47 protein-coding genes (1 of these 47 running past the window's edge) are annotated in these 57,671 nt (G+C 72.8%); 33 read left to right on the forward strand and 14 right to left on the reverse strand.

What is annotated here, in order from left to right; genetic code table 11:
• Positions 1-240: 240 nt before the first annotated feature.
• Complete coding sequence (locus AB0D32_RS12775; protein ID WP_357088600.1) at positions 241-663, forward strand: acyl carrier protein; 423 nt, start codon at positions 241-243, stop codon at positions 661-663.
• Between the two features lie 69 nt (positions 664-732).
• Here the strand turns inward: AB0D32_RS12775 and AB0D32_RS12780 are convergent, their stop codons facing one another.
• Genes AB0D32_RS12780 through AB0D32_RS12790 form a run of 3 tightly spaced genes read right to left on the reverse strand, consistent with a single transcriptional unit; the run spans position 733 to position 3,501 of the window.
• The gene (locus tag AB0D32_RS12780; protein WP_357088603.1) at positions 733-1,203 is read right to left on the reverse strand and encodes an SRPBCC family protein; all 471 of its coding nucleotides are present in this window, start codon (positions 1,201-1,203) and stop codon (positions 733-735) included.
• Between the two features lie 31 nt (positions 1,204-1,234).
• Positions 1,235-2,260, reverse strand: coding sequence for an SDR family oxidoreductase (locus AB0D32_RS12785; RefSeq protein ID WP_357088605.1), 1,026 nt, complete (start codon positions 2,258-2,260; stop codon positions 1,235-1,237).
• Positions 2,257-3,501, reverse strand: a complete 1,245-nt coding sequence (locus AB0D32_RS12790; RefSeq protein WP_357088608.1) for an aminotransferase class III-fold pyridoxal phosphate-dependent enzyme — start codon at positions 3,499-3,501, stop codon at positions 2,257-2,259. Before AB0D32_RS12790 ends, AB0D32_RS12785 begins: the two co-directional genes overlap by 4 nt.
• A gap of 121 nt (positions 3,502-3,622) precedes the next feature.
• Here AB0D32_RS12790 and AB0D32_RS12795 point away from each other — a divergent pair, with 121 nt between their 5' ends.
• The 12 genes from AB0D32_RS12795 (at position 3,623) to AB0D32_RS12850 (ending at position 16,404) form a co-directional block, all read left to right on the forward strand.
• Positions 3,623-4,456, forward strand: a complete 834-nt coding sequence (locus tag AB0D32_RS12795) for an enoyl-CoA hydratase-related protein (RefSeq protein ID WP_357088610.1) — start codon at positions 3,623-3,625, stop codon at positions 4,454-4,456.
• A gap of 16 nt (positions 4,457-4,472) precedes the next feature.
• Positions 4,473-4,952: an SRPBCC family protein gene (locus AB0D32_RS12800; RefSeq protein WP_357088613.1), complete on the forward strand. Its 480-nt coding sequence runs from the start codon at positions 4,473-4,475 to the stop codon at positions 4,950-4,952.
• Between the two features lie 129 nt (positions 4,953-5,081).
• Positions 5,082-5,927, forward strand: a complete 846-nt coding sequence (locus tag AB0D32_RS12805; RefSeq protein WP_357088616.1) for an SGNH/GDSL hydrolase family protein — start codon at positions 5,082-5,084, stop codon at positions 5,925-5,927.
• Positions 5,928-6,180: 253 nt separating this feature from the next.
• Entirely contained in the window at positions 6,181-8,214 is a 2,034-nt protein-coding gene (locus AB0D32_RS12810; RefSeq protein ID WP_357088618.1) for a hypothetical protein, read from the forward strand.
• Positions 8,215-8,890: 676 nt separating this feature from the next.
• On the forward strand, positions 8,891-9,871 hold the full coding sequence (locus AB0D32_RS12815; protein ID WP_357088620.1) for an ABC transporter substrate-binding protein: 981 nt from the start codon (positions 8,891-8,893) through the stop codon (positions 9,869-9,871).
• A 325-nt stretch (positions 9,872-10,196) separates the two neighbouring features.
• Positions 10,197-11,144 (forward strand): LLM class flavin-dependent oxidoreductase, encoded by a 948-nt coding sequence (locus AB0D32_RS12820; RefSeq protein ID WP_357088622.1) that lies wholly within the window; start codon positions 10,197-10,199, stop codon positions 11,142-11,144.
• Complete coding sequence (locus tag AB0D32_RS12825) at positions 11,141-11,974, forward strand: ABC transporter ATP-binding protein (RefSeq protein ID WP_357088624.1); 834 nt, start codon at positions 11,141-11,143, stop codon at positions 11,972-11,974. The genes AB0D32_RS12820 and AB0D32_RS12825 overlap by 4 nt, the downstream gene beginning before the upstream one ends.
• Positions 11,971-12,858: an ABC transporter permease gene (locus AB0D32_RS12830; protein WP_357088627.1), complete on the forward strand. Its 888-nt coding sequence runs from the start codon at positions 11,971-11,973 to the stop codon at positions 12,856-12,858. The genes AB0D32_RS12825 and AB0D32_RS12830 overlap by 4 nt, the downstream gene beginning before the upstream one ends.
• Entirely contained in the window at positions 12,855-13,679 is an 825-nt protein-coding gene (locus AB0D32_RS12835; protein WP_357088629.1) for an ABC transporter permease, read from the forward strand. The genes AB0D32_RS12830 and AB0D32_RS12835 overlap by 4 nt, the downstream gene beginning before the upstream one ends.
• A 54-nt stretch (positions 13,680-13,733) precedes the next feature.
• The gene (locus tag AB0D32_RS12840) at positions 13,734-14,588 is read left to right on the forward strand and encodes an alpha/beta fold hydrolase (RefSeq protein ID WP_357088631.1); all 855 of its coding nucleotides are present in this window, start codon (positions 13,734-13,736) and stop codon (positions 14,586-14,588) included.
• Entirely contained in the window at positions 14,585-15,511 is a 927-nt protein-coding gene (locus AB0D32_RS12845) for an NAD(P)-dependent oxidoreductase (RefSeq protein WP_357088633.1), read from the forward strand. The genes AB0D32_RS12840 and AB0D32_RS12845 overlap by 4 nt, the downstream gene beginning before the upstream one ends.
• Entirely contained in the window at positions 15,508-16,404 is an 897-nt protein-coding gene (locus AB0D32_RS12850; protein WP_357088636.1) for an SDR family oxidoreductase, read from the forward strand. Before AB0D32_RS12845 ends, AB0D32_RS12850 begins: the two co-directional genes overlap by 4 nt.
• A gap of 102 nt (positions 16,405-16,506) precedes the next feature.
• On the opposite strand, the gene AB0D32_RS12855 is transcribed toward AB0D32_RS12850, so the two are convergent.
• The 4 genes from AB0D32_RS12855 to AB0D32_RS12870 form a co-directional block, all read right to left on the reverse strand.
• Complete coding sequence (locus tag AB0D32_RS12855) at positions 16,507-17,229, reverse strand: GntR family transcriptional regulator (RefSeq protein ID WP_357088639.1); 723 nt, start codon at positions 17,227-17,229, stop codon at positions 16,507-16,509.
• Positions 17,230-17,329: 100 nt separating this feature from the next.
• Complete coding sequence (locus AB0D32_RS12860) at positions 17,330-18,685, reverse strand: MmgE/PrpD family protein (protein WP_357088642.1); 1,356 nt, start codon at positions 18,683-18,685, stop codon at positions 17,330-17,332.
• Positions 18,682-20,028 carry an MmgE/PrpD family protein gene (locus AB0D32_RS12865; protein WP_357088644.1) on the reverse strand — a complete coding sequence of 449 codons (1,347 nt, stop codon included), beginning with the start codon at positions 20,026-20,028 and terminating at the stop codon, positions 18,682-18,684. Before AB0D32_RS12865 ends, AB0D32_RS12860 begins: the two co-directional genes overlap by 4 nt.
• The gene (locus AB0D32_RS12870; protein ID WP_357088646.1) at positions 20,025-20,420 is read right to left on the reverse strand and encodes a VOC family protein; all 396 of its coding nucleotides are present in this window, start codon (positions 20,418-20,420) and stop codon (positions 20,025-20,027) included. Before AB0D32_RS12870 ends, AB0D32_RS12865 begins: the two co-directional genes overlap by 4 nt.
• 167 nt (positions 20,421-20,587) lie before the next feature.
• Between AB0D32_RS12870 and AB0D32_RS12875 the strand changes: the two genes are divergently transcribed.
• The 7 genes from AB0D32_RS12875 to AB0D32_RS12905 all read left to right on the forward strand — a co-directional run bounded on the left by AB0D32_RS12875 (position 20,588) and on the right by AB0D32_RS12905 (position 27,392).
• Positions 20,588-21,763: a CaiB/BaiF CoA-transferase family protein gene (locus AB0D32_RS12875; protein WP_357088649.1), complete on the forward strand. Its 1,176-nt coding sequence runs from the start codon at positions 20,588-20,590 to the stop codon at positions 21,761-21,763.
• On the forward strand, positions 21,760-22,260 hold the full coding sequence (locus tag AB0D32_RS12880; RefSeq protein ID WP_357088652.1) for a MaoC family dehydratase: 501 nt from the start codon (positions 21,760-21,762) through the stop codon (positions 22,258-22,260). Before AB0D32_RS12875 ends, AB0D32_RS12880 begins: the two co-directional genes overlap by 4 nt.
• Positions 22,257-23,099, forward strand: a complete 843-nt coding sequence (locus tag AB0D32_RS12885; RefSeq protein ID WP_357088655.1) for a CoA ester lyase — start codon at positions 22,257-22,259, stop codon at positions 23,097-23,099. The genes AB0D32_RS12880 and AB0D32_RS12885 overlap by 4 nt, the downstream gene beginning before the upstream one ends.
• Complete coding sequence (locus AB0D32_RS12890; RefSeq protein WP_357088657.1) at positions 23,092-24,510, forward strand: MmgE/PrpD family protein; 1,419 nt, start codon at positions 23,092-23,094, stop codon at positions 24,508-24,510. Before AB0D32_RS12885 ends, AB0D32_RS12890 begins: the two co-directional genes overlap by 8 nt.
• A gap of 91 nt (positions 24,511-24,601) precedes the next feature.
• A complete protein-coding gene (locus AB0D32_RS12895) occupies positions 24,602-25,759 on the forward strand; it encodes an acyl-CoA dehydrogenase family protein (protein ID WP_357088660.1) in 1,158 nt (385 codons plus the stop codon).
• A 38-nt stretch (positions 25,760-25,797) separates the two neighbouring features.
• Complete coding sequence (locus tag AB0D32_RS12900; RefSeq protein ID WP_357088663.1) at positions 25,798-26,508, forward strand: isochorismatase family cysteine hydrolase; 711 nt, start codon at positions 25,798-25,800, stop codon at positions 26,506-26,508.
• Entirely contained in the window at positions 26,505-27,392 is an 888-nt protein-coding gene (locus AB0D32_RS12905) for a polysaccharide deacetylase family protein (protein WP_357088666.1), read from the forward strand. The genes AB0D32_RS12900 and AB0D32_RS12905 overlap by 4 nt, the downstream gene beginning before the upstream one ends.
• 84 nt (positions 27,393-27,476) lie before the next feature.
• Here AB0D32_RS12905 and AB0D32_RS12910 read toward each other — a convergent pair whose 3' ends face one another.
• The gene (locus AB0D32_RS12910) at positions 27,477-28,799 is read right to left on the reverse strand and encodes an aspartate aminotransferase family protein (RefSeq protein ID WP_357088668.1); all 1,323 of its coding nucleotides are present in this window, start codon (positions 28,797-28,799) and stop codon (positions 27,477-27,479) included.
• Between the two features lie 87 nt (positions 28,800-28,886).
• Here AB0D32_RS12910 and AB0D32_RS12915 point away from each other — a divergent pair, with 87 nt between their 5' ends.
• Entirely contained in the window at positions 28,887-29,822 is a 936-nt protein-coding gene (locus tag AB0D32_RS12915; protein ID WP_357088670.1) for a LysR substrate-binding domain-containing protein, read from the forward strand.
• Between the two features lie 26 nt (positions 29,823-29,848).
• On the opposite strand, the gene AB0D32_RS12920 is transcribed toward AB0D32_RS12915, so the two are convergent.
• Complete coding sequence (locus tag AB0D32_RS12920) at positions 29,849-32,476, reverse strand: CHAT domain-containing tetratricopeptide repeat protein (protein ID WP_357088673.1); 2,628 nt, start codon at positions 32,474-32,476, stop codon at positions 29,849-29,851.
• Between the two features lie 191 nt (positions 32,477-32,667).
• On the opposite strand from AB0D32_RS12920, the gene AB0D32_RS12925 reads away from it, so the two are divergent.
• The 3 genes from AB0D32_RS12925 to AB0D32_RS12935 are packed head-to-tail and all read left to right on the forward strand — an operon-like array spanning position 32,668 to position 35,087.
• Positions 32,668-33,978, forward strand: a complete 1,311-nt coding sequence (locus AB0D32_RS12925) for a S8/S53 family peptidase (protein ID WP_357088676.1) — start codon at positions 32,668-32,670, stop codon at positions 33,976-33,978.
• A gap of 31 nt (positions 33,979-34,009) precedes the next feature.
• Positions 34,010-34,648 carry a sigma-70 family RNA polymerase sigma factor gene (locus tag AB0D32_RS12930; RefSeq protein ID WP_357088679.1) on the forward strand — a complete coding sequence of 213 codons (639 nt, stop codon included), beginning with the start codon at positions 34,010-34,012 and terminating at the stop codon, positions 34,646-34,648.
• Positions 34,623-35,087: a hypothetical protein gene (locus AB0D32_RS12935; protein WP_357088682.1), complete on the forward strand. Its 465-nt coding sequence runs from the start codon at positions 34,623-34,625 to the stop codon at positions 35,085-35,087. The genes AB0D32_RS12930 and AB0D32_RS12935 overlap by 26 nt, the downstream gene beginning before the upstream one ends.
• 109 nt (positions 35,088-35,196) lie before the next feature.
• Here AB0D32_RS12935 and AB0D32_RS12940 read toward each other — a convergent pair whose 3' ends face one another.
• The 3 genes from AB0D32_RS12940 to AB0D32_RS12950 form a co-directional block, all read right to left on the reverse strand.
• Positions 35,197-36,243 carry a hypothetical protein gene (locus AB0D32_RS12940; RefSeq protein WP_357088684.1) on the reverse strand — a complete coding sequence of 349 codons (1,047 nt, stop codon included), beginning with the start codon at positions 36,241-36,243 and terminating at the stop codon, positions 35,197-35,199.
• A 207-nt stretch (positions 36,244-36,450) separates the two neighbouring features.
• Positions 36,451-37,674 carry a S8 family peptidase gene (locus AB0D32_RS12945; RefSeq protein ID WP_357088687.1) on the reverse strand — a complete coding sequence of 408 codons (1,224 nt, stop codon included), beginning with the start codon at positions 37,672-37,674 and terminating at the stop codon, positions 36,451-36,453.
• A gap of 132 nt (positions 37,675-37,806) precedes the next feature.
• Positions 37,807-39,009, reverse strand: a complete 1,203-nt coding sequence (locus AB0D32_RS12950; protein WP_357088690.1) for a S8 family peptidase — start codon at positions 39,007-39,009, stop codon at positions 37,807-37,809.
• A gap of 269 nt (positions 39,010-39,278) precedes the next feature.
• Here AB0D32_RS12950 and AB0D32_RS12955 point away from each other — a divergent pair, with 269 nt between their 5' ends.
• A complete protein-coding gene (locus tag AB0D32_RS12955; RefSeq protein WP_357088693.1) occupies positions 39,279-39,701 on the forward strand; it encodes a YciI family protein in 423 nt (140 codons plus the stop codon).
• Entirely contained in the window at positions 39,694-40,860 is a 1,167-nt protein-coding gene (locus tag AB0D32_RS12960) for a DUF6596 domain-containing protein (protein WP_357088696.1), read from the forward strand. Before AB0D32_RS12955 ends, AB0D32_RS12960 begins: the two co-directional genes overlap by 8 nt.
• Positions 40,861-40,926: 66 nt before the next feature.
• On the opposite strand, the gene AB0D32_RS12965 is transcribed toward AB0D32_RS12960, so the two are convergent.
• Positions 40,927-41,580: a hypothetical protein gene (locus AB0D32_RS12965; RefSeq protein WP_357088698.1), complete on the reverse strand. Its 654-nt coding sequence runs from the start codon at positions 41,578-41,580 to the stop codon at positions 40,927-40,929.
• A gap of 592 nt (positions 41,581-42,172) precedes the next feature.
• Between AB0D32_RS12965 and AB0D32_RS12970 the strand changes: the two genes are divergently transcribed.
• From AB0D32_RS12970 to AB0D32_RS12990, 5 genes are read left to right on the forward strand one after another with little or no spacing between them, the layout of a single operon-like run.
• Positions 42,173-43,030, forward strand: coding sequence for a DUF4132 domain-containing protein (locus AB0D32_RS12970; RefSeq protein WP_357088701.1), 858 nt, complete (start codon positions 42,173-42,175; stop codon positions 43,028-43,030).
• Between the two features lie 5 nt (positions 43,031-43,035).
• A complete protein-coding gene (locus AB0D32_RS12975) occupies positions 43,036-48,096 on the forward strand; it encodes a hypothetical protein (protein WP_357088703.1) in 5,061 nt (1,686 codons plus the stop codon).
• A 53-nt stretch (positions 48,097-48,149) separates the two neighbouring features.
• Complete coding sequence (locus AB0D32_RS12980; protein ID WP_357088706.1) at positions 48,150-49,340, forward strand: AAA family ATPase; 1,191 nt, start codon at positions 48,150-48,152, stop codon at positions 49,338-49,340.
• Positions 49,337-53,041 carry a DUF5682 family protein gene (locus AB0D32_RS12985; protein ID WP_357088708.1) on the forward strand — a complete coding sequence of 1,235 codons (3,705 nt, stop codon included), beginning with the start codon at positions 49,337-49,339 and terminating at the stop codon, positions 53,039-53,041. The genes AB0D32_RS12980 and AB0D32_RS12985 overlap by 4 nt, the downstream gene beginning before the upstream one ends.
• Positions 53,038-54,954 carry a hypothetical protein gene (locus AB0D32_RS12990; RefSeq protein WP_357088711.1) on the forward strand — a complete coding sequence of 639 codons (1,917 nt, stop codon included), beginning with the start codon at positions 53,038-53,040 and terminating at the stop codon, positions 54,952-54,954. The genes AB0D32_RS12985 and AB0D32_RS12990 overlap by 4 nt, the downstream gene beginning before the upstream one ends.
• Positions 54,955-55,133: 179 nt before the next feature.
• On the opposite strand, the gene AB0D32_RS12995 is transcribed toward AB0D32_RS12990, so the two are convergent.
• Entirely contained in the window at positions 55,134-56,375 is a 1,242-nt protein-coding gene (locus AB0D32_RS12995) for a PEP/pyruvate-binding domain-containing protein (RefSeq protein ID WP_357088714.1), read from the reverse strand.
• 149 nt (positions 56,376-56,524) lie between these two features.
• Between AB0D32_RS12995 and AB0D32_RS13000 the strand changes: the two genes are divergently transcribed.
• Both AB0D32_RS13000 and AB0D32_RS13005 read left to right on the forward strand, forming a co-directional pair.
• The gene (locus AB0D32_RS13000; RefSeq protein ID WP_357088718.1) at positions 56,525-57,199 is read left to right on the forward strand and encodes a transcriptional regulator; all 675 of its coding nucleotides are present in this window, start codon (positions 56,525-56,527) and stop codon (positions 57,197-57,199) included.
• Between the two features lie 9 nt (positions 57,200-57,208).
• Positions 57,209-57,671, forward strand: the 5' portion of a protein-coding gene (locus AB0D32_RS13005) for a histidine phosphatase family protein (RefSeq protein WP_357088721.1). The gene runs 164 nt beyond the window's last position; 463 of the gene's 627 nt are visible here — the first part of the coding sequence; it begins with the start codon at positions 57,209-57,211; its stop codon lies beyond the right edge, outside the window.

Raw genomic sequence — 57,671 nt, forward strand, 5'->3', positions numbered from 1 at the left:
TCGCTGGTGCCCGCCCCCCTGCCGGCCGGCCCCGCGGGGGGGGGGGGGCCCGGGCTGCCCCCCCCCCTCTCCCCCCGCCCGGCCCGGCCGGCCGCCCCCCGCCCCCCCCCCCCGCCGCCGGTCACCGCGTCGGTCGACCCGGCGACCGGCGGCGCATCAGGCCCGGCCGGCGGCACCCGGGCCGGCGGCACGGACCTCGCCAGGACGCTGCCCGGGCTCGCTCCCGATGAACAGGACCGGGTGCTGCGTGAGCTGGTGCTCGCCGAGGCCGCCCGGGTTCTCGGTCACGCCTCCGCCGCCGACCTGGACGCCACCCGGAGCCTGCCCGAACTCGGATTCGACTCGCTGACGGCGGTCGAGCTGCGCAACCGGCTCGCCACCGCGACCGGGCTGACCCTGCCGGCGACCCTGGTGCTGGACTACCCGAACGTGCGGGAACTCGTCGGCTACCTGCGCGGCGAGTTGCTGCCCGATCAGGCGTCCACCGCGCTCGGGGTGCTGGAGGAGCTGACCCGGCTGGAGTCCGGCCTGGCCAAACTGACGATGGACGGTGTGGCGCGCAAGCGGCTCGCCGACGCCCTGAACCAGTTGCTGTCGCTGGTCGACACCGAGTCGGACAAGGTCGACGCGGCGAAGGACGACTTCTTCGACCTGCTCGACTAGGAATCCGGCCCTCGTGAAAGCGGGCCGTCCGCCAGCCGCCCGGGCGACTGGCGGACGGCCCGCGGTCGCTCAACCGAGCGGGGCGGCCTCCACCACGGTGACCTCGATGTCGGAGCCGAACAGCCCGAGCAGGATGTTCCGGATCGAGTCGCGCATCGCCGCGCACGCCACAGGGTCGATGAGGCTCGCCAGGGAGGCGATGCCCAGGTCGAACCGGCTCTCGAACTCGATCCGCACCCCCTCGTCGACCTCGACGACCAGCCACGAGCCGGTGAACGTCGCGAAGTCGCCCGTGGTCTGTTCGAAGTCGATGCGGCGGTTGGCCGGATCGATGTCGTCGCGTTCGGTCCAGACGAGGATGCCCCGGCGGAAGTTCACCTCCCACTTCGACTCGACCTGGGTAGGGCTGACCCTGGTCACCCCGACCGTCCGTACGGTGTCGGTGAACTCCGGATACGCCGCGAAGTCGGCCAACCGGTCGAACGACTCCTTGGCCTCTGCGCTGGGCAGCAGAGCGTGCACGATGACGGAGCACTCCATCGCGGGTGGCCTCCTCAGCTCGGGTCGAGGGTCACTGCTGCAACCCCCGGATCAGGTGACGTAGGCTGACCCGCCACGCGTCCTCGGCCTGCGCCGGGGTCATCGCGTCCGGCCCGCCGGGAATCGTGCCGAACGACGTCGGCAGCAGTTCGGGGATGATGACCAGCCCGCAGACGGCCACCACGCCGTCCAGCCGCGCCAGGTCCTCGGGCGGAAGGACGTCGGCGAACGCCGGCCGGACCAGCCGATCCACGATTGACGGGTCGGCGATCCGGCCCTCGGGCATCTCCATGCCGCACTCGCGGGCGGTCTCCGTCACCAGTTCGAGGTAACGCTCGACCGGGATGCCGGCGGGGCCGGCGGTCAGCCAGTAGTCGCCCTTGCGCAGGTCGGCGTCGAGCACCGCGCGGATTCCCTGCGCGACCATGTCCTGGGGGACGAGGTCGAAGAACGTGCCGGGATGTGCTGGCACGAAGGGCAGCTCGCCGGTCACCAGGTACTCGGCGAGCTGGTGCACGCCCTGGGGCTGACGGATGACACCACTTCGGGAGTCGCCGATGACGATCGCCGGCCGGACGATCACCGCGTCGATGCCGCTGTCGCGGACCATCTGCTCACCGAGGTACTTCGACGTGACGTACTCGTCGGTCCGGGCGGCAGCCTTCTCGGTGCCCAGTCTGCCACCGCCACCGGCGTGACCGTACCGGGACACGTAGGCGGTGCTGACGTGGATCAGGGTCGCCTCCGCCTCGGCGGCGAACTCGACGACCCGGCCGAGACCCTCGATGTTGAGGCGGTTCACCTCCGCCTGGTCGGCGGAGAAGTTGACGATGGCGGCCGAGTGGATCACCGCGTCGACCTCGGCGCACAGCTCGCGGTAGGCGCGGCGGTCGAGCCCGAGCGAGGGGGCGTGCAGGTCCAGCCTGGCCACCCGGTTCGAGCCGCCCGGTAGGCGGCGGTAGGCGGCGGCGATCACGTCGTACTCGGAGAGCTCGGCCAGCACGGCGGTGCCCACGACGCCGCTGGCCCCGGTGACCAGGACGGTGCGTCGCGTCATGCGGGGGAGTCGCTTCCGGTGTCGGGGAAACGGGCGGCCAGGGCGGCGCAGGCCCGCTCGAACGAGACGACCAGCCGTTTCTCCTCGTCGGGGGTCATCGTGGCGGGTGGGGTGAGCCGCAGCACCGGGTGTGCGTTCATCGAGTGGTTGACGACCACGTCGTTGTCGAGCAGGTCCATCAGGAACTCCGCCGCGTGCATCGCGGAGCGGAACTCCACGCCGATGAGCAGCCCGGCGCCGCGTACGTCGGCCACCAGGTGCCCGATCGACCGTACCGTCTCGGTGATCGCCGCGAGTAGCCGCGCGCCCAGATCGGCCGCCCGCTCCACCAGCTTCTCCTCCCTGATCACCTCGACCGTCGCGCGGACGGCGGCCATGGCGAGGGGGTTCGCGGAGAACGTGGACGTGTGCAGGTAGGGGTCCTTGTCGAACGGGGCGAACGCCTCCTCGGTCGCCAGGGTCGCCGCGACCGGCACCAGCCCGCCGCTGAGCGCCTTGCCGACCAGTAGGACATCCGGCCGTACGCCCTCGCGGTCCGCTGCCCACCAGGTCCCGAGCCGACCCAGGCCGGTCATCACCTCGTCCAGGACAAGCATGGCCCCCCGCTCGCGGCACAGCGCCTCGACCGCCTTGAGATAGCCGGGCCGGGGGATGATCACCCCGCCCTCGCTCTGCACCGGTTCGACGACCACGCAGACGTCACGGTCGACGACGGCGGCCAGTTCGTCCAGGTCGCCGAACCTGACGTGGGTGACCTCGGGCAGCAGCGGGCGGAACGGATCCTGATAGAGCGGCCGGGCGGTGAGCGACAGCGCGCCGACCGTCTTGCCGTGGTATCCGCTGTGCATGGAGACCAGCCGGTGCCGCCCGTTCGCCCGGGCGATCTTGATCGCGGTCTCCACCGCCTCCGCACCCGAGTTGGAGAAGTGCACCTTGACCAGGCCCTGCGGTGCCACCGAGACCAACGCCTCGGCGGCCCGGGCGGCGGGCTCGTTCAGCAGCACCCGGGTGGACAATGCCTGCCGTTCGAGCTGGTCGCGCACCGCCGCGAGCACGACCGGGTTTCCGGCACCGACGAAGAACACGCCGTAGCCGGCGCAGTTCAGCAGGTGCCGGCCGTCCGCGGTGTGCACCACGGTGCCCGTGGCGCCGACCTCCAGGGGTGTGTGGAGCATGGCGGCGACCCGGCCCAGCCCCTCGCCGAGATGGCGGCGGTAGCTGTCGAAGACACTGGAGGACACGGCGGAAGTCTGCCCGAACGGCACCGGCCGAACAAGGGTCTACTCAGGACAGCGGACGGTGACCGAACAGCCGACCCGTTGACCATTGCTGCGGGCGTTGACCCTGCTCTATGGTGCCCGCGTGGAACCGTACAGCGAGATCATTTACTCCGTTTCGGACCGGATCGCCACGGTCTCGCTCAACCGTCCCGAGGAGCGCAACGGCTACACCCTGCGGATGGCCGACGAACTCGCCCACGCGTTCGACCGTGCCGACCGCGACGACGACGTCCGGGTCGTCGTCCTCACCGGTACGGGCGAGCACTTCTGCGCCGGGCTGGACCAGTCCGTGACGGAGTTCGACACTCCCGACGACCCCGAGGCCGAGTGGGCGGAACCGGCGGGGCGGTGCTCGATGCGGATCTTCGCGATGAACAAGCCGGTCATCGCCGCGATCCGGGGCGCGGCCGTCGGCGCCGGGGCCACCATCATCCTGCCGGCCGACTACCGCCTCGCTGCCACCGACGCCCGATTCGGGTACGTCTTCAGTCGACGCGGCATCTACGCCGAGGGCGCGTCCACCTGGTTCCTTCCACGGCTGGTCGGGATGGGCTGCGCGCTCGACTGGATGATCAGCGGGCGGGCGTTCGACGCCGCCGAGGCACTCTCGGCCGGCCTGGTGCACAGCGTCCACGAGCCGGAGCACCTGCTCGACAAGGCGTACCAGCTCGCGCGGACCATCATCGCCACCACCGCGCCGGTGTCGGTGGCGGTCATCCGGCAGATGCTCTACCGGACCAGCGCACTGGACTCGCCGTACCCGGCGCACCGGTTGGACTCGCGACTCTCCAGCGAGGCGCTGACCAGCGCGGACGCGCGGGAGGGCTTCGACTCCTTCCGGCAGCGACGCGCTCCGGCCTTCCCCGGGCGGGTCAGCAGCGACCTGCCCGAATACCTCCCGTGGAGGAACGAGTGACACCTGTGGTTGCGGTATGACGCGGGCAGCCGGGCGCGGTCCGGAAGTCGCCGAGCAGATCACCGTCGCGGCACCGGCGGGGACGGTCTACACGGCCGTCGCCGACGTACGGCGGATGGCCCGATGGAGCCCGGAGTGCGTCGCGGTCTGGGTCACCCGGCGCGACGGCGGGCAGCCGCGACGGTTCGTCGGCTGGAACCGTCGGGGCCCGTTCCTGTGGTTCACCACCTGCCGGATCGTGACCGCGACGCCGGGCAGCGAGTTCGCCTTCGACGTCACCAGCTTCGGCCAGCCGGTGGCCCGCTGGGGCTACCGGTTCAGCGAGACCGACGGCGGCACCCGGGTGACCGAGTACTGGCAGGACCGGCGCAACCGGGCGGCCCACGTGCTCGGCCGGATCTTCACCGGTAGGGCCGCGGGCGACCGCCCGACCGTGAACCGCGACGGCATGCGGGAGACCCTGCGCAGGCTGAAGCGGGAGCTCGAAGCCGCCTGAACCCGGTGCGGCCGGCGGGAGTCGGAGTTGTAGACACACGCCGATGTGATGATCCAAGCGTTATGTATCCTCAGCCATCGATGCACTGCTATTAATCGTTCCGCAACCTTTGAAACGATGGAGGGGTACATGACCAGAACCCGGATGCTGACCCTGCTCGCAGGTGTTCTCTCCGCGTCGATCGCGGTACTTGGGCTGGCCAACCCGGCGCAGGCCGCCGGCCACCACTACGTGGCGCTCGGCGACTCGTACGCCTCGGGTGTCGGTGCCGGCAGCTACACCGCGGAGAGCGGCAACTGCAAACGCAGCACCAAGGCGTTCTCCGCCCTCTGGGCGGCGGCCAACGCGCCGGCCTCCTACAAGTCGGTGGCCTGCGGGGGCGCGAAGACGACCGACGTGATCAACTCGCAGGTCGCCGCGCTCAGCGCACAGACCACCCTGGTCAGCATCACCATCGGCGGCAACGACGCCGGGTTCGGCAACATCATGTCCACCTGCGCCCTCCAGGGCTCGAGTGCCTGCATCGCCGCGGTGGACGCGGCCCAGGTGCAGGCCCGGGCGAACCTTCCCGGCCTGCTCGACCGGGCCTACGCCGCGATCCGCAGCAAGGCCCCGAACGCGAAGGTCGTGGTGCTGAGCTACCCGGCCTTCTACCAGCTCGGCACGGTCTGCGTCGGGATCGGCGAGGCGGCCCGCGCGAAGGTCAACGAGGGCATCAACCTGGCCGACAGCCTGATCGCCGCCGCCGCGGCCCGCGCCGGGTTCACCTTCGCCGACGTGCGCAGCATCTTCGTGGGGCACCAGATCTGCAGCGGCAACAAGTGGATCCACTCGGTCGACTTCCTGAACCTGTCGAACTCGTACCACCCGATGGCGACCGGGCAGGCCAACGGCTACCTTCCGGTGTTCACCGCTGCGGTCGGCCAGTCCGCCGCCAAGAAGGCCGGCGCCAAGAAGGCCGGCGCCAGGGCGTAGCCCATGCGCAGGGACTCGAACCGCTTCTGGACCCCGCCATCGTCAGCCTCACCACAACTCCAGACGCCTTGAGAGTTCCACCCTCGCCCACGCCGGCAGTCGATGGCGTGGGCGAGGGTGGAGTGGTTCGTAGCCCGTGGCGCCCCCTTGCCGAGATCCATTTGCGAGCGTAGGAAGAACACCACGCTCCACCACCCACCACCCACCACCCGTCGGCCCCGGCGATCCACCGTTCCTGTCGAAGGAGATGCGCGTGACCACCCCCATACGGCTCCGTCTCGCCGTGTCCGTGCTGGTGACCGCAGGCGCCGTCCTGCTCGGCGCGGGCGCCGCCGCGGCACCGCCCGCGGCTCCCGTACCGGCCGGGCACCGGGCCTGCGACCCGATCGACCCGACGGCCTGCCTGCTGCCGTTCCCGAACGACTGGTTCACCGTGCCGGATCGGAGCAGCCCCACCGGCAAGCGGGTGCGGTTCGAGGCCTCCGCGATGCCCGCCAACGCGCAGGGAAACCCGATCGACCCGACGGAATGGAACCGGCAGGACGGGTTCAGCCCCGGCTCGCCGATCCTGGTGCGCGTGCCCGGCCTCGACGCGGCGGCGACCGGGATCGCGCCGGTCACCGACATCGGCCGCTCGCTGGCGCCGGACGCGCCGATCGTGCTGCTCGACGCCCGGACCGGCAAGCGTACGCCGTACTGGGCCGAGCTGGACGCGCGCGCGGCCGGCCAGGCGGACCGGCAACTGCTGATCATCCGGCCGGCGGTGGCGCTGACCGAGGGCACCCGGTACGTCGTCGGCCTGCGCGGCCTGCGCGACGGCAACGACGCGGTGATCCCGGCGCCGAAGGCGTTCACGGCGTACGTGACCGGTGCCGGCCTCGACCACCGGGACCGTCGCGTCCCGCAGATGAAGCGGATCCTCGCCGACCTCACCAGGGCCGGCGTCAAGCGGCACAGCCTCTACCTGGCCTGGGACTTCACCGTGGCCAGCCGGCACGGTCTGACCGGGCGGATGCTGGCGATCCGGGACGGCGCGTTCGCCGCCCTCCGCCGGGCCGCACCGTCGTTCACCGTCACCAAGGTCACCGACTACGCGCCGGAGCAGGAGCCGCTGATCGCCCGGCAGGTGACCGGCACCGTCGGCGTGCCGTCCTACCTGACCGGCGACGGGGGGCCCGGCTCCCGGCTGCACTACGGGCCGGCCGGCGGCGACGGGACGCCTCCGACGCCGAACGCCCTGCCCACGCCGTCCGGCACGACGGTGGCGGCCGACTTCGTCTGCAACATCCCGCGCAGTGCCTCCGCCGCGAAGCCGGCACACCTCTCGCTCTACGGCCACGGACTGCTCGGCAGGCCGACCGAGATCAACGCCAGCAACGTCCGGACGATGTCGAACACGTACGACTTCACCTTCTGCGCGACCAGTTGGATCGGCATGGCCGCCGGCGACGTCCCGTACGTGGCCGGGGCCTTCACCGATCTCAGCGGCTTCCCCGCGGTGGTGGACCGGGTGCAGCAGAGCTTCCTGAACTTCCTCTTCCTGGGCCGGGCGATGATCCACCCGGGCGGGTTCGCCGCTCACCCGGCGTTCCGGGACGCCAACGCACGGCCGCTGATCAACGTGGCCGGTGGGCTGCACTACGACGGCAACAGCCAGGGTGGCATCAACGGTGGCGCGCTCACCGCCATCGCCCAGGACTGGACGCGGTCGGTGCTCGGCGTGCCGGCGATGAACTACTCCACGCTGCTGCAACGCAGCGTGTCCTTCACCCCGTTCCAGACGATCATGGACGGCTACTACCCGGACAAGGTCGACCAGCAGCTGATTCTCGCGCTGCTGCAGATGTTGTGGGACCGCTCCGAGGCCAACGGGTACGCCCAGCACATGACCGACCGGCCGTTGCCGGGCACCCCGGCGCACCGGGTGCTGATGCACGTGGCCTTCGGGGACCAGCAGGTTTCCCCCGCCGCGGCGGAGGTCCAGGCGCGCACCATCGGCGCCCGCCTGCACACCCCCGCGCTGGCCGACGGCTGGTCGTCGGACGTGCGGCCGTACTGGGGCATCGCGCCGATCCGCAGGTACCCGTACACCGGGTCGGCGATCGTGGTCTGGAACAGCGGTGCGGCGTACGCGCCACCCCCGACCAACCTCGCCCCGGCCGGACCGGAGTACGGCGACGACTCGCACGAGTACCCGCGCGCCCAGGCCGCAGCCCAGAAACAGAAGGCGGTGTTCCTGCTCACCGGCAAGATCATCGACGTCTGCGCGCGGACGCCCTGCGCGTGACGCGGTAGCCGATCGCGCCCGACGGGCACGCCGGGGTCACCATCCCGGCGTGCCCGTCGGGCGCTCTGCCTCAGAAGCCGGATACGGCCCGCCTCCCGATCACCGGCACCGCGGCTCCCCGGTGCGATGAAGGTCCGCGCCGGTGGCCAGCGCAGGGCGCGACGGCCGGGCCGGACGTCCTGCTGGTCCGGCAGGGAAGAGGACTCACGGGCCCGCGTGGGGCATGCAGCCGGGCGGGTCCAGCAGAGTGCGGGGCGTCCTCACGAGCGCCCGCCCACGACGGCGCCGTCCTGTTGGGCGGCGTCGACCGTTACGAGCGCGAGGTTCCGGCGCAGGCTGATCGCCGGCTGCGCCGGCCCGGGGAGGCGCTGACCGGACGGCAGTGCCCGTCGAACGGCTCGCTGATCACCGCCGGTAGTTCGGTTCGGTCGGGACCGCCGGTGGCCGTAGGGCGTCCTTCCGGCCGGCTGGCCGTCGATCCCGTGGTCGCCGGCCCGGGTTTGGTCACTGCCTGAGTATCCGCTGGTCACGTCAGGTGTCGGTGGTGCGTCCCCCGGTGTCCGGCCCGCTGTGTAGGCCCATGGATCCCGCCTGGTGGTGGGCTAGATGATCTCTTGACGGTCTCGCTCACATGAAATATAAAGTACATCGCTCCGCCCTTTACCCGGGAGGTCTCGTGTTCGTTCGAAGAGGGCGACTCGCCGTTGCCCTGGTCGTCGCAGCGCTCACGCTGTCGGCCTGCGGCAGTGACTCATCGTCGTCAACTACAGGAGAAGCGGGTGGGAAGCAGGCGCTGACAGTCGCCACCCAGCCCGACTTCTTTGGAATTCCGCTGTACTTCGCGGTGCAGAAGGGCTTTCTCGCGAAGCAGGGACTCGACGCCAAGTTGCAGGAGTTCCCGACCGGCGTGGAGGGGACGGAGGCGGTGGTCACCGGCCAGGCCGACCTGACCTCCGTCGCCGGCTATCCGGTCGCGAGTCTCGCGGCGAAGGGTGCCAAGGTGAAGATCATCGGGCACAACGCGACGTCGTACGGCTGGTGGGGCATCATTGTCGACAACAGCATCGCCACGCCGCAGGATCTGCACGGCAAGACGATCGCGCTCCAGTCCAACTCGACGGCCAGCTACTGGTTCGACCGCTTCGTGGCGTTCCACAAGCTGGACAAGTCCAAGATCAAGGTCACGGACGCGAAGTACGCCCAGCTCGTACCGACCTTCGCCAAGGGCGACGCGAACGCGATCATCCATTTCGAGCCGAACGTCACCAAGGCCATCAACGCGCGACCCGGTGCACGTCTCGGCTGGGCCGGGGGCGATGACGACCTGCTGCCCTTCATCGGCTACGTGGTGGCCGGACCGAAGATCTTCGAAAACCAGGAGGTGGGCGTCAAGGTCCTGCGCGCGCTGCGGGAGACGTCCGCCTACATGAAGAGCAACCAGGGCGAGGTCATCGCGTTCATCAAGTCCAAGACCGGAATCACCGACGACGCCGAGGCCAAGAAGATCCTGGCGAAGATCGATTTCAGTCTGGCCTTCGACCCGGCGAGTGTCGACCAGATCCAGCAGGTCGCTGACTACCAACTGGAGATGGGCAACATCAAGAACAAGGTCGACGCGAAGAGCTACGTCATAACCGATTGGGTCAGCGCCCTCTGACGGTCGCCACCCGGGTCCCCGATTCCGACCCGGCGACCACCGGTGGTGTTCCGACCACCCGATCGACACATCCTGTCCGGTGGAGCCGGACGGTACCGGAAGGCCGACCCGGGCCACGAGAACCGTGGCCCGGGGAAAGCCGGTCGAACACCAGACGACGGCCGCCCGACCTCCTTCGAGCCCGGCTCCGCCGGCATCGCCCGGCGCCGGCGGACAGCCCGGCCAGCCTGTTCCACCGTACCGAGGAGTCATCAGTGCCCCCCACACCCACCTCGATCGAGTGCCGCACGCACCCGCCGGTCGGCCTTCGGACTCGGTGAGACAGATGGAGATCGCCGTTTCGCACCTCCCGACCGACCCCGCCCGTTCGCTGGAGCTCGCCCGGGTCGCCGAGGAGGTCGGCATCGGGACGTTCGGTGTCGCCGACTCGTCCCACCTCTACGGGGCGATGTATCCCGTGGCGCAGCACATCCTCGCGCACACCCGCACCATCCGGGTCGGGCCGTGCGTGACGAACCCGGTCACCCGTCACCCGTCGGTACACGCCGCCGATGTGGCCGCGCTCGACGGACTGTTCCCCGGCCGGGTGTTCGTCGCGATGGGCACCGGTGACTCGGCCGTACACAGTGTGGGGCTGCGCCCGGGGGACCCGGGACAGGTGGGCGAGGCGCTCGACACCATCCGGGCGGCGGCCGGCTCGGGCCCTCGGCTCTTCCTGGCCGCCAGCGGGCCACGGGCGGCGGCGGCGACCCCGGGCAGCGCCGACGGCGTCCTGCTCGGGGGCGGATTCGAACCCGCCTGGCTGGGCCGGCTCGCCGCGACCGCGGCTGGGGCGGCGGGGCGGCGCCTGCGCGGATGGATGGTCGCGGTGGCCCACCTGGTCGAGCGGGACAGCGAGGTCGCCGCCGCCCGGCAGGCCGTCCGCGCCTCGGTCGTCGCCGTGGCCCGGCACGGGCTGCAGGTCAACCTCGCCGGGCGTGGAGTGCCGGCGGACCTGGTACCCGGCCTGCGGGAGTTGTTCTCGCGGTACGTGTTCGCCGAGCACGCGCGTCCGGGCGGCGTCAACGCCCGGATCCTCGCGGACCACCCACGGGAAGAGGCGTACCTGCTTGACCGGTTCGCGCTGGTCGGGACCCCCGGTGAGGTCGCCGAGCGGCTGCGGGTCGTGGAGGAGAAGACCGATATCGAGGGGATCGTCCTCACCACGACGGTTCCCGATCCGATGACGCACGTCGCATTGATCGGGCGACTGGTCCAGGGAGGCAGGCCATGACGACGACGGACGCAACGACGCGAAACCCCGCAGTGAACGGCGACGGCTACGTGACGATCGAGGACATCTCGTTCGCGTACGCGGCCGGTGCGCCGCGGATCCTCGCGGACGTCTCCCTGTCGCTGTCCCGAGGCGAGTTCTTCGTGCTGCTGGGCCCCAGCGGTTGCGGAAAGACCACCATCCTCAACCAGGTGGCGGGGTTCGAGTTCCCGACCGAGGGACGGATGACCGTTGCCGGTCGGCCCGTCACCGGTCCCGGGCCGGACCGGGCGGTGATCTTCCAGGGGGACGACTCGCTGCTCGGCTGGCTCGACGTCTACGGCAACGTCGAGTTCGGCCTGCGCGTGCTCGGGGTCAAGAACCCCGAACGCCAGCAGCGGGTGCGGGCCGCGCTGGAGATGGTCGAACTCGGGGGACAGGCGAAGAAGTACCCGCACGAACTCTCCGGTGGGATGAAGCAGCGGGTGCAGATCGCCCGGGCCCTGGTCACCGACGCGCCGATCCTGTTGATGGACGAGCCGTTCGGTGCCCTGGACGCCCAGACCCGCACCACGTTGCAGGACGAACTCGCCCGGATCTGGGCCGACACCGACCGCACCGTCCTGTTCATCACCCACGACATCTCCGAGGCGATGATCCTCGGCGACCGGATCGGCATCATGACGTCCGGGCCGGAGGCGAAGCTGTACGACGTCATCGAGAATCCGCTACCGCGTCCGCGTGAGCGGGGCGGGCCGGACTTCGGCGCGCTCTACCAGGACCTGGAGCGGACCGTGACCGCGGCGAAGGCCCGACGTGCCGATCTGGACGGCGAGGTGGGTACGCGATGACCCCCGCCTCCGCCACCGACTTCGGTGAGCGGCCCGGCGCCGCCCCCACCGGGGACGCCGACCCCACGAGAACGGCCGGCCCCCGGCCCCGGCGGCGCGGACCACGATCGGCGGCGTCCTGGTCACGGCGCCGGATCGGGCTGAACCTGCTGGCGGTCGTGGCCGCGATCGTGGTGTGGCACGTCGCCGCGTTGGCGAAGGACAACCCGCTGGTCTTCCCGACCCCGATCGACAGTGCCCGCGCGCTGGTGGAACTGCTCCAGGACGCGGACTCGCGCAGCGAGCTGCTGATCACCCTGTGGCGGGTGGTGGTCGGGTTCGCGTTGGGCAGCACGCTGGGAATCGCCACCGCGAGCCTGCTCGGCTCGTCGCGGGTGGCGGCCGACGCGCTGGAACCCGTCGTGCACTTCCTGCGCTCCATCACGCCGGTGGCCTGGATCGTGCCGGCCACGATCTGGTTCGGGGTCGGGGACGCGTCGATGCGGTTCATCGTCATCTACGCCACCGTCTTCCCGGTCATCCTCAACACCCTGACCGGAATGGCCCAGGCGGCCCGGAACAAGACCCGGATGGCCAGGGTCTTCGGCGCCGGGCGGTTCCGGACCTACCGTTCGGTGGTCATCCCGAGTGCGGTGCCCTACGTGCTGACCGGGATGCGGCTGTCCCTCGGCTACTCCTTCATGAGCGTGATCGGTGCCGAGATGGTGGCGGGCAGCGACGGCATCGGCTATCTCATCTACGAGTCCCGACTCTTCTACGACACCCCGACCATGTTCGCCGGGATTCTCCTGGTCGGTGCCGCCGGCCTGGCCTTCGACCGGGTGTTCGTCCTGGTCACTGCCCGGATCTTCCGCCGATTCTACTGTGGGCAGGTGGCGCGATGAGCGTGTCGACCCGGACAGCCCGACCCGCCGTCGTCCGTCGACCGGGCGGTGTCCCGCGGTTGCGGCGGGCCCTCACCATCGTCGGCGGCTTCGTCGCCGTGGTGGGGCTGTGGTGGCTGGCCGCCAGCTTCTACGGGATGCCGATGCTGTTCCCCGGCCCTCCCGACGTGGTCACCCAGTTCCAGTCGGTGCTGGCCGACGGCAGTCTCGCGCAGGCGGTGACGGCGAGCCTGGGACGGGTCGCCGCCGGCCTCGCGCTGGGCAGCCTGATCGGCACGCTGCTCGGCCTGCTGAGCGGTTCGAGCCGGGTGCTCGAGGCGTTGCTCGAGCCGTTCATCAGCTTCTTCCGGTTCATCCCGCCGCTGGCCTGGTTCGCTCCCGTCCTGCTCTGGCTCGGTGCCGGCGAGCCGGCGAAACTGACCCTGATCCTCTACACGACGGTGTTCGTCGTCGCCGTGAACACGGCGGCGGGGGTGCGGGCGGTGCCGGGGAACAAGCTGCGCATGGCGGCGACCTTCGGCGCCCGGCCGTGGCAGACCTTCCTGCTGGTGCGGTTGCCCGCCAGCGCGCCGTACATCCTCGCCGGAATCCGGATCGCGCTGGGCAACGCGTTCATGACGGTGGTGACCGCGGAGATGCTCGGCGCGCCGCACGGTCTCGGCGTGATCGTCACCAACGGCATGGCGACCACCAACATCCGAGGCGTCTTCGTCGCCCTGATCACCCTCGGCGCGCTCGGCCTGCTCGCCGATCGCCTCTTCGTCGCCCTGCTCCGCCGGTTCGGTGCCCGGTTCGGGGCCAGCCCCGACGTGGCGCGGTAGCCGTCGGAACACCTCGTCTTTCCCCATCGGTTCGACCTGACTAAGGAGCACCACGTGGCGTACGCGACCATCAACGACACATCCCTGTGGTACGAGGTGGCGGGCCAGGGACCGCACCTGCTGCAACTGCACGGCCTCGGCCTCGGCCACGCCAACTTCGCCCCCGTGACCCCGTTGCTGCGTCCGGACTTCACCGTGATCGACTACGACATGCGCGGGTTCGGCGACAGCGACAAGCCGCCGGCGCCGTACTCGATCGAGGGATGGGCCGACGACGCGATCGGGCTGCTCGACCACCTCGGCCTGGACGCCGTCGACGTGCACGGCACCTCCTTCGGGGGCATGGTGGCCATCGTGATGGCGGCCAAGTACCCGGACCGGGTCAAGCGGCTGGTCATCGGCTGCTGCATGGCCCGGTACGACACCCTCGCGATCCTCAACAAGAAGGTGTGGAAGGCGATGGCGACCGCGACCGGGATGGGCGAGGAGGTCGCCAATCTCATCGCCTCGCAGGCGTTCAGCCGGGCGTTCCACGACACCGACCGGGCCCCGGCCCAGGTGGCGGCGATGGGGACCGCGTTCAAGAAGAACGACCCCGAGCTGTGGAAGCACTTCTGCGACCTGCTCTGCGAGGCGGACCTCACCGGTTACCTGCCGCAGATCACGGCGCCGGTGTTGGTGACCAGCGGCGACCAGGACATCATGACCCCGGTGGACTCCGGTCCGGCGGGGGTCGGCACCCGGGAGATGGTCCGGCGGCTGCCCAACGCCTGGCTGGCGCTGTTGGAGGGCTGCGGCCACCTGCACCTGGTCGAACGGCCGGAGGAGAGCGCGAAGCTGGTGCGGGACTTCATCCTCGACGGAACGATCAACGGGGACACCGTGCTCGGGGAGACCGACGGGCGATGACGACACTAGTCACCGGCGGCACCGGTTTCGTCGGCCAGTACGCCACGGCGATCCTCGCCGGGCAGGACGAGCGGGTCCTCGCCCTGGACCCGCTGCCACCCAGGGAGGAGCTGCGGCAGGCCGGGGTCGAGTACGTCCGGGGTGACGTCTCCGACCTGCGGTCGCTGCTGGCCACACTGGCCGAGCACGGCGTGGACCGCGTCATCCACCTGGGTTCCCTGCTGGCCCCGGCCTCCGCGGAGGATCCGTACCGGGCGCTGGAGGTCAACTGCGCCGGTACCCAGAACGTCTTCGAGGCGGCCCGGATCCTCCGGCTGGCCAACGTGACGTGGGCCAGTTCGATGGCGGTGTTCGGGCACAGCGCCGCGGCCCTGGCCGAGGGCGAGCTGCTCACCGAACACACCCCGCACTCGCCCGACAACGCGTACGGGGCGACGAAGTCGTACTGTGAGCACATCAGCCGCGCGTACCGGCAGCGGTACGGGGTGAACTGTGTGGGGTTGCGGCTCGGGCTGATCTACGGCGCCGGGAAGGAACGCGGCGAGGGCCTGTTCACCGAGCAGTTGTTCCAGCGGCCGGCGCTCGGGCAGCCCGGGGTGGTGCCCTACGGCGACGACGTCTACTGCTGGCAGTACGTCCGGGACGTGGCGGCGGCGTTCACGCTGGTGTCCCGCCTGGACAGCACCGCCAACGCGGTCTACAACCTGCCCGGGACGGTGCTGACCATGGTCGGCGCGGTCGAGACCGTACGCGCGCTGGTGCCCTCGGCCGAGCTGACGGTCGAGCCGGGGGTGCTCGGTTTCCCGTACCGGATCGACGCCGCCCCGCTTAACGCGCTGCTGGGCGACTCCCTCCGGTTGACGTCGATCCGCGACGGGTTCGCCGCCACGATCGAGGGAATCGCCGCCCGGGCCGGCCGGTGACGACCCGGGGTCGAGGCGACTCGGCGGCGGGGACGGAGCCGACCGGGCTCGCGGGGAAGGTCGCGATCGTCACCGGCGGCGGCTCGCGGGGTGACGGCATCGGCATCGGCCGGGCCACCGCGATCCTGCTGGCCCGGCGGGGAGCCCGGGTGATCGTGGTGGACAGCGTCCGGGAGTGGGCCGAGGCCACGGTCGACCTGATCGAGGCGGAGGGTGGCGAGGCGAGCGTCGTCGAGGCCGACGTGACCAGTTCCCGATCGTGCGCGGCCCTGGCCCGGAGCACCCTGGAGCTCTGGGGCCGGATCGACGTCCTGGTGAACAACGTCGGGGTCGTGGGGCCGCCCGGTGACGTGGTCGACGTCGACCTGGACGACTGGGACCGGTGCCTGCGGGTCAATCTCAGCTCGATGGTGCTGGCGTCCCGGCACTGCGTCCCGGCGATGCGCTCGGGCGGCGGCGGGTCGATCGTCAACACGGCTTCGGTGGCCGGGTTGGTCGGCGGGCACCCGTCGATCGCCTACCCGACCACCAAGGGCGCGGTGGTGCAGCTGACCCGGGCGATGGCGGCGCAGCACGGTCCGGAGGGGATCCGGGTCAACGCCGTCGCTCCCGGGCTGGTGTGGACTCCGATGGTGTCCAGCACCGGGGTCTCCGAGCAGGCTCGCGAGCGGCGTCGACACCGTTCCCTGCTGCGTACCGAGGGCACCGGGTGGGACGTCGGCGAGGCGATCGCCTTCCTGGCCGGTGACCGCTCCCGGTGGATCACCGGGGCCGTGCTTCCGGTGGATGCCGGAGCGACGGCGGGACTCGGTGCCACGTCGGGACACCTGACCGGTGGGGCCGCCGACGCCGGTCCGGCCACCGGGACGGTCGGAGGATCGTCCCGGGAGTGATGAACGTCGTCGATCGGGTGGCGGACGCACCGCCACCCGATCGACTTCCCGCCTCTGGTGACTCGGCCCGCTGGGCGTACCCGGGTCGACGTGCCCGGTGGGTCAGCGGCTCAGGACGGCGCCGTCCGGGCCGCCCGTGCCGGCGTCGTCCAGGCTGTTCGACGCGAAGTGCTCGGCGAGCAGGTCCCCGGCGTGCCGGAGGTGGTCGCTCACCGCTCGTCTGGCTGCCTCCGGGTCGTGGCTGGCCAGCGCTCGTACGATCGAGGAATGGTCGTGCAGGGACGCGTCCGGCCAGCCACCGATCGTGGCGTAGAAGCGGCGGGGCACGTACTTGGTGATGAAGCCGAGGAACCAGAGCAGCTTCCCCGAACCGCCACTGGTGTTGATCATCCGGTGGAACAGGTGGTTCAGGCGTTCCATCTCGTCGGTGTTGCCGTTGTTCGCCGCCTCGTCGATCCGGCCCTGGAGGGCTTGCAGCTCGGCGATCTGTTCCTCGGTGAGGGTCGTGGCCGCGCGGGCGGCCAGCTCGCCGGCGATCAGTGCCTGGGCGGTGAACAGGTCGCGGATGTCGGCCGGGGCCAGCGGAGCCACCACGAAACCACGCCGGGGCTGGAGCTGGAGGAAGCCCTCGGCGCGCAGCGAGAGCAGCCCTTCCCGGACCGGGGTGACGCTGATCTCCAGTGCGGCGGCGACCTGTTCCTGACGAAGGTGCTGGCCCGGCCGGAGCTGCCCGGACATGATCAATTCTCGGACGTAGCTGGCCGCCTCGTCACTGAGCTGCATCCGCTTGTTCTGGGACTGAGCGCCGTTGACGGGTAGGTTCATCCAGAGTCCTCAAATATGAAATATGGCCGATGCAGCATACCGAATCGGTCCTCGGACAGGTCGGGCAGCCCGGCCTCCGCGTGTCGGCCGGGCCGCCCTCTCACCAACGGCTGAGGCCGAACAGGCTACCAATCCCGTCGCATTCGTCGATATGCCAGGCCGTGTGCCACAACGCCGCCGCGCGCTCCCCGAGCCGGGGGCGCACGAGCAGGTCGAACTTCGCCCGAAGCCGCTCGTCGGACATCGGCCGGTCGACGCTGCCGGTGGCGTGTGCGACCGAGACCCGGTGGGTCGTGCCCCCGGTCGTGCGTACGGTGACCTCGCAGGCGTCCTTGGGCATCGTCGGTTCGGTGTGGGCCCGCACCTTGCGGCGTAGGGCGATCACCGACTTGTCCCGCGCCCGGGCGTCGCTGTACTGGGCCGGTCCGGCGCCGCCGTCGAGGAATCCCACCGCGAAGCAGTGGTAGACGGAGAACTTGCTGCGCAGCCCGTCTTCCGGTTCCTCGACTCCCATCACCTGGAGAACCACCGGGCGGACCACCACGTCGACCGACTCGATGACCTCCGGCCCGGGCAGGAGGTCGCGTAGCTCGATGGCGGCGTCGATGACCGGGTGGCTGACGATTCCGCAGCTGTAGGGCTTGAACGCGTTCGCCTCGATCTCCCAGGTCCGGCCCAGCCCTCGGGTGGCCTCGGCCAGGTCGGGTTCGGGCGCCGACAGGGCCGCGAGGCCCCGCCGGCCCTCCAGCGGCGTGTCGGGCCCGGTGAACCCGGCGGCGGCCAGCAGCGCCGCCTCCACCCCGTCAGCGGCGGCCTTGCCGGGATGCATGGACTTGCTCATCGTGCCCAACTGCTCGGTGGTGCCGGCGGCCTGGGTGGCCGCGAGCGAGACCGCGTGCCGCATCCGGGTGGCGTCGAGCCCGAGCAGGCGGCCCGCCGCGACAGCGGCACCGAGATGCCCCATCGTGCCGGTCAGGTGCCAGCCCCGGTCGAAGTGCCCCGGGCCGAGCGCGTTGCCGACCCGGCAGGCCACCTCGACTCCGGCGGTGACGGCGGTGAGGAGGTCACGCCCCGACGCGTCGGTGAGTTCGGCCACGGCGAGCGCGGCCGGCACCACCGGCGAGCCGGGATGGATCACGGTACGCAGGTGGGTGTCGTCGAAGTCCTCGACGTGCATCGCCATGCCGTTCACGAACGCCGCCCAGGCGGCGGTGAGCGTGTCCGCGCGGCCGAGCACCGAGGAGCGCCCGCGCAGGCCCAGGTCACCCAGGGTGGCGACGGCGATCTCGACGGCGTCGTGGCGGCATGCGTCCACGGCCAGCCCGACGACGTTGGCGAACGTACGCCGGGCGGCGTGCCGGGCGGATTCCGGGATCTGGTCCCAGCTCAACCCGCTGGCGAACTCGGCGAGCTCGGCGGTGAGCCGGACCGGGCCCGGTTGTGCTGTTCCCGTCATGCTGGCTCTCCCACGATCGTCGTCAACAGGTCGCCGCAGGTGGTGGCCGAGGCCAGGCCGCGTACCGCCGCGATGACCTCGGGGCCGTGGCCGGGTCGGGTCCGGTCGACCAGTGCGGTGACCTTCAGGTCGAGTTCGGTGTCGGTCATCGGGCGCGCGACGCTGCCCCGGGCGTGCGTGACGGATTCGGTGAGTACCGGCCCGTCCGGCACCACGACCTCGACGGTCGCCGCGTCGCGGGCCATCGACTCGTCGATGACGAGGGTGGTGGCCGCGCGCAGGGCGGTAACGTCCGGGGCGACGACCCGGGCGTCCTCGTACTGGGCCAGCCCCACCACCCCGTCGGCCAACGCCGCGGCGACGCCGTGCACGGTGCTGAACCGGGCGGCGAGTCCGGTGTCCGGTGCCGGGTTCCCGGTCAGCTCGGCGACCAGGGGGTGGCAGCGGACCCGTACGGCCACCGGGGTGCGGCCGGCGAGCCGGGCGTGCAGCCGCTCGGCGGCCTCGATCGCGGGATGCGCGACGATGCCACACGGGTACGGCTTGACGGTGTTGTCCAGGAACTCCCAGCGTGTGCCCAGCTCGGTGGTCAGCCGGGCGGGATCTGCCGTGGGGGAGAGCGCCCGGAAGTAGCCGCGTGGGCCTTCCAGCGCGGTCGGGGAGCCGGTGAAGTCCCGCCGGGCCAGGGCCGCCGCCAGTACGCCGTTGGCCGCGGCCTTGCCGGGGTGGAACGGCTTGACCATCGTGCCGAACCCCTCCCGATGCCCCAGCGTCATGCTGGACGCGATCGCGATCGCATTGCCGAGCTGCCCCGGCGACAGCCCCAGGAGCAGGCCGGCGGTGACCGCGGCACCCGGGGCGCCCACGGTGCCGGTGATGTGCCAGCCGTCGTCGTAGTGCCACGGTGTCATCGCCCGGGCGAGCCGAAGCTGGGTCTCCAGCCCGAGGGCGACCGCGTCGAGGAGCCGGGGCCCGGTGGTCTCGTGCTCCGGCAGGACCGCCATCACGGCGCCGAGCACGGCCGCGCCCGGGTGTACGACGGTGTCGAGATGGGTGTCGTCGAAGTCGTCGAGGTGGGCGGCGAGCCCGGTCGCCAGCGCGGCGCTCAGCGGATCGAGGCGCTCCGGGCGGCCGGGTACCGGACAGCGACGCTCGCCCCCGCCGTCCAGCGCGGTCGCGATGACGATCTCGACGGCCCGGTCACGGCAGGCGCCGATCGCGGTCGCGACGACGTTCAAAAGACTGCGGGCCGCGTGCGCCCGGTGTTCGCTGGTCAGGCCGGTACGGGACAGGTCGGCCAGACGTCGGGCCAGCTCGTGGGCGGCCGGATCGGTAGTGGTCACGCGCTCGGCTCCCGGACGTACTCCACCAGGATCCGGTCGGCCCGCCGGGGGTCGACGAAGCCGATCGTCGTCCCTCGCGAGCCGGGGCGGGGCACCGTGTCCATCAGGCACATGCCGCGCGCCTCGGCGTCGCCCAGAGCGGTGGCGACGTCGTCGACCAGGTACGCGCAGTGGTGGATGCCCTCGCCGCGTTCCCGGAGGAACTGGGCGACGTCGTCCTCGTCGGACTTCGGCTCCAGCAGCTCGATCAGGGTGGCGCCGGCCCGGAAGAAGGCGACGGTCAGCGTCGGGAACTCCTCGGCGCCCTCGTACGGCAGGCCGAGTTGGGTCTCGAAGTGCTCCCGGGACGCCTCGATCGAATGTACGGCCCAGCCGAGGTGGTGTAGCTGCATCGTTCCTCCTGCTCGCGGCCGAACTCTGGACGCTCAGCGGCTTGGGGATACTGTGTATCATATTTTTCATCTCCGAGAGGATCTCGCGTCGGCCCGGTTCGGCGCAGGGGTCCGGAGCCCCTCCATATGCGTGGGGAACAAGCAGCAAAACAGGACAAGGAGGACCGGTGCTCCCTCTGGATGGCCTCGTCGTCGTCTCACTCGAACAGGCCGTTGCCGCGCCGTTCGCCACCCGGCAGCTCGCCGACCTCGGCGCGCGGGTGATCAAGATCGAACGGCCCGAGGGTGACTTCGCCCGGGGCTACGACCGCACCGTGCACGGCCAGGCGAGCTACTTCGTCTGGCTCAACCGCTCGAAGGAGTCCGTGGTCCTGGACCTCCGGTCGCCGGGCGGCCGAACCGCGCTGCGTCGACTGCTCGCCCGGGCGGACGTGTTCGTGCAGAACCTCGCCCCGGGGGCGGTGGACCGGCTCGGCTTTCCGGTCGAGGAGTTGCGCGCCGGCCGGCCGGACCTGATCACCTGCTCGATCAGCGGCTACGGCAACGGCGGCCCGTGGCGCGACCGCAAGGCGTACGACGCGCTCATCCAGTGCGAGACCGGCCTGCTGTCCATCACCGGCACGCCGGACACGCCGGTGAAGGTGGGGATCTCGGTGGCCGACATCGCCGGCGGCGTCTACGCCTACAGCGGCATCCTGACCGCGCTCTACCGCCGGGAACGCACCGGCGAGGGCTGCGCGCTGGAGGTCTCGCTCTTCGACGCCCTCGCCGAGTGGATGTCGCAACCCGCGCTGATGGCCCGGTACACCGGAACGGACCCACGCCGGTTCGGCGCCCACCACACGGTCATCGCGCCGTACGGCCCGTACCCGGTCGCCGACGGCACCGTCCAACTGGCCGTCCAGAACGAGCGCGAGTGGCGCCGCTTCGCCTTCGAGGTCCTCGAAGCGCCAGCCCTGGCGGACGATCCGCGCTTCGACAGCAACTCCGATCGGGTGGCCCACCGGGCGGACCTCGATCAGGAGCTGGCCAGGTGGATGCAGCGGTTCACCGTCGCCGAGATCACGACCCGCCTTGACAGGGCCGGGATCGCCAACGCGACGGTCAACACCGTGACGGACTTCCTCGACCACGTACAGCTCACCACGCGGAACCGGTGGACGAACGTGGCGACCCCGGCCGGCGAGGTGCGGACCCTGCTGCCCCCGGTCACCTCGGAGCAGATCGACGTGCGGGTCGATCCGGTGCCCGCCCTCGGCCAGCACACCCGCACGGTGCTCGCCGAATTGGAGTTCACCGATGAGGAGATCGCGCAGATGAGTGCCGACGAGGCAGCCCGATGACCGTCAAGCCTGGCTGGACCGGCCGCTTCCTGGAGGACTTCGAGGTCGGCGACATCTACGAGCACCCGTTGGGTCGCACCATCACCTCGACGGACAACACCTGGTTCACCCTGCTCACCCAGAACACCGCCCCGCTGCACTTCGACCACCACTACGCCAGACAGACCGCGTTCGGCCGTCCGCTGGTGAACTCGTGCCTGACCCTGTCGGTCGTCACCGGGCAGTCCGTCACCGACGTGTCGCAGAACGTCTTCGCCAACCTGGAGTGGGCCGAGGTCCGGATGCCGCATCCGGTGTTCGAGGGGGACACCCTCTACTCCCGCTCCGAGGTGCTCGGCGTCCGACCGTCGAGCTCGCGCGCCGACGTGGGCGTCGTCGAGGTCCGCACCGTCGGGCACAACCAGGACGGCACGGTCGTGGTGACCTTCCGGCGGACCCTGCTGGTCTACCGGCGGGGGCGCGGCCCACAGCGTCCCGCACCGGCGGTCGACGCGTGAACGCGACCACCGCGCGGCGGTCCGTGGAGACCGCCCGGACGCTGCTGTTCGTGCCCGGATCCCGTCCCGACCGCTTCGGCAGGGCCGTCGCGGCCGGGGCCGACGAGGTCATTCTCGACCTGGAGGACGCGATCAGCGGGCCGGACAAGCCGGCCGCGCGGCAGTGGGTCCGGGACTGGCTCTGCGGCACCGGTGCCGCCGCCGTGCGGATCAACGCCGGTCGGGAGCAGGCCGATGACCTGACAGCCCTGGCAGGCGTACCCGGGCTCACCGCCGTGCTGGTCGCGAAGGCCGAGGATCCGGACGTGCTCCAGATGGTGGGCGACCGGCTCGGCGTACCGGTGCTGGCGCTGATCGAGAGTGCCCGCGGGGTGGCCCGGGCCCGCGAGGTCGCGGCTGCCCCGGCGGTGGCCCGGCTGGCGATCGGCACGGTCGACCTGGCCCTGGACCTCGGCGCCGAGGAGGCGTGGGAGCCGCTGCTCTCGGCCCGCGCCGAGCTGGTCCTCGCCTCCCGACTGGCTGGCCTGCCCGGTCCCGTGGACGGGGTCAGCGCCGGTCTCGACGACGAGCGGGAGGTGTCCACCGCCACCGAGCGCGCCCGGGCACTGGGGTTCACCGGCAAGCTCTGTGTCCATCCCCGGCAGGTCTCCCCGGTCCACCGCGCGTTGCGGCCCTCGGCGGACCGGGTGGCCTGGGCGACCCGGGTGCTGGCCGCGACCGACGCGGGATCGTCCGCCGGCCGGGTCGGCGCGGAGATGGTGGACCTGCCCGTCCGGCTCCGGGCCGAGCGGATCCTGGCCGCGCACCGTGCTGCCCCGGACGAGGCCGCCGGTGACTGAGATCGGTGGGTCGGCCGAGCCGTCGCTGACGGAGGCACTGGTCGCTGGGGTGCGCCGCCCGGTCGACGCGGCTGCGCGCAGGCTCGCCGCGCTGCACGTGCTCGACTGGATCGCGACCGCGACGGCTGGGCTCGGCACCGAGGAGGGCGGCATCCTCACCGCGTTCGCCGCCTCCGCCGACGACGGTCCGTCGTGGACCGTCGGGTACGGCGCACGGGCCGAGTCGACCGCCGCGTTCGTCAACGCGGGGCTGGCCCTGGTGCTGGAGATGGACGCCACGCATCGACGGGCCAGGCTGCACCCCGGGCCGGTGGTGATCGCGGCGGCCCTGGCGATGGCCCAACGCCAGGGGGCGAGCGGGGCGCAGTTCCTCGACGCCGTGGTCCGGGGGTACGAGGTGATGATCCGGGTAGGCGAGGCGACCGGGCCCACCCACTACCGGTACTTCCATCCGACGAGCACCTGTGGCGCGTTCGGGGCCGCCGCGGCCGGCGCGAGCCTGCTGGGGCTGACCGGCCGCCAGTGGGTCGACGCACTCGGTAACGCTGGTAGTCGTACCGGTGGCCTGTGGCGTTGCCGCCTCGAACGCACGATGTCCAAACTGGTCCACGTCGGGGAGTCGGCCAGCGCGGGACTGCGCGCGGCGCGGCTGGCACAGCTGGGGCTGACCGGTCCACGGCGCGTGCTCGAGGGGGAGTTGGGCCTGTTCGCGGCCAGCTGTCCGGATGCGGAGCCAGCGGCCGTCAACCGGCCCGGCGGTGCCGAGTGGAAGATCAGCGAGACCTCCCTCAAACCGTGGCCGGGCTGCCGGCACGCGCACCCCGCCGTGGACGCCGCGTTGCGGCTGCGGCGGCGTCTGGCGGCGCACGGCGTGCCCGCCGGGCGGATCGAGGAGATCGAGGTCGTCACCTACCCGGAGGCGTTGGGCTTCACCGATCAGCCCCGGCCGGCGTCGACCCCGGAGGCGTTGTTCTCGGTGCAGCACCTGGTGGCTGTCGCGCTGGCGCGTGGGGAGCCGTCCCTGGCCGACGTGGCCCCGCCGGCCCTGCGTGATCCCGGGCTGGCGGCGATCCGGGCCCGGGTGCGGGTGGCCGGCGGGGAACCGTACACGTCGGCGTATCCGTCGAGTTGGGGGGCGCAGGTGTCGGTGGCCCACCGGGGACGGTGGTATCGCGAGCAGGTCCGGGACACCAGGGGCGACCCGGAGTCGCCGATGACCGCCGGCGAGATCGAGGCCAAGGCCGGCCGGCTGCTCGACGGGGCGGGCCTGACCGGGGCCGAGATCGCCGCCGGGCTGGCGGCCGTGGCGAACCTGCCCACCGCGGATGGGCTGGGGCAGCTCGTCGCCGCGCTGCCCGGAAGACGTGGGCCGGTCGTGCCGGAGCAGTCCGGCGATGACCGGCTGGCGTAGGTCCGGCGTAGGACCGGTCCGGGCTCTTGCCCCGGGGCAGGCATCAAATATATTATTTTCTGGATAATCGAGCTGGACGAAGGAGATCACGTTGTTCGTACTTTCCGCCGAGGAACGGGCGATTGTGGACCTGGTTCGGGACTTCGTCGACAGGGAGGTCAAGCCGGTCGTCCGGGACCTCGAACACGACAACGTCTACCCCGAGGACCTCATCAGGCAGATGGCGGCGATGGGCGTGTTCGGCCTGACCATTCCCGAGCCGTACGGCGAGGTCGGCGTCTCCACCGTCTGCTACGCGATGGTCACCGAGGAGCTCGCCCGCGGCTGGATGTCGCTGGCCGGCGTGATCGGCGGGCACACCGTGGTGGCCAAGCTGATCCTCCTCTACGGCACGGAGGAACAACGACAGCGCTACCTGCCCCGAATGGCCACCGGCGAACTGCGTGCGGCGATGGCGCTCACCGAACCCGGGGGCGGATCGGATCTCCAGGCGATCCGCACGGTGGCCCGACTGGACGGTGACGAGTACGTCGTCAACGGGTCCAAGACCTGGATCACCAACGCGCGCCGCTCCGGCATGGTCGCGCTGCTGTGCAAGACCGACCCGGCGGCCACGCCGCCGCACGCCGGGATCAGCGTCCTGCTCGCGGAGAAGGGGGCCGGCTTCGAGGTCTCCCGCGACCTGCCCAAGCTCGGCTACAAGGGCGTGGAGAGCTGTGAACTCAGCTTCGACGACTTCCGGGTGCCGGCCGACGCGGTGCTCGGTGGCGTGCCCGGGCGCGGATTCGTCCAGATGATGCGTGGCTTGGAGATCGGCCGGATCCAGGTTGCCGGGCGGGCCGTCGGGGTCGGCCGGGCCGCGTTCGAGGACGCGCTGCGCTACGCCCAGGAGCGGGAGAGCTTCGGCGTCCAGATCTGGAAGCACCAGTCGATCTCGAACTACCTCGCGGACATGGCGACCAGGCTCACCGCGGCGCGGTTGATGCTGCACGACTCGGCGGAACGCCTGGACCGGGGCGAGCGCTGCGACCTGGAGGCGGGAATGGCGAAGCTGTTCGCCTCGGAGACCGCCATGCAGATCGCCATGGACGCGTTGCGGATCCACGGCGGCTACGGATACTCGACCGAGTTCGACATCGAACGGTACTTCCGGGACGCGCCGCTGATGATCGTGGGCGAGGGCACCAACGAGATCCAACGCAACATCATCACCCGCCAGCTCATCAGCCGGCAGGGGAGCCAGAGCTGACAGCGCCACCGCGAGGACACGGACCAGGAGACGATCACATGACCGACCCCAATCCGGCAGCCACCCCCGACCCGGCCCCCGGGAACGGGCGCCGGCCGACCGTACTGAGCACGCTGCCGGAGAAGGTACGCCCCGACCGTGCCGCGCTGCTGATCATCGACATGAGTAACGACTTCCTGCACCCCGCGGGCAAGACGATCGTCCGGGGCGGCCGGGACGCCAGCGCGGCCCGGGCCGTGATCCCCGTGCAACGCCGGCTCATCGACGCCGCCCACACCGCCGGGGTGCCCGTCATCTACGTGGCGCACACCACCCTGCCCGACGGCGCCAGTGACTCCGGGCCGTGGCTGGACGCGCGCAGCCGGGCGAGCTTCTCCGTCGCGGACATCTGCGTCGACGGATCCTGGGGGCAGCAGGTGGTCGACGAACTCACCCCGACCGGGGACGACATCCTGGTGAAGAAGTACCGCTACAGCGGGTTCGCCGGCACCAACCTCGACCTGGTGCTGAGAAGCCTCGGCCGGTCGACCGTCATCTGCGCCGGTGTGTCCACCAACGCCTGCGTCGAGGCGACCGCGCGGGAGGCGTTCAGCCACGACTACTACGTGGTCATCCCCGAAGACGCCTGCGCGTCGTGGGACATGGCACTGCACCGGGCGACGCTGGACACCGCCCGGCACCGGTACGCCACGGTCGGCCCCGCCGCCGACATCATCGAGATCTGGTCGAACACACAGGAGCGGCGATGACCCCCACGACACCACGGATCGCCTACTCGTACGGCGAGAGCGGCACCGGGCTGGAACCGCCCGCCCCGGGCAAGGGGCTGATCGCGCACGTGGTGCTCAACGTCGAGCACTGGCCGCTGGATGCCCCGATGCCCCGTAAGCTCCTGGGCAGCCCGCACGGCGCGGACCACATCCCGGACGTGCCGAACTACAGCTGGGCCGAGTACGGCATGCGCCGGGGACTACCCCGGGTGGTGTCCGCGCTCACCAGTCGCGGGCTGCCGGCCAGCGTCAGTTTCAACGCCGCCGTCATCGACGCCTATCCGGAGGCGGCCAGGCGGCTGCGGGACAGCGGCTGGGAGTTCATCGCACACGGCCTGCACCAGCAGGCGCTGCCGTCGGCACCGGACGAGAGCGTGGTGATCGACGAGTGCCTGCGCAAGATCGAGGAGTTCACCGGCCGGCGACCCCGGGGCTGGCTCGGCCCCGGCCTCCAGGAGACCTTCACGACTCCCGACCTGCTGGCCGCGGCGGGCGTCGACTACACCTGCGACTGGGTGGTCGACGACGTGCCGGTCTGGCTGGCAGCCCGGCCGAGACCGCTGGTCGCGCTGCCGTACTCGCTGGAGTTGAACGACAGCATCATCTACGCCACCGAGAAACACTCCTCCGACGAGATGTACCGGCGGTTCACCGAGACCGTCGAGGTGCTCGCCGCCGAGGCGGCGCTCGAACCGAGGGTGCTCACGCTGCCGATCCATCCCCACATGGTCGGGGTGCCCCACCGGATCCGGTATTTCGACCGCATCCTGGACGAGCTGTCGGATCGGGCCGACACCATCTTCCTCACCGGCAGCGAGATCTGCGACTGGTTCACCGCCCAGCGCCCGGCGGCCGAGCGCTGACGATCGGGCCGGCCACCACCGGACGGCGGGCGGGTCGGCCGGCGGCCGGCACGATCCGTGCCCGCCGCACCGGCCGATACGCGGTCAGGCCGGCACCGCCTCCCCGATCGCCTGGTCCAGGATCTCCAGACCGAGGGCAAGCTCTTCCCGCGTCGTGGTGAGGGGCGGCGCGATCCGGAACGTGCCGCCCATGCCGGGCAGTTGCACGACGTTCATGTGGAGGCCGAGTTCGAGGCAGCGGCGGGTGACGCGGGCACCGAGGACGTCCGAGCCCTCTCGCGTCTCCCGGTCGACGACGAGCTCGACTCCCTGCATCAGGCCGCGTCCCCGTACGTCTCCCACCACGTCGTGCCGGTCTCGCATCTCGAGCAGGCCGGCGCGTAGGAACTCGCCGAGCTCCCGGACCCGTACGTCCATCTGCTCCTGTTCGAGGACGTCGAGCACGGTGTTGCCGACGGCGGCGACGAGGGGGTCGGAGACGTGCGTGGTGTAGAAGAGGTAATTGCGTTCGTACGCCCTCTGTTCGATCTCTTCGGTCGTGATCACCGCCGCGAGCGGCAGGCCGGCGCCCAGCGTCTTGGAGAGCGTGAGGATGTCGGGCACGATGCCGTCGCGTTGGAAGGCGTACCAGGTGCCGGTGCGGCACAGGCCGGTCTGCGCCTCGTCGACGATCAGCAGCATGCCGCGCTCGCGGCATTTGCGCGCCAGGGCGGCGAGGTAGCCGGGCGGTGGCTCGATGACGCCGCCGGAGCTGAGGATCGGCTCGATGATGCACGCCGCGAGACTCCCCGACGACTGGGCGTCGACGAGGGCGAAGCCGTAGTCGAGCTGCCGCTGCCAGTCCAACCCGCCGTCCGGCGTGGTGAAGTCGGGTCGGTACGGGTTGGGCGTGGGGATCACGAAGTTCCCCGGCGGCGTGGGCCCGTAGCCCTTGTGCCCGGCGCTGTACGTCGCGGCGGCCGCGGCGTGCGTCATGCCGTGCCACGACTGGGCGAAGGCGACGATCTCGTGTTTGCCCGTCACGAGCTTGGCCATCCGGATGGCCGCCTCGTTCGACTCGGCGCCGGTCGTCAGCAGCAGCGCCTTCTCCAACGGCGGGGGGAGGGACTCGGCGAGCCGCCGCGCGAGGTCGACGACCGGGCGCGACAGCATGCCGCTGAACAGGTGGTCCAGGCTCGCGATCTGTCGCTGCACCGTCTCGACGATCGCGGGATGACTGTGGCCGAGGATGGCGCTCATCTGACCCGAGGTGAAGTCCAGGACCCGCCGGCCGTCGGCGGTGTACACGAAGCTTCCGGCCGCGCGCTCGATGATCTCGGACGTGAAGGGGGCGCCGTAGCGCACCAGGTGACGGTCCGCGTCAGACCAGAACCGGGCGGTGGCAGCCTGAGCGGCAGTCAGCGTCATGAGCCTCACGATAGGGCCGTTCGTTGTGCGCGAAAAGCTGAAGTTTCTGGCTAGGCTGTGCGGAAAACCCGTACAAGGAGTGTCCCGATGCGGCTCCACACGGCACGCCTGGAGATGCTCAGCCTGCTGGACAGCCTCGGCACCGTTCGGGCCGTCGCCGCGGCCCTGCGGATGAGTCCGTCGGCGGTGTCGGCGCAGCTGTCGGTCCTGGAGGCGGAGGCCCACACGGAACTCCTGCGGCGCGCCGGCCGCCGCGTACAGCTCACGACCGCCGGGCGCACGCTCGCCCGGCACGCCCGCATCATCCTCGACCAGATCAAGGCCGCCGAGGCCGACCTACAGGGCCTGTCCGGACAACCGGCGGGACCGGTACGGCTCGCGGCCTTCTCCAGCGCGGTACGCGCCGTCGCCATTCCACTCGCCGCGCGGCTGCGGCAGACGCATCCGAAGATCGACCTGGAGGTCTCCGAGCTCGACCCGCAGGCCAGCCATCCGGCCCTGCGCCGCGGCGACTACGACGTCATCGTGACCGCGGACTTCGTCGACGGGTCCATGCCGCTGCACCCTGACGTGCACGCCATCCCCCTGCTCACCGACGAGATCGTGCTCGTCATGCCGCCGTCGCGGGCCACCTCGGACGCACCGGTGGACCTGGCCGACTTCGCCGACGCGGCCTGGTCCGTCGACATGCCCGGCACGTACCTGTCCAACCTGGTGACGAGCACCTGCCGGCAGGCCGGATTCGAGCCGATCGTGGCCGGCCGCTTCGTCAGCTACGAGTTGCTGCTGGCACACGTCGAGGCAGGAATGTCCGTGTCGCTCCTGCCTGAGATGGCCGTGGACCGTCGCTACCACGTCGCCACGCGCCCGCTGCGTCGACCGTTGACCCGGCACGTCTACGCGGCCGTTCGCAGCCGATCAGCTCTCACCGCGGCGTGCCAGATCGTCCTTGACGAACTGTTCGACCTCGCCACGACGTCCGCTCACGACTGGCGCGACGGGCCCGACCGCCACCACGGGTAGTGCTCGCGGCACCGGGTGCACCCCGCTCAGCCGGCGCCGAAGCAGACGAAGGCGGCGGCGGTGGCGTGGGCGGCACCGCCACCACCGGCGGTGTCGAACGCGCGCTGGGCCTCGGCGAGCGCCACCGCCGGCGGAACACCGGCGCGCATCCGCCGGTGCAGGTCCAGCATCAACGCGGTGGTCAGGCCGGCCGGGACCGGCAGCACGGTGGCGATCAGGCTGCGGGCGCCGAGGGCCAGCAGCACGGCGGTGAAGCCCATCACCTCGTCGCCCGGCCGGACCCCGGAGAGGCCGGAGTCGCAGGCGGAGAGCACCACGCAGCCCGGTGGGCGGGTCAGCCGCTCCAACTCGTACGCGGTCAACGGTCCGTCGGCCAGTTCCAGCGTGGAGAAGAGCGGGTTGTCGGCGCGGAAGGTGCCGTGTGCGGCGATGTGCGCCAGCCGGGTCCCGTTCAGCGCGGCGGTGACCGCGTCGGCGGTGGCGCCGGGGCCGGTGAGCGGGCGGGAGCCGGGCAGGGCCGCGCCGAGCTGGCGTACCTCGGTCTCGGCGGCAGGCAGCCGGGGCCCGGCCACCAACACCGGCGGCCCGGCCGGGACGACCCGACCGGCGGCGCGCAACCAGACCGTCGCCGAGGGCGCCACCGTCACCGGGCGCCCGGCGCAGGTCGGCAGGCCCGACCAGGGTACGGCGTGCAGCGCGCCGATCGGGACGATCACCAGTGGCCGGTCACCGAGCAGCCGGCGTACCGGGCCGAAGAGCTGCTGGTCCAGCGCGGCGGCGGCGAACGCGACGCCGGCCCGGGCACTGGCCGAGTCGCCGGTGGTGACCAGCCGGCGCAGCCCGAAGCGGTGCAGCCGGGCCCGGTTCAGCGCGTCGTCGAGCGGGCCGAGGTCGTGCAGGCTGGTCCGGCCGCCGCGGACCAGCACCGCCCGCAGCCGTGGCCCGTGCGCCACCAGCTCCAGCAGCACAGCGTGACCGAGCGCGGCGGCGAGGGCGCGTACCGCGGGCGGTGCCACCAGGCCGCCACCGTCCACTCCCCGGACTCCACCGTCCACCGTCCGGGCCAGTTCCCGGATGCGTTGTTCGAGCCGACCCTGGCTGCGCCGCAGCGTGTGCACCGGGTGGCCGGCGAGCAACGCGTCCTCCAGGGCGGTGCTGACCATCCGCAGCTCGGCCAGGGCGGTGGCCAGCCCGGGGTCCTGCGGCGGCTGCACCGCGCGCATCCGCAGGGCGTTGGCCCGCCAGCGCTCCGCCCAGGCCAGCACCTGGGCGGGCGTGCCGGTGCGGACGGCGATGTCCAGCCCCTCAGCGGCCAGGTCCTGCCCGTACGCCCCGCTGTGTGCCCGTAGCTCGGTGGCGCTCAGGGAGGCCCGGTGGCCATCGAGCACCGCCAGTCCCCGGCGCAGCGCCCCGGCCGCACCCCGCAGGTCGCCGTCGAGCCGGCGGCGAAGGGCGAGCGCGTACCAGCCCTGGGCCCGGTGGGGCGCGGTGCCCCGCCGGTGCGCGCGGGCCGCCACCGCCAGCAGTTCGGCCGCCCGGGCGGGCTGGCCCAGCGCCTCGGCCAGCCGGGCGGCCTCGATCCGGGTGGTCAGCGCCGGCGAGGGCCAGCCGGTGGCGTCGAGCTGTTCCGCGGTTCGCACCATGGCGGTGAGCAGGGCTGCCGACCGGGTGCCCCGGGCATGCTCGGCGCGCAGCTCGACGTGCCGGGCGAAGGCGGCCCAGGTGCGGCGCCCCTGGCGACGGAAGCGGGCCCGCGACGAGGCGGCGGCCCCCGTGGCGGTGTCCAGGTCACCGGCGAGCAGCGCCGCCCGGGCCCGGGCCAACAGCGCCTCGGCGAGATCCGAGGCCATGCCCCTGCGCCGCAGCTCCGTCACGGCGGAGGTGGCCACCTCGACCGCCTCGTCGACCAGCGGCACCGAGAGCAGCAGTTCGAATCGGTCCAGCAGCAGCGCCGGCCGGGGCACCGACAACCGGCGGTACTCCTCGCCGACGGTGGCGAAGCTGCGCAGCGCGCCCGCGACGTCGCCGCGCTGACCGGCGGCGATGCCGATGTTCCAGCGGGCGTCGGCGGCGGCCAGATCGAGCCCGAGCCGACTGAAGATGGCCGCGGAGCGGAACAGGTCGTCGTCGTCCCGGCTGGTGCCCCGGTGGGCGTTGAGCAGCCCCCGGTTGTTGCGCGCCCGTGCCTCCAGCAGCGGGTCGCCCTCGCGCTGGGCGATCTCCACCGCGATGCCGTACTCCCGGACCGCCTCGTCGAAGCGCCCCCGGTAGTGCAGCACGACACCCCGCTGCATGCGGGCCCGGCCGGCGTCGGCGCCGGTCAGCCGGGGCAGTGCCAGGGTCACCGCGCGGAGCGCCGCCGCGGTGTGCCCGGCGTTGGCCAGGACGTACCCGAGGCTCATCTGGGCCAGTGCCCGCACCCGGGGCGAGCCGGCGACCCGCACCGCCCGGCGCAGGTGTCGCAGGGCGCCCGGCAGGTCGTTGAGTTCCCGCAGGGCCAGCCCGATGGCGCGTTCGGCGGCGGCGCGCTCGTCGGCGTCGGGACCCACGGCGAGGACCCGTCGGCCGATCGCGATCGCCTCGCGTGGGTAGCGCTGGACGGCGTCGAGTGCGGTCTGGGCCGTGACGGCACCGGAAACGGTACTGTCGGCCATGCCAGGAAGAATCCCGCAGTCGCGCTTCCTGGTCAATCGCGTCGCGGTGAGTGCGTCCGAATCAGTCGCCTGAACGACAAGCAATTGACATCGGACTATTCTTTGAAATAATCGTCCGATGCCTCCGAAAGCGCATCCGTAGTTACCCCGGCCTGTCGCCGACCACGCATCTTCGACCGCCTGGAGGACCGGTGCCGTCTGACGACTCCTTCGCGTCGCGCCCGCCCGCCGGAATGTCCCGCCGGCAGGTCGTGACCTGGTCCGCCCTGGCCGCCGCGGCGGCGCCGCTCGGTCTCGTCGGGCGAGGTGGCCCGGCCGTCGCCGGCGAGTCGCCCGACGCGACCTACCAGCGGGTCTTTCTGGAGGCCCTCGCGGCCGACCCCGACCTACGCCGGTACGCCGTTCCCGGCCGGGAGTTCCTCTACCGGCCCCGGCAGCTCCTGGTGGCCCGCCCGGACGTGCAGCGGGTCATGGCTCGGCTGCGTAGCTACGGTTTCCCGGCCACCGAGGGCGTCGGCTTCGCCGGTGTCGCCCGGCTCGTCTTCGCGACCGAGACCGACGTCCCGTCGGTGGTGACCAAGCTCCGCGACCCGCAGCAGTGGCCCGGCCAGCCGGTTCCCGTCGTCCAGCCGCACCACGCCCTGCTCGGCTTCGGCAACATCATGGGCAATCCGGGCGGCCCGCCGCGCGTCGCGGGTGCTCTGCCCGCCCCGGATCCGACGCGCGCCGGTGAGGGCGCGGGAGTGACGGTGGGGATCTGCGACACCGGAATCTGGCGCCACGCCGGTTCCCTTCACCCACAGTGGCTGGCCGGCAGCTACCTCCCCGAGGCCGACGACGAGGACGCGGTCTACGTCGGCGCGGACATGCTGGCCCTCCAGGGCGGCCACGGCACCTTCGTCGCCGGAGTGGTCCGGCAGGCCGCGCCGGGCGTACGTTTCGATCCCGAGGCCGCGCTGAACGCCACCGGCGTCGGTGACGAGGAGATGCTGGTCGCCGCCCTCGGCCGGCTCAGCCCGCAGGCGTCGGTCGTCAACCTCTCGCTGGGTTACTTCACCCAGGACGACCAGCCTCCGCTGCCACTGGTCAACGCGCTCGCCGCGCTGCCCGGCAGAGCGGTGGTGGCGTCGGCGGGCAACGCCGGCACCAGCCGGCGGACCTGGCCGGCCGCCCTGGACCGCGTCCTGGCGGTGGGCGCGGTGAGTGCCGGGCCCACCGGCCCGCAGCCGGCGCCGTACAGCAGCTTCGGGCCGTGGGTGGACGCCTGCGCCCTGGGGGATCGGACCAGCACCTACGTCAGGGGCCAGCTCCAGTTGCCGGGCCAGCCGACCCGGTACTTCGACGGCTTCGCCGCCTGGGTCGGCACCTCGTTCGCCACCGGCCACGTCTCCGGCCGGTTGGCCGCGCTGATGACCAGCGCCGGGCTCAGCGCCGAGGCGGCCCGTGCCGCGCTGGTCGCCGGCCCCCGCTGGCATCCCCACTACGGCGTGCTCGTCGCGTGAGGTCGGCGTCGGCGCGCAGGGTGGTGTCCCGATGAGCGAACGCGGCACGGTCGGCCTGGTCGCCGCCGCCTCCTGCGGTGACGAGCTGGCATGGAGGGAGCTGGTCCGCCGGTACACCCCGCTGGTGCTCTCGGTTATCCGGTCCTACGGGCTCGCCCAGGTCGACGCGGCGGACGTCAACCAGACCGTCTGGCTGCGACTGGTGGAGCATCTGGGGCGACTGCGGGAGTCGGACGCGCTGCCCGCCTGGCTGATCACCACCACCCGGCGGGAGTGCTACCGGCTGCTCCGCCTCGGCCGGCGGACCCAGCCGTTCGACCCGTACGACGACTCGGCCGACGGGCACGTCGGTGCCCTTCTGCTGGTGGATCCGGTCACCCCGGACGAGGACCTGCTGCGCGCCGAGCGGCAGCAGGCGCTGCGGGAGGCGGTTGCGCAGTTGCCGCCGCGCTGCCGGGAACTGCTCGCCCTGCTGATGGCCGATCCGCCGTCGAGCTACCGCGAGATCGGTGCGCGGTTACGCATGCCGGTGGGCAGTGTCGGCCCGACCCAGGCCCGGTGCCTGCACAAGCTGCGGAAGTGTCCGGCACTCGCCCCTTTCGTCAGGGCGCGCCCGGACAACGACGGGAGCGGAGGTGACCGGGATGGAGCGGTGGCCGCCAGCCGCTGACGACGCCCTGCTGGCCGAGTTGAGGGCCGCCCTGCGGGACCCGGGCCCGGTGCCCGAGGAGTTCCTGGCCGCAGCGCTGGCCGCGTTCGGTTGGCGGAGCATCGACGCCGAGTTGGCGGTCGCCGAGCTGACCTTCGACTCGGCCTGCGACCTGGAGCCGGCCGGTCTCACCCGGTCGACCGGCTCGGCCCGTACGCTGACGTTCCGCGCCGGTCCGGTCGTGGTCGAGATCGAGGTGACCCCGACCGGCATCGTCGGGCAGCTCTCGCCGGCCCGGGGCGGCCGGGTCACCGCGCGGACCTCCGCCGGCGGGTACGAGGAGGTGCCGGTGGACGCGGTGGGCTTCTTCTCGCTGGGGGCACCGCCCGCCGGCCCGGTCCAGCTCTGCGCCCGCACCGGCGAGTACGCGGTGGCGACCGCCTGGGTCAGTCTGCGCTGAGCGGGACACCCCGCGGGTCGGGGCGGCTGCCACCGGGTGTCCGGGCTGGTCAGGCGGAGACGGAGGTCGCGGGCCCGTCCGCGACCTCCGTCCCTACCCTCCTGGACGACTACTTCCGCTGAGCCACCGTGATGTCGTACCGCACACCGCCGAGGTCGGCCCGGGCGGCGCCGGTGGTGTCCGGGCCGATCTGGGTCACGTTGACGGCGATCTTCTCCTGCGTCGGCGTGGCGGCCGTGAAGTTGAGCGAGAAGGCGATCCGCTCACCGGGATTCAGCTCCAGGTTGTCCAGGCTGGCCTGGCCGATGTCGACGATCTCGACCTGGTTACGGCCCACCTCGCGGACACCCTTGCCGGCCTTGCCACCCTTGACCCAGCGCTCGAACAGGGTCGGCCCGAGGTCGGCGACGAGCCGGCCGCCGGCGGTCTGGAAGGGCGCCCCGGTCTGGCTGAACACCACGCTGCTGCGGGCCGCCCGGGTCAGCGTGTTGCCGATGGCGAACGGCCGGATCTGCGCCAGGCCGCCGGCGACCAGCGCCACCGAGTCGACGTTGCGCCACGCGATGTTGTTGTTGTTGCGGGTGTTGACGCCGATGTCCGGTCCCTCGAAGGTCATCGGGTCGTTCGGGGAGACCCAGCGGGCCAGCAGGCAGAAGTGACCCGGACCGGGCACGTCGTCCCACGGGATGGTCACCGAGGTGACGCCCGGATAGACCGGCACGGACATCCACCCGATCTGCGTCCACGCGCCCGGCCAGGCCGCCCCGCCACCGGGCGTGGTCCGGTAGACCTCGATGGCGCCCTCCTCCATGACGCTGGTGCCGTACGGGCCGGGGTTACGCAGCTTGACGAAGATGTAGTTCCGCTGACCGACGATCGGGTTCTGGCTGGTCGGGCACTCGACGGCGGTGTGGCAGACCTTGATGTCCGGGCTCTGCCAGAGCGGGTTGAACGAGTGCGGCTGGAGCCCGACGTCGGCGGACGTGTCCTTCATGTACACGTCGACCGGGACGGCGTTGGCGGCGCCGCGGTTGCCCGCCGGGTCGGTCAGTGGTGCGGCGCCGGCTGCGGTGACGGACAACAGCATCGCCAGCGCCGCGCCGGTGAGCAGGGCGAGCGTCGACCGACGCGCTCTTCCTGCGAGACTGGTAGACACATTTCCTCCCGATGATGGGGGACCGCCGTGTGCCCCGAGGTGGTGGCGTGGGCGGGTGGACATCCTTACGGAGCCCGATCGGCAGGCGTAAATACGTATTCCTTCGGCGGATGATGTCAGATGGCGGAAGTTGGCATCAAGCCGGCGAAAGCCGCCCGGCGCTCAGGCCATGAGACCCCACGCGCTGCCCCACCCCGGCGGGCCCGGTCACGGGCCGACGTGGAGCAGGCGGTTGGGCGAACCGGTGCCGGGGTTGGCGACGATGCCCACGGTCGCCTTCGCGAGGAGGGCGTCCCGCACCTGGGCCGGGGTGAAGGTCGGGTTCGCCGCGAGGACCAGGACGGCGGCCCCGGCCACGTGGGCGGCAGCCATCGACGTACCGCTGTAGCTCATCGACGCGGCGGCGCTGGTGTGCCAGGCGGAGTTGATGGCCACGCCGGGGGCGAAGAGGTCCAGGCACGTCCCGGTGTTGGACCAGGCGGGGCGTTGGTCGGTCTGCGACGTGGCGGCGACCGTGATCGCCGTCGGCACCCGGGCGGGCGAGTAGTGGCACGCGTTGGCGGCGTCGTTGCCGGCGGACACGACGAACGTGACGCCGGAGGCGACGGCCGTGTTGACGGCGTTGTCGAGGGCGGCCGAGGCCGAGGCGTTGACGGCGAGGGTCGCCACCGCCGGCTTCACCGCGTTGGCGGCCACCCAGTTCACGCCGGCGATCACCTCCGCCACGGTGCTGGGCCGTACGCAGGCGATCACGCGTACCGCGACCAGCCTGACGTCCTTGGCCACCCCGTACTGGAGGCCGCCGACGGTGCCGCCGACGTGCGTACCGTGCCCGTTGCAGTCGTCGGCCGGCCCGCCGTCGATCGCGTCGTATCCGCTGGTCGCCCGGCCGCTGGTGAAGTCCGAGTGGGTGACGCGCATGCCGCTGTCGATGATGTACGCCCGCACGCCGCTGGCGACGTACTCGAAGTGGTACGTCTGGTTCAGCGGCAGGGCGCGCTGGTCGATCCGGTCGATGCCCCACGAGGGCGTGGGCCGTTGGACGGCGTTGGAGGTGACGGTCCGGTCCTGTTCGAGATACGCCACGTCGGGGTGGGCCGCCAGCCGTTCCGCGGCCGACTCGGCCAGCCGGATCGCGAACCCGTTGAGCGCCGCACCGTAGACCTGGGTGACGCTGCCGCCGTACCGTCGCGCCAGCCCCGCGGCCAGGTCCGGTACGGTGTCGGCCGCGCGCCGGGTGCCAGCCGCCGCGCCCACCGCCCCGTCCCGGAGGACCACGACGTAGCTGCCGTCGACGGCGGTGGCGCTGCCGGCGTGTTGGATCTGTCCGGTCGCCACGGCGGCGGCCGGGGCGGGGCCCGCCACCGCGAGGGTCGCGACCACCGCGAGGCTGGTGGCGAGCACCTGCCGGCTGCTGCTGAGAATTGTCATTCCGTCCGCCCTCCTTGAGCTTCCGCCGGTGCCGCCGAGGCGACCGGGCCCATGGGTACTCGGGTACGACCGGGTGTGGGGAATCGGCTCGCGCCGACTCCCCGCACCTTCACTCCGTGTTCCGTTGCCGACTCAGTTCACGACGAACAGCAGCGGACTGGCCGGTTTGCCGGTGGTCGCGTTGGCGACGAGGTGGTTACGGACCACATTCGGGGGCCAGCCGGTGACGGACACCACCAGGGCCGCCGCGCCGGCCACGTGCGGCGCGGCCATCGACGTACCGCTGATGGTGTTGGTCGCGGTGTTGCTGCTGTACCAGGCCGAGGTGATCGAGGTGCCCGGCGCCCAGATGTCCAGGCAGTTTCCGGTGTTGGAGTACGCCGCGCGCGCGTCGGTGCTGGTGCTGGCGCCCACGGTGATCGCGGCGGTGACCCGGGCGGGCGAGGAGTTGCAGGCGTTGGCGGTGGAGTTGCCGGCCGCCACGGCGTACGTCACGCCGGAGAGGATCGAGTTGGTGACCGCGTTGTCCAGCGTGCTGCTCGCCGTGCCGCCGAGGCTCATGTTCGCCACCGCCGGCTTCACCGCGTTCTGGGTCACCCAGTCGACCCCGGCGATGACCCCGGCGTAGGTGCCGCTGCCCTGGCAGTTCAGTACCCGTACGCCGACGAGGTGGACGCCCTTGGCCACCCCGTACGTGGCGCCGCCGAGGGTGCCCGCGACGTGCGTGCCGTGCCCGTTGCAGTCGTCCGCCGACCCACCGTCGACCGCGTCGTAGCCGCTGACGGCCCGCCCGCCGAAGTCGCTGTGCGAGAAGCGGATGCCGGTGTCGATGACGTACGCCCGCACGTTGCTGGCCGTGTTCGGGTAGGTGTACGCCCGGTCCAGCGGCAGGTCGCGCTGGTCGATCCGGTCCAACCCCCACGAGGGCGGGTTGGTCTGGGTCGCGTTGATCGACACCACCTGGTCCTGCTCGACGTAGGCGACGTCGGGGTGGGCCGCCAGCCGCTTCGCGGCCGAGGCGCTGAGCGTCACCGCGAAGCCGTTGAGCGCCGCAGCATAGACCCGGGTGACGGTGCCGCCGTACCGCTTGCCGAGTTCGCCGGCCTTGACGGGTACCGCGACGTTGGCACGGGCGGTGCCGGCCCGCGCTCCGACAGCCGCGTCCCTGAGTACGACGATGTAGCTGTCCGCGACCGCGTTCGGGCTGCCCGCGAGCCGGACCTCGCCGACCGCGGGTGCCGCCACGGCCGAACCGGCGGTGGCGACGATGCCGGTCGCGATCGCGACGAAGGCGCCGATCACCCGGCGCCCGTAGCGTCTGCCTGAGTAAGTCATCTTCCGCTCCCCTCTGGCCACCCGCCGCGAGCCAATCGACAGAAGTCTATATTGGGGCGGGGTGCGGGGTGCATAGGGAATTCCCCGTATCACCCGCCGGGACCTCGCGTCGACCGGTCAGGTGGTCGGAGCGACTCAAGGACCCGTCCCGGCGGTCTCGCGGCCGGCGGCGATGTCGATCGGGCGGCGATGTCGAGAACCCGGGACTGGCTCCGTCCCCGGGGTGAACTCGACCAGAATGGGTCGCACCAGCACCGAGGAGAGAAACGATGGCCAAGTACCTGCTGCTCAAGCACTACCGCGGCGCGCCGGCTGCGGTCAACGACGTGCCCATGGAGCGGTGGGCGCCGGAGGAGATCTCGGCGCACGTGCAGTACATGAACGACTTCGCGGCCCGGCTCGAGGGGACCGGCGAGTTCGTCGACGCTCAGGCGCTCGCCCCCGAGGGGATGTTCGTCCGGTACGACGGTGAGGGGCGCCCGCCGGTCACGGACGGTCCGTTCGCCGAGACGAAGGACCTCGTCGCGGGCTGGATGGTGATCGACGTCGACAGCTACGAGCGCGCCATCGAGCTGGCCGGGGAGCTGTCGGCCGCCCCCGGGGCGGGCGGGAAGCCGATCCACGAGTGGCTCGAGTTGCGGCCGTTCCTGGCCGCGTCGCCCACCATCACGGAGTGCCTCTCGCATGGATGAGGCTCTGCTGCGGAGCCTCGCGCCGAGCGTTCTCGGGATCCTCGTCCGCCGCGGAGCCGACTTCGCGGCGGCCGAGGATGCCGTGCAGGACGCGCTGGTCGAGGCGGTCCGCGTCTGGCCGGCCGACCCGCCGCGGGACCCGAAGGGCTGGCTGGTCACCGTGGCCTGGCGCCGGTTCCTCGACGCGGCGCGGGCGGACGCCGCCCGCCGCCGGCGTGAGGACCTCGTCGACGAGGAGCCGGCACCCGGGCCCGCGCCTGCGGTGGACGACACGCTCCAGCTCTACTTCCTCTGCGCCCATCCGTCGCTGACGCCGTCGTCCGCGGTCGCGCTCACGCTGCGCGCGGTCGGTGGGCTGACCACCCGGCAGATCGCCCAGGCCTACCTGGTGCCCGAGGCGACCATGGCGCAGCGCATCAGCCGGGCCAAGCGCACCGTCTCCGGCGTGCGGTTCGACCAGCCCGGCGACGTCGCCACCGTGCTGCGCGTGCTCTACCTGGTCTTCAACGAGGGCTACTCCGGCGACGTCGACCTCGCCGCCGAGGCCATCCGGCTCACCCGGCAGCTCGCGGCGGCGATCGACCATCCCGAGGTGGCGGGGTTGCTGGCCCTCATGCTGCTCCACCACGCCCGCCGGGCCACCCGGACCGCGCCCGACGGCAGCCTGGTGCCGCTCGCCGAGCAGGACCGCGGCCGGTGGGACACCGCGTCGATCGCCGACGGTGTCGAGATCCTTCAGGCCGCCCTCGCCCGCGACCGGCTGGGCGAGTTCCAGGCCCAGGCGGCCATCGCGGCACTGCACGCCGACGCGCCCACCGCCGGGGAGACCGACTGGGTGCAGATCGTCGAGTGGTACGACGAACTCGCGCGCCTGACCGGCAGCCCGGTCGTCCGCCTCAACCGCGCAGTGGCCATCGGCGAGGCCGACGGACCGCGCGCCGGGCTGGCAGTGCTCGCGGCGCTGGAGGGCTCACTGCCCCGCCACGCCGCGGTGGCCGCGTACCTGCACGAACGCGACGGCGACCTGGTGACGGCGGCACGGCTGTACGCCGAGGCGGCTCAGAAGGCCCCCAACCTCGCCGAGCGGGACCACCTGACGCGCCAGGCCGCCCGGCTCAACGCTGCCGCCCCCTCGCCGACGAACGGGAAGCCCGGCTGATCCCGGTACGCCGGCCGTCCCGCGGGAGCACCCGTCCGATGTCACTCTCGGCTGAAACGGCGTCGGTCACCCGGAGACCAGGTTCACGGTCCAGACATCTGCGCGGAGGTCTATCCCGCGCAGTCCCAGGGTGCGATCGCCGATTCGGTGATAGTCCAGACAGGAGTCGAAGGGCGACGTGTTCGGGACATGGATGACCTGTAGATCACCGGCCCAGAATGCGCCATCCGCCGCCTCGGCGAAGAAGTACGCCCAGCGGCTCTCCGTGTTCAGGACATGGACCGACTGCCCCGAGTCGATGCTCCACCAGCCGCGCGTACCCCACAGCCCCGCATAGGCGCAGGTGCCCGGACTGTAGTACGAGATGCAGAGCCTGATCCGGGGACCGTAACTGTTGCGGAAGTGCAGCTGCCGCATGACGTTGGTGCCCGGACCGCCACCGGGATCGTCGCTGAACTGCGACTCGGGCGCCACGCCGGGCGAGTGGTTCTCGCTGTGCGGCCCGGCGAGATCTGTCCCCTGCTGATGGCGCAGCACCACGCCGCGCGCGGGCGGGTCGTCGTATGCCCCGACCGGATCGGGCATCCTGACGTCGCCGTTCCCGCTCGGCCCGGCGCTGGCAGCGCCCGAGGTGAGGACGCCGCCCGCTCCCAGACCGAGCAGCGCGCCCGCGCGAAGGATCGACCGCCGGTTGATCGGCTCCTTGCTGGTTTGACTCACCGTTGCTCCTCGGGGTCAGTCGAAGGACTCGATCGACGATCGGCCCGCTCCCAGAACTGATTGCCATTCGATTTCCACAAAAAATTTATCAGCTTCTATGTGTCTGTCAAGTGTCTCGCTGAGCCGCCAAGGGTTGTTCTTTGTCGGGTAATTGCAGGTAGAGGGCGGTTGTCGTATTCGACCTGTGGTGCGGTCTGACTGGCGGGAAAGCGATCCTCTTCGCTATTGATCACTTCATGGCGGGCGGGAGGATGGCCGTGGCTCTCTCGGAGTTGCCCCCGCCTTCGGGGGTGCCGACGCCACGTTCCGCCGCAGCCGCGCCCCGGTCGGTGGGAGGTTGGGTGATTCGGTGTGACCCAGGTCACTGCGATGCCTCGCGTCGGGCCCGCGACTGACCGTCGACGTGCAGCCGTACCGGCCGGACCTGCGACTCCCGCGGGTTCCGTCCTGCCCGTCCCGCCGGCCTCCGCCCCGGCGCCCGGCCAATCGGGTCACTGTCGTGTCGGTGACTACTGTTAGCGTGCGCTGCGTTGTTGATCGCGGCCGATTCCTCACGAAATCTGGCTAATTGCCACTGCGGAGGGTATTCCTGATGGGCTGGCTACCGGTGGGAGACTCGTACGAGATCTCTCTCGTGGACGGAAAGGTGGCGGCCCGGTCCGCCGGCCCGCGGGCCAACGGCCGTCCACTGAAGACCCTGCCGAAGGTGTTGCGGGACGACCCCGAGGTGGACCGGTTGCGCCAGCTCGCCCAGTGGCTGGACCGGCACACCGCGGAATGCCAGGCCCGGGTCGACGCCTGGGTGGTGTCCTCGCTGCCGGTGCCGACCGGGCTGCTCGCCCGGATCTGGCCGGACCCGGCCTGGCGGGACGCGCTGCGCGACCTCGTGGTGCTCGGGGACGATCCGGCCGAGCCGGGCTTCCTGCGGGACGTCACCGACACCGGTGACCTGCGCGTGGTCAACCTCGACGGGGAGACCGTACGGCTCTCGCCGGCCAGCGCCACGCTGCCCCACCCGGTGGGCCTGCCCGACCTGGCCGACCTACGCGAGTTCGCCGACGAACTGGACATCGCCCAGCGGGTCGAGCAACTGCACCGGGGCACCTGGGGCAAGCCCGCCGACCTGAAGGATCGTGACACCACGATCCCGGACTTCCGCGGCAACACGGTCCCCAACCGGCTGGCCGCCCGCGCCGCCACGCTCGGCTTCCGGGTCTCCGGCTCGCAGGTCAAGTGCCGGGTCTGGGAGGCCGGCCGCACGGTCGAGGCTGCCATGTGGTTCGACGAGGACTACTGGGACTCCGAGGCGACTCTGGGCACCCTCTCCTGGTCGGTCGTGGAGGGACCGACGCTGCGGTTGACCGAGGTCGGGCCGGTGGCCTGGTCGGAAGGAATGCGGATGGCGACGGCCCTGTCCGGCGCCGTGACCGGAACGGGGAAGAAGGCGTGACCGGGATGACGACCATGTCGGGCGAGGATTCGGCAGAAAGCCTGCTGGCTGCCGGCGCGGTGCTACCGACCGACACCGCCGGAGCCGGCGACCGGGCGGTGCCCCTCACCGCCCGCACCTACCGGCACCCGGCCCTCGACGACAGGCTGGTGGTCCGCCTGGTCGACGCCGCCCTCGGCGAGGGCGAGGACATCGCCGTCGGGTTCCTCGGCCTGGCACCGGGTGCCGAGCCGGCCGTCGTCGGCCTGGGGCCGCGCCGCCCGTTGGCCTTCCCGGAGTGGGTGCTGGTGCACCACCCGGAGGACGGCCGGCACGCGTTGGCGGTGGTGCCGGAGTTGCAGAAGCTGGCCAAGCAGGTGCGGTCCCGGCCGAAGGCCGCCCTGGACGGGCATCAGAGCGTCGCCGACCGGTTCGCCCGTACGCTGCCGCACTTCCTGCCGACGTTCTTCGAGCAGGCGGCGCGGGTGTTCCTGGCCGCCGGGCAGGACACCTACGCGACGCAGTTGTTCAACAAGGCGCGCAAGGCGGAGGCACAACACGGCCTGCCGGTCGACCTGAACCGGCTGGACGAGGTCTACGTGGAGTTCGCGGCGGCCAGGGTGGTGTCCGCGACCGCGTTGGCCGGCCACGCGAAGGAACTCTCCGCCCAACTGCCGGCCGACGAGGCGTTGGAGCGGTTCTGCCGGCTGGCGCTGCGGGCCGCAGCCGCCGGGGTGGTTCCGTCCACGCAGTCGGCCAACGCGGTGAACAGGCTGGTCCGGACGGCCACCAAGGCCGCCGGCAAGGCCGGCGCCGCCGCCGTCGCCGACCATGAGTCGGCCTACCTGACCGAGCTGCTCCGGCTACCGGTGGCCGCCGAGGCGCCGGCCGGCTGGTGGAAGGCGCACCTGCCGACGGTGACGGCGCTGGCGGGCCGCGATCCCGCGATCCGCGGCAGCCTGCTCGACCTGATGCCAACCGACCGGGACAACCTGGTCGCCTGGCTCGCCCTGTTGACCGACACCGGTGCCCTCGCCGGGCTCCACGACCCGGAGGTGCCGGACGCGGCCCGCCCGCAGGACGGCTCCGTCGGCTGGCTGCGCCGCTTCGTGAAACAGGCCGACTCCGGCTACCGCCGCAAGCCGCTGTCACAGCTGTATCCGCTCGTCGAGCGGATGGCCGAACGGCTGCGCGCCGAACTGACCGACAGCGGCGAGACCCTCACCGCCACGGACGACCTGGACCTGCTCGACCTGCTGCTCACCCTCGACCTGCCGGTGACCCCGCCGAAGGAGCTCGACACCCTGGACCTGGCGCACTGGGTCAGGGGCGAGGGAACGCGGGAGTTGCTCGCCGTGGCCGGCGACGACCGGTTCGCCGTGGCCCTGCGCCGTGGCCTCGACCAGCTCGACGACCAGCAACAAGCCCTCCGCCGGCTGGCTGTGACGCCGGGCATCCGGCCGTTGCTGACCGAATGGCTGCGGGACCGGATCCGCGACCGGTTCGCCACCGGGCTGCCGTACCTGCCGAAGTCGGCGGACTGGCTGGGCCGGCTCCCGGTCGAGGCGCTGCGCCTGGTGTCCGGGAGCCTCGACGGGGCCGGTGACCCCGGTCAGGGCGACGACCTCAGGCAGATCCTCGACATCGACCTCGCCGAGCGCGTCGCCCGCAGCCTGCGTGGCGGAATCGTCGACGAGCTGGGCTGGCCGGACTGGGAGCAGGCCTGGCAGGAGGTGACCGGCGGCGACCACCGCGTCGAGCTGATCCGGCAGGAGGCCTGGCCGCACCTGATCCTGGGCGGGCCGACCACGGTGCGCGTGCTCGGCGCGGAGGGCATCGTGCTCCGCCACGACCTGCGCATACCGGCCGACGACATGTGGGGCAAGCCCGGCTACCACTACGTCGACGGCCAACTGCTGGTCTTCTGGTGTTCCAAGGCGCTCGGCTACAAGCTGCGCGGCTACTGGCACTCGTCGCCCGGCGAGCCGCAGCCCATCCTCGGCGACCGCCACGGCAGCCGGCCGCGCGAGAACGGGATCACCCTGCCGCTGGTCGGCGGCGGGCGGACCACCGGCGACGGTGTGCTGCACGCCGGTGACACCGCTGTTCCGGAGCAGTTGCCGGTCATCACCGACGGCATCTCCCACTGGGTCTACCGCTCCGGCGAGGAGGGCGGCGACCACGGCTGGCGCGAGTACGACCCGGCCAGCAACACCCACGGCCGGCGCAGCCTGCCCCGGTTCCTGGCCGACCTCCCGGTCGGCGGAAGCCACCTCCAGGAGTCGGCCAGTTGGCTGCGGCCAGCCCTGTCCGACCGACCCACCCCGGCCGCGGCGCCGGTGGACGGGCTGCTCGGCTGGCGGGTGGTCACCCTGCCCGACGGCTCGGTACGCGGGGAGGACCTGGCCGGTCGTACCGTCACCGTGGCCCCGGGGCAGGAGCCGATCGCGGCGCTGGTGCTGCCCGGCGACGACCGGCCGCGGGCCGTCCTCAGGGGTTTCGTCCTGGTGGACCCGGACGGGATGGTGTCGGCCGTCGCCGGAACGCCGTCCGGCCGGGGCCACGCCTGCGACGCGGTCCCGCTGCCGGGACAGGAGTTCCTCGGCAACCTGCTGCCCCGGGACCCGATCGGCTCCACCGCCCTGCGCCGGATGGACCGGGACACCGCCGCCGCGCTGTTCAAGGTCGCCCTCGACGAACGCCGCGTCGCCCTGGCCGAAGAGGCCGCGCGGGCCGCGACCCAGGCGGCGACCCGATCCCGGTTGACCGTGGCCACGCAGGCCGCCACCGGCCTTCCCGTCGCCGTCCCGGCGTCCATGGGCGGCGCACCGGCCGGCACCTCCGGCTCCGCGGCGGCAGCCGTCACCGAAGACGACGAGGACACGCTGGTCGAGCTGGTCCGCTCGACGTTGCCGGCGGTCAGCCACGACGCGGTGCTGGCCGGGGTGGCCGGGGTGCTGCGGCTGGCCGCCCGGGTGCGCACCGACCTGGACGCGGTGACCGAGCGGCTCGCCAGGTCGTTGTCCGCCCCGGCGGCGGTGACGCCGGCGCCCACCGCGGCCGGACCCACCGACAAGGAGCTCAACCTGGCGCTGGACGGTCTGCGTGGCTCGGTCTACGGGGCGAGCGGCTCGACCAGCACCTTCACCCAGTTCCAGGCGTTCGCCGCCCAGCGGTCCGCCGCCATCGGGAGCGAACCCGCCGTCCGGCTGCACATCGACGGGCCGTCGCTGCCGAGCGCCCTGGACTGGTGGTCCCTGCTCGGCGGTGCCGCAGCCGTCGCCTACCGGGCCGCCGCGGCGGTCACCCCGGACGAACACCGGGAGACGCTACGCGCCCTGCTCACCGAGCTGGACCGGCTCGACCTGAGCACGGCGGCCGGACCGGCCCGGTGGCGCCGGTGCACCCTGCACCTGCTGGACGACGACCTGACCAACCCGGACGGCTCGCGCCGCAACCCCGGGCCGGGCATCCTGCCGTTGCCCGACGGGGCGTTCATGGCCGTCCTCAGCCGGAGCGGCACGTCCACCGGCTACTCCTTCGAGGCGCTGCACCACGACCCGGCTGGCGTGTTCGCCGTACCCGAGCCGTACACGGTGCGGTCCTCGGCGCCGGTCGGCGACGAACGGCCGGCCGGCTGGCTGGCCGGTTTCCTCACCGAGCTGGCCGCGCGCGGCCCGCTGCCCTGGCGGCCGGAGGCGGCCGAGCAGTTCGCCGAGCTGACCGGCGTCACCCCCACCGCCGCGAAGCTGGTGCTGGCCGGCCTCCCGTACGCGGACTCGGCGCACACCGTGCCGACCGAGTTGCGCCGGGCGCTCGGGGTCAGGCAGGTCGGCGAGGTCAAGCTGGCCTTCGGGATCCTGAGGGAGGCCAGCCCGGCGGTCCGGCGGGCCGTGGTCTCGGCGCTGCTGCCGGAGGACCCGGCCCGGCTGTGGACCGACGGTCCGGACGTGGCCGCCGCCGCGGCGGTCTGGAACGCCACCCTGGGGCCCCGGGTGGTGGTGCCCGAACAGTTGCTCGCCGAGGCGGTGCGCACGGTCCGAACCGGCTGGGGACCCGCGAAGGCGTTGCCGGCGCTGCTCGACCCCGCCCGTTCGGCCGAGCTGAGCACCGACCTGGCCTTCGAGGTCAGGGGCGACCGGGCCCGGAAGGTCGACGGCCAGGGGGCGGGCTTCACCGGTGAGGTGCTGCGCTCCGTGCTCGCCCTGGCCGCCTGGGTCGCCCACCAGACGCCAGCCGGCGACCCGTGCCGGGCCGCGCTGCCGGCCGCGCTGGCCGTGATCCGGGACCGACTGGGCAACCCCGGCCTGCTGCTGGACCTCAACCGGTACGTCTCCCTGCCCGCGTTCCGCCAGGTGGCGGGCACCCCGTCGGAGACCGGCCCGGGCTGGGAACGGTACGGCGCCATCGTCCTGTCCACCTACGACAGCCAGCCTTCGCCCGCGCTCCGGCCGGACCTGCTCGACGCCGACGGGACGGACCCGTACCTGCCGGCGCTGCGGGCCGACGCGGCCAAGCCGTACTCGACGGAGGTGGCGCTGCGCCTGGTCCGCAGCCCACGGTTCGCGGCGCTGCTCGGCGATCCGGGGGAGCCGGGTGCCGGCGCGCGGGCGGCGGACGGGACCTGGTGGCCGCAGGATCCGACCCGGTCGGTGCCCGAACTGGTCGCCGAGGTGGCCGGGGAACACGGCCTGGGCTCCGACGCGGCGGCACTGTACCTGATGCTGCTGGCCATGCCGGACCCGACCGACCGCAACACGGCGAAGTGGACCGGCTGGAAGCCCGCCCGGCTGAAGGCGGCCCGCGCCGAACTGGCCGGCACCCCGCTGGTCGTCGAGGCCAGCCGGTCCCGGGCCGGCCGGTCGCTGTTCCTGCCCGGCCCGTGGCTGGAGCGCGGCAGCGGACAGGCGCCGATCGAGGGCTGGAAGACCGCCCTGTTCGACCTCGCGCCCGACGGTACGGCCGGACTCGGCGTGACCGTGCCGTTCGAACCGGTCGCCGAGCTCTACCGGCGGGCCCGGCAGCGCCTCCGCGACGGCGACCGGCCCCGGCTCGACAACCTGCCCACCCGCGGCACCCACCGCTGACCACCCCTGTGCCGAACACCCCATCCGAAACAGAGAGAGATCGAGGAACACCAGTGACCGTGACGGAACACGTCCGCCCCAGCGCGGCGCCGGAGACCGCCGCCCAGGTCCTCTCCGCCGAACAGCGGTACGCCGACGAGCTGGCCTTCCTGGCCGCGTACGACGACGGGGCCCGGCCACCGGGCTGGGCGCTGACCCCGCGTGCCGTGGTCACGTTCATCCAGGGCAGCGACGGAGAGGCGTTGAAGCTGCCCGCCGGGCGGCGTACCGGTCCGGACGGCACCGAACTGCCGGCCAGCATGACCATCCCGGCGAAGTTCGTCGGTGAGCGGAGTCTGGTCGAGCGGTGCGTGGTCACCCTGGCCGGCGAGCGGGGCCTGCTGCTGGTCGGCGAGCCCGGCACCGCCAAGTCCATGCTGTCCGAGCTGCTGGCCGCCGCGGTCTGCGGCACCAGCGCGCTGACCGTGCAGGGCACCGCCGGCACCACCGAGGACGCCTTCCGGTACGGCTGGAACTACGCCCTGCTGCTCGCCCAGGGCCCGACCCCGCAGGCGCTGGTCGACTCGCCGGTGCTGACCGCCATGCGCACCGGCCGGGTGGTCCGGATCGAGGAGGTCACCCGCTGCCTGCCCGAGGTGCAGGACGCGCTGGTGTCCATCCTGTCCGACCGGCGGATGAACGTGCCGGAGTTGAGCGGTACCGAGGGCGGCCTGATCCGCGCGATGCCCGGCTTCACCGTGATCGCCACCGCCAACCTGCGGGACCGGGGCGTGTCGGAGATGTCCTCGGCCCTCAAGCGCCGGTTCAACTTCGAGACCATCCACCCGATCTCGGACGCGGACACCGAGACGGAGCTGATCCGCGGGCAGGCCACCGCCGCCGTGCAGCGCGCCGGCGCGACGTACACCGTGGACGACGCGGTGCTGGACGCCCTGGTCACCGTGTTCCGTGACCTGCGTTCCGGCCGGTCGGGCGAGGGCTGGGACGTGGAACGGCCGGGCACGGTCATGTCCACCGCCGAGGCGGTGCAGGTGGCGGCGTCGCTCGGCCTGGCCGCCGCGTACCTGCCCGGCGGGGACGCGCTCGACCTGGTGCCCGGGCACCTGCTCGGCGTGGTCCGCAAGGACGACCAGAACGACCACGCCCGGCTGCTCGGCTACTGGGACGGCCCGGTCCGCCGCCGCGCCGAGGACGGTTCGCCGATGTGGCGGCGGCTCTGGGACCTGCGGGAGAGCCTCCGGTGACGACCCTCGCCAGCACGCCGACCGGTACGGCCACACCGACGGCCGGTCCGGTGGGGGCCGGCCCGTCGACGGTCGATTCGACGTCGGCCGACCCGCGAGCCGTGGTCGACGCGCTCGCCGGTTCGCTCCGGCCGTACCTGATCGGGGTGCGGCATCACAGCCCGGCCCTCGCGGCGGTGGTCCCGGCGCTGCTCGACGCCGCCGCGGCCGAGGTGGTCTGCGTCGAGCTGCCGGCCGACTTCCAGCGCTGGCTGCCGTACCTGTCCGACCCGGCCGCCCGGGCCCCGCTGGCCCTGGTCGGCAGCCACGGCACGGACGGTCCGATGGGCTTCTACCCGTTCGCCGACTTCTCCCCGGAACTGGCCGCGATCCGCTGGGCCCGGCAGCGCGGCGTCGAGGTGGTCTGCTGCGACCTGCCGCTGGGCGACCCCGGCTGGACCGCCGACAGCACCGGCCCGGCCGCCGGCTCCGAGCCGAACGCCGGTGACGACCCGGACGCCGGCGAGCCGGTGCCCGGCCTGCGCCGGTCCGGCTACGCCGCCGCCCTCAGCGCCAGCGGCACCGGCCGGGACGGCGACGACCTGTGGGACCGGGTGGTCGAGGTGCGTGCCCCGGGCTGCCCGCCCGAGGCGGTCCGGCGGGCCGCCCTCGGCGTCGGCTGGGCGATGCGTACCGACAGCGCCAGCGGCGACGGCGTACCGGCCCGGGACCTGGACCGCGAGCGGCACATGCGCCGGGTGCTGGCCGAGGCCGGCGCGGACGGCCGGCGGGTCGCCGCCGTCGTCGGTGCCTTCCACGCCCCGGCCTTGCTCGCCGCCCCGCCGACCGGCACCGGCCCCGCCGGGACGGACAGCAGGGCCGGCGGCGCCGCCGCGGCTGATCCGGTCCGGTCCGCCACGACCCGGCCGGGGCCGGCCACCAAGGACGGCGGCACGGCGACCACCTCGCTGGTGCCGTACGCGTTCGACCTGCTCGACTCCCGGTCCGGCTATCCGGCCGGGATCCGCGACCCGCGCTGGCAGCAGTCCGTCTTCACCGCAGCCGGCGACCCGGAACGGATCCGGGCCGCCGCCGCCCGGGCGGTCACCGACCTGTGCCGGGAACTCCGCGCGGCCGGTCACACCGCCGGCACCGGCGAGGCTGCCGAGACGGTACGGCTGGCCGGCGACCTGTCCCGGTTGCGGGACCTGCCCGCCCCTGGCCGGGGCGAGGTGCTGGAGGCGGTGACCACGGTGCTCGGCCAGGGCGAACTGCTCGGCCGGGGCCGGGCGCTGGCCAAGGCGCTGGAGACCGTGCTGGTCGGTGCCGAGCGGGGCCGCATCGCCCCCGGTACGCCGCGGTCCGGCCTCGGCCCCGCGGTCGAGGCGGAACTCACCGCGCTGCGCCTGCCCAACCCGGACAGCCCGAAGTCCCGCGAGGTCCGGCTGGACCCGCTGCGTACCGAACTGGACGGGCGGCGGGAGATCCTGCTGCAACGCCTCGAGGTCTGCGGCGTCGGCTACGGCGAAGCGATCTCGGTGTCCGGCACCGGCGACGCCGCCGCCCTGACCACCCGCTGGCAACTGGCCTGGACGCCGTCCGTGGCGGCCCGGCTGGACCTGGTCGGCGTACGCGGGGTGACCGCAGCGCTGGCCGCGGCCGGCACCCTGCGGGAGCGGTTCCGCCGGGAGAGCGCCGACGGTGGCCCCACCGCCGGGCAACTGCTCACCGGGCTGCGCGACGCCGCCCGTTGCGACCTGCCCGAGCTGGTCACCGACCGGCTCGAGCTGGCCACCGTGGTGCTGCCGGGCACCGGCACGCTGCCCGACCTGCTGGCCGCACTGGACCTGCTGGAGGCGCTGCGCCGGGAACACCTGCCCGGCACCACCGCCGAGGGCCGGGCCCGGGCGGCCGAGCTGGCCGTCGTACTGCTGGACGCGGCGGTCCGCGGGCTGCCCGGCATGGCCGGCAGCGACGCCCCGGCCGACGCCGCCGCGCTGGTGGCCCTCGCGGTGCGGGCCGGCGAGGATCGGATCGGCCTGCGCCTGGACGAGGCCCTCGGCTACCTGGCCCGGGCCGGTTCGCCGCTGATCCAGGGCGCCGCCCTGGCCGCGCGGGTGCTGCTCGACCTGACCGGTCTGGAGACCCTGGGCACCCGGGTGGCCGGCTGGATCGACGCGGCGACCGGACCGGACACCCGGCGGCACCTGCACCGGCTGCTCGGTGGTCTGCTCACCGCCGCGCACCCGCTGCTGGAGTCCGCCCCGGCCGCGCTGGACCCGCTGCTGGAACGGATCGAGCGGCTCACCGACGCCGAGTTCCTGGACCGGCTGCCGGCGCTGCGTGGCGGGTTCGACGTGCTCACCCCGGCGGCCCGGGGGCGGCTGCTGCACACCGTCGCCGAACGGCTGGGCGACCGGCTCGACCTGGCCCTGTCCGCCCCGCCCGAGCTGCTGGCCCGCTGGACCGCCGCCGACCTGGCCGGCCGGGCCGCCCTGGCCGCCCGCGACATACCGATCCTCGGCGCGCCGGCCGACCCCGCCGACGCGGGGCCGGTCATGTCGGCCGACTCCGCCGACGCCGGATCCGGGCCGGACACGCCGGCCGCCCGGCTCGCGCCCACGGACCGGTGGCGGCTGCTGCTCGGCCGCCAACCCGACCGGTTGCCGGCCGACGCCCGCCGCTACGCCCGCGCCCTGGACGAGCTGTACGGGGCGGGGCAGGGCGAGGGCGCCACCGACCTCGGCCAGGAGGCCGGCGGCGGCCAGGAGGCCTCCTTCCCGACCGCCCGCGAGTGGGCCGACGAACTCGAGGCGCTGTTCGGCACCTCGGTACGGGAGGAGGTCATCGCCCGGGCGGCCGAGAGCGGCCGTACCGACGTGCTCAGCGAGCTCGATCCGGCCGCGGTGCGCCCCTCGATGGAGCTGCTGACCTCGGTGCTGTCACTGGCCGGTGGTCTGCCCGAGGGGCAGCTGGCCAGGCTGCGGCCACTGGTCCGGCGGCTGGTCGAGGAGCTGACCAGGCAGCTGGCCACCCAGGTGCGCCCGGCGCTGACCGGGCTGACCAGTCCGCGTCCGACCCACCGTCCCGGGGGCCGGATCAACCTCGCCCGTACGCTCCGGGCGAACCTGGCGCACACCCAGCGGCTCGGCGACGGCCGGACGGTGGTGGTGCCGGAACGCCCGGTCTTCAACACCCGGACCCGCAAGGAGGCCGACTGGCGGCTGGTGCTGGTGGTCGACGTGTCCGGCTCGATGGAGGCGTCGGTGGTGTGGTCGGCGTTGACGGCCGCCGTACTGGCCGGGGTGCCCACCCTGTCCACCCACTTTCTCGCCTTCTCGACCCAGGTGGTCGACCTGACCGACCGGGTCGACGACCCGCTGTCGCTGCTGCTGGAGGTGCGCGTCGGCGGCGGCACGCACATCGCCGCCGGGCTGGCCCACGCCCGCTCGCTGGTGACCGTGCCGAGCCGCACCATCGTGGCGGTGGTCAGCGACTTCGAGGAGGGCTACCCGCTGGCCGGGCTGCTCGGCGAGGTCCGCACGCTGGCCGGTTCCGGCGTGCATCTGCTCGGCTGCGCCGCACTGAACGACAGGGGAGTGCCCTGCTATTCGGTGCCGGTCGCCGAGCAGCTCGTCGCGGCCGGGATGCCGGTCGCCGCTCTCAGCCCGCTCGAACTCGCCCGCTGGGTGGGCGACCGCATCCGCGGAGGATCACGTTGACGGACCGCACACCCACCGCCGTGGACACCGACCGGTTGCCGCCGGTGCTGCCGGGGGTCGCCGCCGCGGCGGTGGCGGCCCTGCCGTCCCGGCTGCACAAGCGGCTGGACGCCGCCGTCGAACGGCTGGCCGGGGTACCGGTCGGCCGGGTCGACGGCGGCGTGACGGTCGACTGCGGCGCCGAGGCACTGGTCACCCTGACGCCCGGGGCGACCGGCGCGGTCACCGACCCGCAGCAGGCGCGGTGCAGCTGCCTGCTGGAGCCCCGCTGCCTGCACCGGACCGCGGTCCTGGTCGCCTGCCCGGTCGCCGATCCGGCCAGCCATCCCGATCCGGTGTCCACCGCGGCCTCGTCCACCCCGGACGGCTCCGGCGCGACCACCCGCCGGTCGGGGCGGGCCGGGAAACCGGCCGCCGGCCGTGCCGGCCAGAGCACGGCGCCGACGAAGGCCCAACAGGCCGCCGCCCGGGCGCTGTGGCGGGCAGCCGCCGCGGTGCTCGCGGCCGGGGTGCCGGCCGCCGGCGCGGTTCCCCAGGCCGAACTGCTGCGGGCCGCGCACGGTGCCCGGCTGGCCGGCCTGCCGCGGGCCGAGAGCGCCGCGCTGCGCACGGTACGTGGCCTGCGCGCCCACCGGGGACGGCAGACCGGCCACCGGCTGGCCGAGCTGGTCGAGGTGCTGCACGACCTGCTGTACGTGGCCGGCCGGCTGGCCGCCGGCGATCCCGACCCGGCGCTGGTCGGCATCCTCCGGCGGGCCTACCAGCCGGACGGCACGCTGGAGGTCCACGGCGTCTGCCGGGAACCGGTGATCAGCGCGACCGGGTACGCCGGGGTGGTCACCCACCTGGTCGCCGTCGACGGGCGCCGGCTCTCCTTCGGCGACGTGAAACCGGGCGGCCCGGAGCGGGCCCGCGACTGCGCCCGGGCGGTCACCGAGATGGGCGCGGTCGCGGTCAACCACGCGGTGCTGGCGCGCGGCGGCCTGCGGATCACCGGCACGACCGTCTCGCCGGACGGCCGGCTCGGCGCCGGCAAGGGGGTCCGGGCCACCCCGCTCACCGGGACCGACTGGTCCACCGGACCGCTGGCGGAACTGTTCGCCCGCCCGCTCGCCGAGGTGGTGACCGCCCAACTCGCCGCCGACGACCCGGAGGACCCCGGCCGGGCCGGGACCGCGCTGGTCGGCTGCGACCTGATGGTGGTGGGTGCCGTCGGTGACCAGGTGCTGGCCCGCGAGCTGGCCCCCGCCACCGACGCCGGAGAGGAGCGCGCGCCGGTGCCGGACGGGCCGGTGATCCGGCTGGTGCCGGTCAACTCCCACCCGATGCTGGCTCACGTGCCCAACCTGCGGCGGCTCGCGTCCTGGCCGGGCCTGCGGATCAGGGTGGTCGGCCGGCTGGACCCGGACCGGGCCAGCACGCTGCATCCGCTCGCCGTCGGCCCGGTGCCCGGTGCCGCCGCGACGCTGCGGCTGCCGGCGGACTGGCACGGCCGGGCAGACCTGGGCTACGACCAGATCCAGGGCGGTCACCTGCCGCCGCGCGACCCGGCCACGATGACCGAACCGGTCCTCGCCGTCGGCGCCGACGCGGTTGCGGAGTCCCCGCTGTGGCGGGTCCGCCGGCTGGTGGAGCTGGCCGTCTCCGGCGGTCGTCGCGCCGTCGCCGAGGCGGCCCGCGGCGACGGCACCGGGCTGGCCGGTCCACTGCGTCGTGCCGGCTTCACCACCGCCGCCACGGTGGCTGCCGCGCTCGCCGACGAGTCCGACCGGCGCGGCCGGGACGCGTTCGGCCGGCTCGCCGATCCCGACCCGGACCGGTACGCCTGGGCCTGGCTCGCCGTGACCGCCCACCTCGCCGCCACCGAACGGGAACTGATCCGGTCGTCCTGGACCGCCCCACCCGTCGGCTGATCTGCCGTAATCCGGGGCGTCGAAGGCCGGGCCGGTGGACGGCAGGCCAACCGTGACGTGGACGCGCTGCGCCTCGGCGCCCGCCCGAACCCGGGCGGGCGCCGACGTGGACGTACGCCCGGGGTCGGATCACTCGTACCCGGATCTGCGGTGGTGCCCGGCTGACGGGCCCCTTCCTGCTACCGCCCCCTGGTCAGCACGATCCGGCCGGTGTTCCCGTCCACCTCGACCGTCGCGCCGTCGGGCAGCGCCGTCATCGCGTCCGGGACCGCCAACACAGCGGGCAGGCCCAGTTCGCGGGCCACGATCGCGGCGTGCGAGAGCAGTCCTCCGGTCTCGGTGACCACCGCGGCCACCACCCCGAACAGCGGGGTCCACGCCGGGTCCGTGGTCCGGCACACCAGCACGTCGCCGGGCCGCACCTCGGCGAAGCCGCTCGGGCCACGCACCACACGCGCCGGTCCCGCGGCGATCCCGGGGCTTCCGGGCGTACCGGTCAACAGGGTGCCGTCCGAGGCCGGGCCGGACGGTGCGGCCCGCGCGGTCGGTAGGGCGGCCGTGACCGGGCGGGCCTGCAGGATCCAGATCCGACCGTCGGCGATCGCCCACTCGACGTCCTGCGCTCCGCCGAGCAGGTCCTCGATCTCGCGGCCCAGTCGCGCGAGGTGGAGTACGACGTCGTCGGCGAGGCAGGGGCGGTCCCGGTCGGCGGGCGGCACCTCGCGGATGACGACCTGCGTACGCACCCGGTCCATCCGGGTGTCCTTGACGCCGATCGTCCGGCGGGTGACGGCGTCGCCGGACACCACCCAGGAGTCCGGGGTGACCTGGCCGCTCACCACCCGCTCGCCGAGCCCCCACGACGCCTCGACCCGGATGGTGGTCCCGGTGAACAGCACACCCGCGACGTCGGCGTCCACGAGACGCTGCACCAGCACGGCGGTCGCCGGCGGGTCGGCACGCACGTCTGCTGCCTGCCGTCGCCGGTACGCGACGGCACGCTCGGACCACAGCGAGGCCCAGCACCCGCGTACCGCGTCGGCCACCTGGTCGGGCCCGCGGACGCCCAGGAAGGTGTCGTGCTGGCCCGCCGCCGCGGCCCCGGCGCCGTCCTCGCTGGTCGCCGAGGAACGCACGGCGACGTACCCGTCGCCCGACGGGCCGGTTATCCGGGTGAGCGCGTGGGAGATCTCGTCGACCAGCGCGGGGGAGAGGGTCGCCCGATCGAACAGCAGGCGCGCGGCGTCGGCCCCGTGACGGGTGGCCGCGGTGAGGTCGAGGCCGGCCACCGCCTCCTCGTAGGCGTGTGTCGGCACCACGAACCCGGGCGGTACCGGCAGCCCGGACCTGAGGAGTCGGGCGAGCGGGGCGGCCTTGCCGCCCGAGGTGGCGTGATCGGCGTCAGCCAGGTCTGTCAGCACCGCTTCTCCCGCATCGGCTTCTCCCCGTCGGACGACCGCCGTCGCCCACGCGCTGCTGGGCCGTCCACCCCGACACGCTACTGGCCGCGGTTCCGCCAAGGCCGGCCCGGCGACCTCCTACCGCGTTGACGTCCGGGGCGGGAGCCTGGATGCTCGGGATCATGTCGCACACCTCGTCGGCGCGCTGGTGTTCGCCGCCGCACCTGCTGGTCCTGCACGCCGTGCGGGTGATCGGCATGGCCGACGACATCGCGGTCGCCCGTCGCACCGGCCTCGACCGACACGAGGTCTCCGAACTGCTCCTGGACGACGAGGCCCACGGTTGGGTGACGCACGTCGGGTTCGCGGGCACCAGCGGATGGACGCTGACCGAGCGGGGCCGGGCCGAGGACACCAGAAGGCTCGCCGAGGAGCTCGACAAAGCCGGGGCCCGGGCCACCGTCGAGGAGGCGCGCCAGGGATTCGAACCCCTGAACGCGCGCCTGGTGCGCGCGTGCACCGACTGGCAGTTGCGGCCCGAGGCGGATGACCGGCTCGCGGTCAACGACCACAGTGACCCGACGTGGGACGCCCGCGTGCTGGACGAACTTTCCGCGCTCGCCGGCGACCTGACCCAGTTGGTCGGCGGCCTCGCCGACACGCTGGTGCGGTTCCGCGGCTACGACGAGCGGTTCTCCGCGGCCCTGGCACGCGCCCGCGCGGGGCAGAAGCAGTGGGTGGCCGGTGTCGGCGTGGCTTCCTGTCACGCCGTCTGGATGGAGCTTCACGAGGACCTGATCTCGACCCTGGGAGTGGCGCGTGGCGCGGAGTCGGGGTCCCCATAGTCTGGCGTCATGGCGACCCGACGTCTCTACGTGGCACGACACGGTGCGGCGGACGCGTTCGGTGAGCTCACCGACGTCGGGCGCCGGCAGGCGAGCCTGCTGGGCGAACGGCTCGCCGGCGTGCCGGTCGACGCCGTGTGGCACTCGCCGCTGCCACGCGCCGCGGCGAGCGCGCGGGAACTCGCCCGGCACCTGCCGAACTTGCCCGTGGCCGAGGCCGCCGAGCTCGTGGACCACGTGCCCTACGTTCCCGACGCGGCCGAGCTGCCCCGGTCCCGGGCCGGCTTCTTCGACGGGTACGACGAGACCGAGGTGGCCTCGGGCGAACGGCTCGCCGAGGCCCTGGTGGCCCGGTTCGCGAGAGCTTCCGACCCGGCGACGAAGGGGACGGCACCCGGCGGGTCGCCCGGGACGCACGAGGTCCTGGTGACGCACGCGTTCCAGGTCGCGTGGCTGGTGCGGCACGCACTGG

The organism is Micromonospora sp. NPDC048170, from assembly GCF_040652795.1.
In the GTDB taxonomy this organism is placed as follows: domain Bacteria; phylum Actinomycetota; class Actinomycetes; order Mycobacteriales; family Micromonosporaceae; genus Micromonospora.

Excerpts from the sequence above, each read along its gene's own strand:
- AB0D32_RS12825 (WP_357088624.1), top strand. The coding sequence starts at position 11,141 with ATGACGACGACGGACGCAACGACGCGAAACCCCGCAGTGAACGGCGAC.
- AB0D32_RS12960 (WP_357088696.1), top strand. The coding sequence starts at position 39,694 with ATGGATGAGGCTCTGCTGCGGAGCCTCGCGCCGAGCGTTCTCGGGATC.
- AB0D32_RS12975 (WP_357088703.1), top strand. The coding sequence starts at position 43,036 with ATGACGACCATGTCGGGCGAGGATTCGGCAGAAAGCCTGCTGGCTGCC.
- AB0D32_RS12910 (WP_357088668.1), bottom strand. The coding sequence starts at position 28,799 with ATGACGCTGACTGCCGCTCAGGCTGCCACCGCCCGGTTCTGGTCTGAC.
- AB0D32_RS12920 (WP_357088673.1), bottom strand. The coding sequence starts at position 32,476 with ATGGCCGACAGTACCGTTTCCGGTGCCGTCACGGCCCAGACCGCACTC.
- AB0D32_RS12915 (WP_357088670.1), top strand. The coding sequence starts at position 28,887 with ATGCGGCTCCACACGGCACGCCTGGAGATGCTCAGCCTGCTGGACAGC.
- AB0D32_RS12935 (WP_357088682.1), top strand. The coding sequence starts at position 34,623 with ATGGAGCGGTGGCCGCCAGCCGCTGACGACGCCCTGCTGGCCGAGTTG.
- AB0D32_RS12945 (WP_357088687.1), bottom strand. The coding sequence starts at position 37,674 with ATGACAATTCTCAGCAGCAGCCGGCAGGTGCTCGCCACCAGCCTCGCG.
- AB0D32_RS12820 (WP_357088622.1), top strand. The coding sequence starts at position 10,197 with ATGGAGATCGCCGTTTCGCACCTCCCGACCGACCCCGCCCGTTCGCTG.
- AB0D32_RS12880 (WP_357088652.1), top strand. The coding sequence starts at position 21,760 with ATGACCGTCAAGCCTGGCTGGACCGGCCGCTTCCTGGAGGACTTCGAG.
- AB0D32_RS12905 (WP_357088666.1), top strand. The coding sequence starts at position 26,505 with ATGACCCCCACGACACCACGGATCGCCTACTCGTACGGCGAGAGCGGC.
- AB0D32_RS12900 (WP_357088663.1), top strand. The coding sequence starts at position 25,798 with ATGACCGACCCCAATCCGGCAGCCACCCCCGACCCGGCCCCCGGGAAC.
- AB0D32_RS12855 (WP_357088639.1), bottom strand. The coding sequence starts at position 17,229 with ATGAACCTACCCGTCAACGGCGCTCAGTCCCAGAACAAGCGGATGCAG.
- AB0D32_RS12845 (WP_357088633.1), top strand. The coding sequence starts at position 14,585 with ATGACGACACTAGTCACCGGCGGCACCGGTTTCGTCGGCCAGTACGCC.
- AB0D32_RS12780 (WP_357088603.1), bottom strand. The coding sequence starts at position 1,203 with ATGGAGTGCTCCGTCATCGTGCACGCTCTGCTGCCCAGCGCAGAGGCC.
- AB0D32_RS13000 (WP_357088718.1), top strand. The coding sequence starts at position 56,525 with ATGCTCGGGATCATGTCGCACACCTCGTCGGCGCGCTGGTGTTCGCCG.
- AB0D32_RS12930 (WP_357088679.1), top strand. The coding sequence starts at position 34,010 with ATGAGCGAACGCGGCACGGTCGGCCTGGTCGCCGCCGCCTCCTGCGGT.
- AB0D32_RS12870 (WP_357088646.1), bottom strand. The coding sequence starts at position 20,420 with ATGCAGCTACACCACCTCGGCTGGGCCGTACATTCGATCGAGGCGTCC.
- AB0D32_RS12970 (WP_357088701.1), top strand. The coding sequence starts at position 42,173 with ATGGGCTGGCTACCGGTGGGAGACTCGTACGAGATCTCTCTCGTGGAC.
- AB0D32_RS12950 (WP_357088690.1), bottom strand. The coding sequence starts at position 39,009 with ATGACTTACTCAGGCAGACGCTACGGGCGCCGGGTGATCGGCGCCTTC.
- AB0D32_RS12955 (WP_357088693.1), top strand. The coding sequence starts at position 39,279 with ATGGCCAAGTACCTGCTGCTCAAGCACTACCGCGGCGCGCCGGCTGCG.
- AB0D32_RS12800 (WP_357088613.1), top strand. The coding sequence starts at position 4,473 with ATGACGCGGGCAGCCGGGCGCGGTCCGGAAGTCGCCGAGCAGATCACC.
- AB0D32_RS12785 (WP_357088605.1), bottom strand. The coding sequence starts at position 2,260 with ATGACGCGACGCACCGTCCTGGTCACCGGGGCCAGCGGCGTCGTGGGC.
- AB0D32_RS12830 (WP_357088627.1), top strand. The coding sequence starts at position 11,971 with ATGACCCCCGCCTCCGCCACCGACTTCGGTGAGCGGCCCGGCGCCGCC.
- AB0D32_RS12805 (WP_357088616.1), top strand. The coding sequence starts at position 5,082 with ATGACCAGAACCCGGATGCTGACCCTGCTCGCAGGTGTTCTCTCCGCG.
- AB0D32_RS12835 (WP_357088629.1), top strand. The coding sequence starts at position 12,855 with ATGAGCGTGTCGACCCGGACAGCCCGACCCGCCGTCGTCCGTCGACCG.
- AB0D32_RS12860 (WP_357088642.1), bottom strand. The coding sequence starts at position 18,685 with ATGACGGGAACAGCACAACCGGGCCCGGTCCGGCTCACCGCCGAGCTC.